The 55,983-nt window shown below is 72.4% G+C and carries 55 protein-coding genes and 1 pseudogene (1 of these 56 only partly in view); 19 read left to right on the top strand and 37 right to left on the bottom strand.

Features of this window, described 5'->3' with window-relative positions:
- Together hemG and hemE are read right to left on the bottom strand one after the other, a co-directional pair.
- Window positions 1-730, bottom strand: partial view of a protoporphyrinogen oxidase gene (gene hemG / locus ABZ671_RS20925; protein ID WP_357860451.1) — the 5' portion only. 677 nt of this gene lie to the left of the window's left edge; only the first 730 of its 1,407 coding nucleotides appear in the window; its start codon is at window positions 728-730; its stop codon lies beyond the left edge, outside the window.
- A gap of 10 nt (window positions 731-740) precedes the next feature.
- Window positions 741-1,832: a uroporphyrinogen decarboxylase gene (hemE, locus tag ABZ671_RS20920; RefSeq protein ID WP_357860448.1), complete on the bottom strand. Its 1,092-nt coding sequence runs from the start codon at window positions 1,830-1,832 to the stop codon at window positions 741-743.
- A 186-nt stretch (window positions 1,833-2,018) separates the two neighbouring features.
- On the opposite strand from hemE, the gene ABZ671_RS20915 reads away from it, so the two are divergent.
- The 5 genes from ABZ671_RS20915 (at window position 2,019) to ABZ671_RS20895 (ending at window position 8,473) form a co-directional block, all read left to right on the top strand.
- Window positions 2,019-2,591, top strand: coding sequence for a DUF3000 domain-containing protein (locus ABZ671_RS20915; protein ID WP_357860445.1), 573 nt, complete (start codon window positions 2,019-2,021; stop codon window positions 2,589-2,591).
- 118 nt (window positions 2,592-2,709) lie between these two features.
- Window positions 2,710-4,026, top strand: coding sequence for an HRDC domain-containing protein (locus ABZ671_RS20910; RefSeq protein ID WP_357860442.1), 1,317 nt, complete (start codon window positions 2,710-2,712; stop codon window positions 4,024-4,026).
- Window positions 4,027-4,235: 209 nt separating this feature from the next.
- Window positions 4,236-5,432 carry an acetyl-CoA C-acyltransferase gene (locus tag ABZ671_RS20905; protein WP_357860439.1) on the top strand — a complete coding sequence of 399 codons (1,197 nt, stop codon included), beginning with the start codon at window positions 4,236-4,238 and terminating at the stop codon, window positions 5,430-5,432.
- Entirely contained in the window at window positions 5,429-7,495 is a 2,067-nt protein-coding gene (locus ABZ671_RS20900) for a 3-hydroxyacyl-CoA dehydrogenase NAD-binding domain-containing protein (protein WP_357860436.1), read from the top strand. The genes ABZ671_RS20905 and ABZ671_RS20900 overlap by 4 nt, the downstream gene beginning before the upstream one ends.
- A gap of 204 nt (window positions 7,496-7,699) precedes the next feature.
- Complete coding sequence (locus tag ABZ671_RS20895) at window positions 7,700-8,473, top strand: hypothetical protein (RefSeq protein WP_357860433.1); 774 nt, start codon at window positions 7,700-7,702, stop codon at window positions 8,471-8,473.
- A gap of 64 nt (window positions 8,474-8,537) precedes the next feature.
- On the opposite strand, the gene ABZ671_RS20890 is transcribed toward ABZ671_RS20895, so the two are convergent.
- The 5 genes from ABZ671_RS20890 to ABZ671_RS20870 form a co-directional block, all read right to left on the bottom strand.
- Window positions 8,538-8,924 carry a VOC family protein gene (locus ABZ671_RS20890; RefSeq protein WP_357860428.1) on the bottom strand — a complete coding sequence of 129 codons (387 nt, stop codon included), beginning with the start codon at window positions 8,922-8,924 and terminating at the stop codon, window positions 8,538-8,540.
- Between the two features lie 264 nt (window positions 8,925-9,188).
- The gene (locus ABZ671_RS20885) at window positions 9,189-10,349 is read right to left on the bottom strand and encodes a HAMP domain-containing sensor histidine kinase (RefSeq protein WP_357860425.1); all 1,161 of its coding nucleotides are present in this window, start codon (window positions 10,347-10,349) and stop codon (window positions 9,189-9,191) included.
- Window positions 10,346-11,014, bottom strand: a complete 669-nt coding sequence (locus ABZ671_RS20880; protein WP_357860422.1) for a response regulator transcription factor — start codon at window positions 11,012-11,014, stop codon at window positions 10,346-10,348. Before ABZ671_RS20880 ends, ABZ671_RS20885 begins: the two co-directional genes overlap by 4 nt.
- A gap of 162 nt (window positions 11,015-11,176) precedes the next feature.
- Entirely contained in the window at window positions 11,177-12,454 is a 1,278-nt protein-coding gene (locus ABZ671_RS20875; protein WP_357860419.1) for a PQQ-binding-like beta-propeller repeat protein, read from the bottom strand.
- Window positions 12,451-13,728, bottom strand: coding sequence for a PQQ-binding-like beta-propeller repeat protein (locus ABZ671_RS20870; RefSeq protein ID WP_357860416.1), 1,278 nt, complete (start codon window positions 13,726-13,728; stop codon window positions 12,451-12,453). The genes ABZ671_RS20875 and ABZ671_RS20870 overlap by 4 nt, the downstream gene beginning before the upstream one ends.
- A gap of 120 nt (window positions 13,729-13,848) precedes the next feature.
- Here ABZ671_RS20870 and ABZ671_RS20865 point away from each other — a divergent pair, with 120 nt between their 5' ends.
- On the top strand, window positions 13,849-15,621 hold the full coding sequence (locus tag ABZ671_RS20865; RefSeq protein ID WP_357860510.1) for a hypothetical protein: 1,773 nt from the start codon (window positions 13,849-13,851) through the stop codon (window positions 15,619-15,621).
- A gap of 232 nt (window positions 15,622-15,853) precedes the next feature.
- Here ABZ671_RS20865 and dxs read toward each other — a convergent pair whose 3' ends face one another.
- The 3 genes from dxs to ABZ671_RS20850 form a co-directional block, all read right to left on the bottom strand.
- Complete coding sequence (dxs, locus tag ABZ671_RS20860; RefSeq protein WP_357860413.1) at window positions 15,854-17,797, bottom strand: 1-deoxy-D-xylulose-5-phosphate synthase; 1,944 nt, start codon at window positions 17,795-17,797, stop codon at window positions 15,854-15,856.
- Between the two features lie 92 nt (window positions 17,798-17,889).
- Window positions 17,890-19,131 carry a TRAM domain-containing protein gene (locus ABZ671_RS20855; protein WP_357860410.1) on the bottom strand — a complete coding sequence of 414 codons (1,242 nt, stop codon included), beginning with the start codon at window positions 19,129-19,131 and terminating at the stop codon, window positions 17,890-17,892.
- Complete coding sequence (locus tag ABZ671_RS20850) at window positions 19,128-21,197, bottom strand: APC family permease (RefSeq protein WP_357860407.1); 2,070 nt, start codon at window positions 21,195-21,197, stop codon at window positions 19,128-19,130. The genes ABZ671_RS20855 and ABZ671_RS20850 overlap by 4 nt, the downstream gene beginning before the upstream one ends.
- A 148-nt stretch (window positions 21,198-21,345) precedes the next feature.
- Here ABZ671_RS20850 and ABZ671_RS20845 point away from each other — a divergent pair, with 148 nt between their 5' ends.
- Both ABZ671_RS20845 and ABZ671_RS20840 read left to right on the top strand, forming a co-directional pair.
- Entirely contained in the window at window positions 21,346-22,011 is a 666-nt protein-coding gene (locus tag ABZ671_RS20845) for a TrkA family potassium uptake protein (protein ID WP_357860404.1), read from the top strand.
- A 3-nt stretch (window positions 22,012-22,014) separates the two neighbouring features.
- Entirely contained in the window at window positions 22,015-22,707 is a 693-nt protein-coding gene (locus ABZ671_RS20840; protein ID WP_357860401.1) for a TrkA family potassium uptake protein, read from the top strand.
- A gap of 33 nt (window positions 22,708-22,740) precedes the next feature.
- Here the strand turns inward: ABZ671_RS20840 and ABZ671_RS20835 are convergent, their stop codons facing one another.
- From ABZ671_RS20835 to dut, 4 genes are all read right to left on the bottom strand, one after another.
- Window positions 22,741-23,424 (bottom strand): DUF3159 domain-containing protein, encoded by a 684-nt coding sequence (locus ABZ671_RS20835; RefSeq protein ID WP_357860398.1) that lies wholly within the window; start codon window positions 23,422-23,424, stop codon window positions 22,741-22,743.
- A complete protein-coding gene (locus ABZ671_RS20830) occupies window positions 23,421-23,801 on the bottom strand; it encodes an OB-fold nucleic acid binding domain-containing protein (RefSeq protein ID WP_357860507.1) in 381 nt (126 codons plus the stop codon). Before ABZ671_RS20830 ends, ABZ671_RS20835 begins: the two co-directional genes overlap by 4 nt.
- Window positions 23,802-24,020: 219 nt before the next feature.
- Window positions 24,021-24,689 (bottom strand): DUF3710 domain-containing protein, encoded by a 669-nt coding sequence (locus ABZ671_RS20825; protein ID WP_357860395.1) that lies wholly within the window; start codon window positions 24,687-24,689, stop codon window positions 24,021-24,023.
- Between the two features lie 25 nt (window positions 24,690-24,714).
- Window positions 24,715-25,212, bottom strand: coding sequence for a dUTP diphosphatase (gene dut / locus ABZ671_RS20820; protein WP_357860392.1), 498 nt, complete (start codon window positions 25,210-25,212; stop codon window positions 24,715-24,717).
- A gap of 88 nt (window positions 25,213-25,300) precedes the next feature.
- Between dut and ABZ671_RS20815 the strand changes: the two genes are divergently transcribed.
- The gene (locus ABZ671_RS20815) at window positions 25,301-25,801 is read left to right on the top strand and encodes a DUF3093 domain-containing protein (protein ID WP_357860389.1); all 501 of its coding nucleotides are present in this window, start codon (window positions 25,301-25,303) and stop codon (window positions 25,799-25,801) included.
- A gap of 6 nt (window positions 25,802-25,807) precedes the next feature.
- Here the strand turns inward: ABZ671_RS20815 and ABZ671_RS20810 are convergent, their stop codons facing one another.
- Window positions 25,808-26,596: a hypothetical protein gene (locus ABZ671_RS20810; RefSeq protein WP_357860504.1), complete on the bottom strand. Its 789-nt coding sequence runs from the start codon at window positions 26,594-26,596 to the stop codon at window positions 25,808-25,810.
- A 177-nt stretch (window positions 26,597-26,773) separates the two neighbouring features.
- Window positions 26,774-27,070, bottom strand: coding sequence for a DUF4193 domain-containing protein (locus ABZ671_RS20805; protein ID WP_007075406.1), 297 nt, complete (start codon window positions 27,068-27,070; stop codon window positions 26,774-26,776).
- 436 nt (window positions 27,071-27,506) lie between these two features.
- Here ABZ671_RS20805 and ABZ671_RS20800 point away from each other — a divergent pair, with 436 nt between their 5' ends.
- Window positions 27,507-28,019 (top strand): LytR C-terminal domain-containing protein, encoded by a 513-nt coding sequence (locus ABZ671_RS20800; protein WP_357860500.1) that lies wholly within the window; start codon window positions 27,507-27,509, stop codon window positions 28,017-28,019.
- A 50-nt stretch (window positions 28,020-28,069) separates the two neighbouring features.
- Here the strand turns inward: ABZ671_RS20800 and ABZ671_RS20795 are convergent, their stop codons facing one another.
- Complete coding sequence (locus ABZ671_RS20795; protein WP_357860386.1) at window positions 28,070-28,891, bottom strand: inositol monophosphatase family protein; 822 nt, start codon at window positions 28,889-28,891, stop codon at window positions 28,070-28,072.
- Window positions 28,892-29,169: 278 nt separating this feature from the next.
- Here ABZ671_RS20795 and ABZ671_RS20790 point away from each other — a divergent pair, with 278 nt between their 5' ends.
- The gene (locus ABZ671_RS20790) at window positions 29,170-30,780 is read left to right on the top strand and encodes an RNA polymerase sigma factor (RefSeq protein ID WP_357860383.1); all 1,611 of its coding nucleotides are present in this window, start codon (window positions 29,170-29,172) and stop codon (window positions 30,778-30,780) included.
- 247 nt (window positions 30,781-31,027) lie between these two features.
- Window positions 31,028-31,261: a hypothetical protein gene (locus tag ABZ671_RS20785; protein ID WP_357860380.1), complete on the top strand. Its 234-nt coding sequence runs from the start codon at window positions 31,028-31,030 to the stop codon at window positions 31,259-31,261.
- A 171-nt stretch (window positions 31,262-31,432) separates the two neighbouring features.
- Here the strand turns inward: ABZ671_RS20785 and ABZ671_RS20780 are convergent, their stop codons facing one another.
- The 3 genes from ABZ671_RS20780 to ABZ671_RS20770 form a co-directional block, all read right to left on the bottom strand.
- A complete protein-coding gene (locus ABZ671_RS20780) occupies window positions 31,433-33,166 on the bottom strand; it encodes a DEAD/DEAH box helicase (protein WP_357860377.1) in 1,734 nt (577 codons plus the stop codon).
- A gap of 446 nt (window positions 33,167-33,612) precedes the next feature.
- Window positions 33,613-34,263 carry a TRIC cation channel family protein gene (locus tag ABZ671_RS20775; RefSeq protein WP_357860374.1) on the bottom strand — a complete coding sequence of 217 codons (651 nt, stop codon included), beginning with the start codon at window positions 34,261-34,263 and terminating at the stop codon, window positions 33,613-33,615.
- A gap of 40 nt (window positions 34,264-34,303) precedes the next feature.
- A complete protein-coding gene (locus tag ABZ671_RS20770; protein WP_357543644.1) occupies window positions 34,304-34,522 on the bottom strand; it encodes a DUF3039 domain-containing protein in 219 nt (72 codons plus the stop codon).
- A gap of 87 nt (window positions 34,523-34,609) precedes the next feature.
- On the opposite strand from ABZ671_RS20770, the pseudogene ABZ671_RS20765 reads away from it, so the two are divergent.
- Window positions 34,610-34,740 (top strand): annotated as a pseudogene (locus tag ABZ671_RS20765) (pseudouridine-5'-phosphate glycosidase); the annotation flags it as partial.
- Window positions 34,741-34,810: 70 nt separating this feature from the next.
- On the opposite strand, the gene ABZ671_RS20760 reads toward ABZ671_RS20765, so the two are convergent.
- The 3 genes from ABZ671_RS20760 to ABZ671_RS20750 all read right to left on the bottom strand — a co-directional run bounded on the left by ABZ671_RS20760 (window position 34,811) and on the right by ABZ671_RS20750 (window position 37,277).
- Complete coding sequence (locus ABZ671_RS20760; RefSeq protein ID WP_357860371.1) at window positions 34,811-35,167, bottom strand: DUF3099 domain-containing protein; 357 nt, start codon at window positions 35,165-35,167, stop codon at window positions 34,811-34,813.
- A gap of 212 nt (window positions 35,168-35,379) precedes the next feature.
- Complete coding sequence (locus ABZ671_RS20755) at window positions 35,380-35,955, bottom strand: HhH-GPD-type base excision DNA repair protein (RefSeq protein WP_357860368.1); 576 nt, start codon at window positions 35,953-35,955, stop codon at window positions 35,380-35,382.
- A 104-nt stretch (window positions 35,956-36,059) separates the two neighbouring features.
- Complete coding sequence (locus ABZ671_RS20750) at window positions 36,060-37,277, bottom strand: S8 family serine peptidase (protein ID WP_357860365.1); 1,218 nt, start codon at window positions 37,275-37,277, stop codon at window positions 36,060-36,062.
- Between the two features lie 185 nt (window positions 37,278-37,462).
- Here ABZ671_RS20750 and ABZ671_RS20745 point away from each other — a divergent pair, with 185 nt between their 5' ends.
- Both ABZ671_RS20745 and dtd read left to right on the top strand, forming a co-directional pair.
- Entirely contained in the window at window positions 37,463-38,947 is a 1,485-nt protein-coding gene (locus tag ABZ671_RS20745; RefSeq protein ID WP_357860362.1) for a methyltransferase, read from the top strand.
- Window positions 38,947-39,369: a D-aminoacyl-tRNA deacylase gene (gene dtd / locus ABZ671_RS20740; RefSeq protein WP_357860359.1), complete on the top strand. Its 423-nt coding sequence runs from the start codon at window positions 38,947-38,949 to the stop codon at window positions 39,367-39,369. The genes ABZ671_RS20745 and dtd overlap by 1 nt, the downstream gene beginning before the upstream one ends.
- 76 nt (window positions 39,370-39,445) lie before the next feature.
- On the opposite strand, the gene ABZ671_RS20735 is transcribed toward dtd, so the two are convergent.
- On the bottom strand, window positions 39,446-40,237 hold the full coding sequence (locus ABZ671_RS20735) for a sporulation protein (protein WP_357860356.1): 792 nt from the start codon (window positions 40,235-40,237) through the stop codon (window positions 39,446-39,448).
- Between the two features lie 221 nt (window positions 40,238-40,458).
- Here ABZ671_RS20735 and sigB point away from each other — a divergent pair, with 221 nt between their 5' ends.
- Window positions 40,459-41,496, top strand: coding sequence for an RNA polymerase sigma factor SigB (sigB, locus tag ABZ671_RS20730; RefSeq protein WP_357860353.1), 1,038 nt, complete (start codon window positions 40,459-40,461; stop codon window positions 41,494-41,496).
- A 62-nt stretch (window positions 41,497-41,558) separates the two neighbouring features.
- On the opposite strand, the gene ABZ671_RS20725 is transcribed toward sigB, so the two are convergent.
- From ABZ671_RS20725 to ABZ671_RS20715, 3 genes are read right to left on the bottom strand one after another with little or no spacing between them, the layout of a single operon-like run.
- Entirely contained in the window at window positions 41,559-44,114 is a 2,556-nt protein-coding gene (locus ABZ671_RS20725) for a GNAT family N-acetyltransferase (protein WP_357860351.1), read from the bottom strand.
- Between the two features lie 25 nt (window positions 44,115-44,139).
- Window positions 44,140-45,321, bottom strand: a complete 1,182-nt coding sequence (locus ABZ671_RS20720; protein WP_357860348.1) for an acetoin utilization protein AcuC — start codon at window positions 45,319-45,321, stop codon at window positions 44,140-44,142.
- 48 nt (window positions 45,322-45,369) lie between these two features.
- Window positions 45,370-46,227, bottom strand: a complete 858-nt coding sequence (locus ABZ671_RS20715; RefSeq protein ID WP_357860345.1) for a sulfurtransferase — start codon at window positions 46,225-46,227, stop codon at window positions 45,370-45,372.
- Window positions 46,228-46,324: 97 nt separating this feature from the next.
- On the opposite strand from ABZ671_RS20715, the gene ABZ671_RS20710 reads away from it, so the two are divergent.
- Entirely contained in the window at window positions 46,325-47,011 is a 687-nt protein-coding gene (locus ABZ671_RS20710; protein ID WP_357860343.1) for a metal-dependent transcriptional regulator, read from the top strand.
- Between the two features lie 33 nt (window positions 47,012-47,044).
- Here the strand turns inward: ABZ671_RS20710 and ABZ671_RS20705 are convergent, their stop codons facing one another.
- The 8 genes from ABZ671_RS20705 to ABZ671_RS20670 form a co-directional block, all read right to left on the bottom strand.
- A complete protein-coding gene (locus ABZ671_RS20705) occupies window positions 47,045-47,599 on the bottom strand; it encodes a hypothetical protein (protein ID WP_357860340.1) in 555 nt (184 codons plus the stop codon).
- 79 nt (window positions 47,600-47,678) lie between these two features.
- Complete coding sequence (locus ABZ671_RS20700) at window positions 47,679-47,921, bottom strand: DUF5522 domain-containing protein (protein ID WP_357860336.1); 243 nt, start codon at window positions 47,919-47,921, stop codon at window positions 47,679-47,681.
- A gap of 80 nt (window positions 47,922-48,001) precedes the next feature.
- On the bottom strand, window positions 48,002-48,979 hold the full coding sequence (locus ABZ671_RS20695) for an asparaginase (protein WP_357860333.1): 978 nt from the start codon (window positions 48,977-48,979) through the stop codon (window positions 48,002-48,004).
- Window positions 48,976-49,335, bottom strand: coding sequence for a class I SAM-dependent methyltransferase (locus ABZ671_RS20690; RefSeq protein ID WP_357860330.1), 360 nt, complete (start codon window positions 49,333-49,335; stop codon window positions 48,976-48,978). The genes ABZ671_RS20695 and ABZ671_RS20690 overlap by 4 nt, the downstream gene beginning before the upstream one ends.
- Before the next feature lie 183 nt (window positions 49,336-49,518).
- A complete protein-coding gene (locus ABZ671_RS20685; RefSeq protein WP_357860327.1) occupies window positions 49,519-50,316 on the bottom strand; it encodes a hypothetical protein in 798 nt (265 codons plus the stop codon).
- A 102-nt stretch (window positions 50,317-50,418) separates the two neighbouring features.
- The gene (locus ABZ671_RS20680) at window positions 50,419-51,354 is read right to left on the bottom strand and encodes a DUF2332 domain-containing protein (protein WP_357860324.1); all 936 of its coding nucleotides are present in this window, start codon (window positions 51,352-51,354) and stop codon (window positions 50,419-50,421) included.
- A complete protein-coding gene (locus tag ABZ671_RS20675) occupies window positions 51,351-52,082 on the bottom strand; it encodes a nucleotidyltransferase domain-containing protein (protein WP_357860322.1) in 732 nt (243 codons plus the stop codon). The genes ABZ671_RS20680 and ABZ671_RS20675 overlap by 4 nt, the downstream gene beginning before the upstream one ends.
- A gap of 243 nt (window positions 52,083-52,325) precedes the next feature.
- Window positions 52,326-52,544, bottom strand: a complete 219-nt coding sequence (locus ABZ671_RS20670; protein ID WP_357860319.1) for a hypothetical protein — start codon at window positions 52,542-52,544, stop codon at window positions 52,326-52,328.
- Between the two features lie 32 nt (window positions 52,545-52,576).
- Between ABZ671_RS20670 and ABZ671_RS20665 the strand changes: the two genes are divergently transcribed.
- Complete coding sequence (locus tag ABZ671_RS20665) at window positions 52,577-53,245, top strand: DUF5753 domain-containing protein (RefSeq protein WP_357860316.1); 669 nt, start codon at window positions 52,577-52,579, stop codon at window positions 53,243-53,245.
- Window positions 53,246-53,309: 64 nt separating this feature from the next.
- Window positions 53,310-53,495, top strand: a complete 186-nt coding sequence (locus ABZ671_RS20660; RefSeq protein WP_357860313.1) for a DUF397 domain-containing protein — start codon at window positions 53,310-53,312, stop codon at window positions 53,493-53,495.
- A 217-nt stretch (window positions 53,496-53,712) separates the two neighbouring features.
- Here ABZ671_RS20660 and ABZ671_RS20655 read toward each other — a convergent pair whose 3' ends face one another.
- Both ABZ671_RS20655 and ABZ671_RS20650 read right to left on the bottom strand, forming a co-directional pair.
- Window positions 53,713-54,180, bottom strand: a complete 468-nt coding sequence (locus ABZ671_RS20655; protein WP_357860310.1) for a GNAT family protein — start codon at window positions 54,178-54,180, stop codon at window positions 53,713-53,715.
- A gap of 100 nt (window positions 54,181-54,280) precedes the next feature.
- Window positions 54,281-55,983: vitamin B12-dependent ribonucleotide reductase (locus ABZ671_RS20650; protein ID WP_357860307.1), on the bottom strand; the 1,703-nt coding region annotated here is incomplete at its 5' end.

Raw genomic sequence — 55,983 nt, 5'->3', positions numbered from 1 at the left:
GGCGGATCGTCGCGCCGCTGGCGGTCGCCGCCGCCTCGACCAGGGTGCTCAGCCCACCGGCCAGGGTGCCGAAGACCGGCGCGCCGGGGGTGCGGGGCGCGGCGGCCTGCGCGGCCCGGACCGCCCCGACCAGGGTGTGCTCGACCCGGGCCGCCCGGGCCAGGGCCGGCATGGTGGTGACCAGGGAGAGGTCGTCGGCACGGCCCGCGTAGACGCCACCGAGCATCGGGTCGACCAACCGATCGACCACCTCGTCGCCGAAGCGCTCGCGGACCAGCGCGCCGACCGGCACGTCGGCGTCCGGGGCGAGCAGCGGACGGCCGTCGTCGGTGTCGGCGTCCGCGGCTGGCCGGGCCACCGTCGCCACCTTCGCCAGGTCTCCCGGTACGCCCACCAGCGTGCCGCCCGGGATCGGGCGCAGCCCCCCGTCCACGACGAGCGCGGCCTGCCCGACGCTCGGGTGCACGATCCGGTCGGCCAGGCCCAGCCGGCGGACCAGGGCCACGGCACGTGACTCCCCGCCGGCCGGGTCGCGCATCAGGAACGACTCGGCGCCGAACTCGACCGGCCCGCCGGCCAGCTCACCGGTGCGCAGTTTGCCGCCGAGGCGGCCGGACTGCTCGTAGACGGTGACCTCGGTGCCGGCGGGAGCGCGGTCGCGCAACCGGACGGCGGCGGCCAGCCCGGCGATCCCACCGCCGACGATCGCCACCCGGCACGGTCGCGCCACGGCCCCTCCCCTACTCGACGGGCCGCGCGGACAGCTCGTGCACCAGCGCGACCACCCGGGTCAGCACGTCGGGATCGGTCTCCGGCAGGACACCGTGACCGAGGTTGAACACGTGACCGGGGGCGGTGCGGCCCTGCTCGAGGATCCGGCGCACCTCGGCCTCCACCACCGGCCACGGGGCGAACAGCACGCACGGGTCGAGGTTGCCCTGCACGGCCTTGTCCGGACCGATCCGGCGGGTCGCGGTGTCCAGCGGCGTACGCCAGTCCACGCCGACGACGTCGGCGCCGGCCTCGCCCATCGCGCCGAGCAGCTCGGCGGTGCCCACCCCGAAGTGAATCCGGGGCACCCCGGTGTCAGCCAGACCGCCGAGCACGCGGGTCGAGTGCGGCAGCACGTAGCGTCGGTAGTCGGCCTCGGAGAGCGCGCCGGCCCAGGAGTCGAAGAGCTGCACGGCGGAGACCCCGGCGTCGATCTGCACCCGCAGGAAGGAGAGCGCCACGTCGGCCAGCCGGTCGCAGAGCGCGTGCCACAGGTCCGGGTCGCCGTACATCAGCGCCTTGGTCTTCACGTGGTTACGCGACGGCCCGCCCTCGACCAGGTAGCTGGCCAGGGTGAACGGGGCACCGGCGAAGCCGATCAGCGGGGTGTCGCCCAGCTCGGCGACGAGCAGGCGGACCGCCTCGTCCACGTAGGACACATCGTCGCGGCTGATCGGACGGATCCGGTCGACGTCGGCGGCGGTGCGGACCGGCTCGGCCACCACCGGCCCGGTGCCGGGCACGATGTCCAGGTCGACGCCGGCGGCGGCCACCGGTACCACGATGTCGCTGAACAGGATCGCCGCGTCGACCCCGTGCCGGCGGACCGGCTGGAGGGTGATCTCGGTGACCAGCTCGGGGCGGCGGCAGGACTCCAGCATCGGCACGTTGGCCCGGATCTCCCGGTATTCCGGCAGCGAGCGGCCGGCCTGGCGCATGAACCAGACCGGGGTGTGCGGCCCCGGCTCGCGGCGGCAGGCGCGGACGAAGGCCGAGTGGGCCAGCCCGCCGTGGCGGGATTCTCCGTCTCGGGCGCTGGCGCCCGTGGTTTCGGTGGTCATCGCGGCAATCGTGCCACGCCGCTCCGCCCGCCCCGCCGCCACCGTCACCTTTTGTGACGTGAAAGGAGGGGCCCTTGTAACGCCTCCGGTAGAACAGGGGCCCCTTCTTAACACGCACGCTCAACACGCACGCCCGCCCGGCGCGCCATGGCGGCGTGCGGGACGACGGCGGCATAGGCTGCCGGCATGGTCCCCCCGATCGTGCTTCCGGAAACGTTCGCCCGCGCGGTCGCGAGGCTACGATCGGTGACGCCCCGCGCCGAGATCGTGCTGGAAGAGGTCGGCGCTCCCCAGCGTCTGGCCCCGTACGCGTTCGCGCTCTCCGCGGCGGTGCTGCGCAGCGGCGACGAGGTGGCCACCGGGCGGCTGATCCTGCTCCATGACCCGGCCGGCCACGAGGCCTGGCAGGGCACCCTGCGGCTGGTCACCTACGTGACCGCCGAGCTGGAGGTGGACCTGGCCAGCGACCCGCTGCTGCCCACGGTGGGCTGGGCGTGGCTGATCGACGCGCTGGACGCGCAGGAGGCCCGACATCGGGCGATCGGCGGCACGGTCACCCAGACGCTTTCCACCCGCTTCGGCGAGTTGGCCGGCCCGCCCGCCGCCGGGGACATCGAGATCCGCGCCTCGTGGACACCGCTCGGGGTCGACCTCGCCCCGCATCTGCTCGGCTGGTGCGCCCTGCTCGCCTCGACGGCCGGGCTGCCGCCGCCCGGCGTGACGGCCCTGCCCTGCCGTCGTGCGGCCGGTGCCGCCTGAGCGGGTGCCCGGCCACGATGACGCCATCCGGCCCGGTCAGGACACCCGCCGGCCACCCCGCCACCATACGGCGGACCGGCTGCGCACACCGGTTCCCCCGGCGAACTAGGGTTGTCAGGTGACCGACGAACCACCCCTGCGCCGTCGGGCCGCCGAAAGCCGTACGGGAGAGGCAGCGCCGCCTCCGTCGCCGACCGCGCCGCCGCCGGCGGACGCGGGGACCGAACCCGACGACGGCGGGCCCGTGCCGCTGACCGCGCCCCGCGAGGGCACCCCCGCGCCGGTGGCCACGCCGAGCGAGCTCGACGAGATCGTGGCGCGTTTTGCCGCGGGCACCGGCCCGGTGGCCCTGGACGCCGAACGTGCCTCCGGATACCGCTACAGCCAGCGGGCCTACCTGGTGCAGCTGCGACGGGCCGGCTCCGGCACCGCGCTGATCGATCCGCTGCCGCTGCCCGACCTCTCCGCCCTGGACGCGGTGATCGCCGAGACCGAGTGGGTGCTGCACGCGGCCAGCCAGGATCTCGCCTGCCTCGCCGAGGTGGGGCTGCGCCCGCGCCGGCTCTTCGACACCGAACTGGCCGCCCGGCTGGCCGGGTTCGAGCGGGTCGGCCTCGCCGCGCTCACCGAACAGCTACTCGGCTACACCCTCGAAAAGCACCACTCGGCGGCGGACTGGTCCAGCCGGCCGCTGCCGGAGTCCTGGCTGACGTACGCGGCGCTGGACGTGGAGATGCTGGTCGACCTGCGCGACGCCCTCGACGAGGAGCTGCGCCGGCAGGGCAAGGCGGAGTGGGCGGCGGAGGAGTTCGCCGCACTGGTCCGCAACGGCGCCCGTCCGCCCCGGGTGCGGGCCGAGCCGTGGCGGCGTACCTCCGGCATCCACCGGGTGCGCGGAGCCCGGGCGCAGGCCCGGGTGCGTTCCCTCTGGTACGCCCGCGACCAGATCGCCGCCCGACGGGACGCGGCCCCGGGGCGGGTGCTGCCGGACTCGGCGATCGTGGCCGCCGCCGAGCTGGACCCGAAGGACGAGAAGACCCTGCTCACCCTTCCCGGCTTCGGTGGTCGCTCGGTGCGCCGGCTGGCCCGTACCTGGCTGGCGGCCCTGGACGACGCGCGCCAACTGCCCGACGACGCGCTGCCGGTGACCCCGGTCGTGGAGGGTCCACCCCCGCCGCACCGGTGGGCGGAGCGTGACCCGGTGGCGGCTGGCCGGCTGGCCCGCTGCCGGGAGGTGGTGGTCGGCACGGCCGGCGCGCACAACCTGCCGGCGGAGAATCTGATCGCGCCGGACTACGTCCGCCGGCTGGCCTGGCAACCCCCCGAGGAGCCCACCGAAGCGACCGTCGCGGAAACCCTCCGCGGCTTCGGCGCCCGAGAATGGCAGATCACCCTCCTCCTCCCCGCCCTCACCCAGGCCCTCACCACCCCCTGACCCCTGTGTCGATCATGAGGTGGGCGGCGATTTCGTAGCTCCACATCGCCGCCAACCTCATGATCGACGAGCCACGACGCCGGCAAGGCGGGTGTGGGGTGGGTCACAGGAGGGGTGGGGGCGGGGGCGGTTACTGGCGAGTAGCATCCGGGGGGATGCCAGTGCCGGCTGCGCGCTTGGCCGAATTGTGGCCGATAAGGAGGCTCCACGTGCCCCGTGAAGTTCGGGATGTCGTCTTCGTCGACGGCGTCCGCACCCCGTTCGGCAAGGCGGGCGGCATGTACGCCAACACCCGCGCCGACGACCTGGTGATCCGCTGCATCCGCGAGCTGATGCGGCGCAACCCGCAGCTGCCGCCGGAGCGGGTCGAAGAGGTCGCCATCGCGGCCACCACCCAGATCGGCGACCAGGGCCTGACCATCGGCCGCACCGCCGCCCTGCTGGCCGGCCTGCCCAAGACGGTGCCGGGCTTCGCCATCGACCGAATGTGCGCCGGGGCGATGACCGCCGTCACCACGGTCGCCGGCGGCATCGCCATGGGCGCGTACGACGTGGCCATCGCCGGCGGCGTCGAGCACATGGGCCGCCACCCGATGGGCGAGGGCGTCGACCCGAATCCGCGGATCATCGCGGAGAAGCTGGTCGACCCGTCCGCCCTCGTCATGGGCGCCACCGCGGAAAACCTGCACGACCGGGTCCCGCACATCACCAAGGAGCGCACCGACGCGTTCGCGCTCGCCTCCCAGCAGCGGACCGCCAAGGCGTACGCCAACGGCAAGCTCCAGGACGACCTGGTGCCGGTCGCGGTGCGCGACCCCGAGACCGGCTGGGGCCTGGCCACGGTCGACGAGGCGCCCCGGGACACCTCGCTGGAGAAGCTCGCCGGCCTGAAGACGCCGTTCCGCCCGCACGGAAAGGTCACCGCGGGCAACGCGGCCGGCCTGAACGACGGCGCCACGGCCGCGCTGATCGTCGCCGAGGAGACCGCCCGCGAGCTGGGCCTGCCCGTCGCCATGCGGCTGGTGTCGTACGGCTTCGTCGGCGTCGAGCCCGAGGTGATGGGCGTCGGCCCGATCCCGTCGACCGAGAAGGCGCTGCGCATCGCCGGCCTGAGCATCGACGACATCGGCCTGTTCGAGCTAAACGAGGCGTTCGCCGTGCAGGTGCTCGCCTTCCTCGACCACTTCGGCATCGCCGACGACGACCCGCGGGTCAACCCGTGGGGCGGCGCGATCGCCATCGGTCACCCGCTCGCCTCCTCCGGCGTACGGCTGATGACCCAGCTCGCCCGGCAGTTCGCCGAGCACCCCGAGGTCCGCTACGGCATCACCGCCATGTGCATCGGCATCGGCATGGGCGGCACGGTCATCTGGGAGAACCCCAACTGGGAGGGTGGAGACAAGTGAGCGCGCTCGCCGCACCGAACGAGGTCGTCACCAGGGCGCTGCTGCGCCAGGTGGACGTGCCGGGGCTGGACCGCCCCGCCGCCCTGATCACCCTGGACAACGGCTTCGACCACACCAGGCCGAACACCTTCGGCCCGGCGGGCCTGACCAGCCTGGACGAGGCGATCACCGCGGCCCTGGCCGCCGACCCGGCGTTCATCGCGGTCACCGGCAAGCCGTACGTCTTCTGCGTGGGCGCGGACATCACCGCCTTGCCGCTGCTGGCAGACCGCGAGCAGGCGCTGGAGATCGGCCGGCTCGGCCACCGGGTGTTCGCCCGGCTCAAGGACAGCGCGATCCCGACCTTCGCCTTCGTCAACGGCGCGGCGATGGGCGGCGGCCTGGAGCTGGCCCTGCACTGCCACTACCGGACGCTTTCCGGCGGGGCCACCGCCCTCGCGCTGCCCGAGGTCTCCCTCGGCCTGGTGCCCGGCTGGGGCGGCACCCAGCTGCTGCCGAACCTGATCGGCATCCCGGCCGCCACCCAGGTGATCCTGCAGAACCCGCTGATGCAGAACCGGATGCTCAAGCCGAAGCAGGCGGCGGAGATGGGCATCGCGGACGTGCTGCTGGAGCCGGCCGACTTCCTGGAGCGGTCCCTGGAGTGGGCCGCCGGTGTGGTCTCCGGCGAGGTCACCGTGACCCGGCCCGAGGTCGACAAGGACATGTGGGCGGGGGTGCTCTACTTCGCCCGGCAGACCCTAGATGCGCGGCTGCACGGCGCGGTCCCGGCCGCGTACCAGGCGCTCGATCTGCTGGAGACGGCGAAGGACGCCGACTTCGCGGCCGGCACCGCCGCCGAGGACGAGGCCCTCGCCGATCTGATCTTCTCCGAGGAGCTGCGCAGCGGCCTCTACGCCTTCGACCTGGTGCAGCGGCGGGCCAAGCGGCCGGCCGGCGCACCGGACAGGGGCCTGGCCCGCCCGGTGAGCAAGGTGGGCATCGTCGGCGCCGGCCTGATGGCCAGCCAGCTCGCCCTGCTGTTCGCCCGCCGCCTCCAGGTGCCGGTCGTCATGACCGACCTGGACCAGGCCCGGGTGGACAAGGGCGTCGGCTACGTACACACCCAGATCGAGAAGGCCGTCAGCAAGGGCCGGATGGACAAGGGCACGGCCGCCAAGCTGTACGGCCTGGTCAGCGGCTCGGTCGACAAGTCCGCTTTTGCCGATGCCGACTTCGTCATCGAGGCGGTCTTCGAGGACCTGACCGTCAAGAAGCAGGTCTGGGCCGAGTTGGAGAAGGTCGTCAAGCCGGAGGCGGTGCTGGCGACGAACACCAGCTCGCTGTCGGTGACCGCGATGGCCGCGGAGCTGGAGCACCCGGAGCGGGTGGTCGGCTTCCACTTCTTCAACCCGGTCGCCGTGCTGCCGCTGCTGGAAATCGTGCGCGGCGAGCGGACCGACGACGCCACCCTGGCCACCGCGTTCGCTGTCGGCAAGCAGTTGAAGAAGTCGAGTGTGCTGGTCAAGGACGCCCCGGCGTTCGTGGTCAACCGGCTGCTGACCCGCTTCCTCGGCACAGTGTTCGCCGCCGTCGACGCCGGCACCCCGCTGGACGTGGCCGACAGCGCGCTGGACCCGCTGGGTCTGCCGATGCGTCCGCTCGCGCTGCTCCAGCTGGTCGGCCCGGCCGTGGCGTACCACGTGGGCGGCACCCTGCACGCGGCCTTCCCGGATCGTTTCGAGGTCAGCGAGAACCTCAAGCGGATCGCCGACTCGGGTCAGCCGATCGTCGTCGACGACCGGATCAACGCAGACGTCGCCAAGCTGCTCGTGGTCGGCGACCAGCCGCTGACCGCCGAGCAGGTCCGGCGGAACGCCCTCGACGCGCTGGCGCAGGAGATCCGGCTGATGCTCGACGAAGGCGTCGTCGCCGAGCCGCAGGACATCGACCTGTGTTTGATACTCGGCGCCGGCTGGCCGTTCCACCTGGGCGGCGTCACGCCATACCTGGATCGGACCGGCACCGCCGAGCGGGTCACCGGCCGGCGGTTTCTGCCGCGCGCGGTGGCCAGCCTGCCGTGACAAATCCAGTCTGATCCACGCACCGCTGTGCGCGATCGCGGTGGCCGACCGTCCCGCCTGGATGGTCGGCCACCGCGATCGTCGTTCGACGCCGGGTTACGAGCCGGTTCCGGTTTCGTCACGCAGGCGCCGGCGGACGCCGCCCGCTTGGCAGGGCTCGATACGATCACGGTCCTTGCTTTCTTACAGGAGCTGACCAAGATCATGTCGCAGCCGCCGTCCAGTCCCTACCCCGACTCCGGTTCCTACCCCCCGCCGCAGGAGCAGCCCGGCGGCTACCAGCCGCCGCAGCAGCCCCAGTACGGCGGCGACTACCCGCAGACCCCGCAGCAGCCGGGCGGCTACCCGCAGGCCGGTCAGCCGGGCTTCGGCGCTCCCGCCGGCCCGCCGCCGAAGAAGAAGTCCAACGTCGGCAAGATCCTGCTGATCATCCTGGCCGTCGTGGTCGTGCTCTGCGTGGGCGGCGGCACGGCCATCTACTTCGCCACCAAGGACACGGTGAAGGAGGTCGTCGACGCCACCAAGACCCGCCTGGTCGAGCCCGAGACGCTCGGCGGCCGGCCAAAGGCGACCGACCCGAACCTCCAGGCCGCCGCAAGCGAGCTGAAGACTGAGATCAACGGCGTCGTGCCGGGGGCGACCAGCGTCATCGGTGGCATCTACGGCGACCCGGCGAAGGAGGATCTGGTCCTGATCGCCGGCGCGTCCGGCCTGCTGGCCGACCCGAAGAAGGAGCTGGACGACGCCGTCGACGGCATGAGCTCCGGGCTCGGCATCAAGGAGCTCAAGCCGGTCGACGCCGGCCCGCTGGGCGGCGAGGCCAAGTGCGGCGACGGCGACGCCGGTGGTGTCCAGCTGGGGGTCTGTGTCTGGGCCGACCGGGGCAGCCTCGGAATGATCGTCATCTACTTCAAGTCGGGCGCCGACCTCAAGCCGCAGTTCGTCGCGCTGCGGGGCGAGATCGAGAAGAAGGACTGACCCTTCCGACTGACCGGTGACCGGGCCCCCGCCACGCTGGCGCGGGCCCGGTTCGCTGTGCGGATCAGTGCGACGCGGCCCGTTCCGCCGCGCCACGGCAGACGCAGAACTCGTTGCCCTCCGGGTCGGCCAGCACCACCCAGCCGGTGCCGTCCGGTCGACGACGATCGGCGACCGGGGTGGCCCCGAGGCCGAGCAGCCGCTCGACCTCGGCGTCCCGGGTGCCCTCGGCCGGGTGCAGGTCGAGGTGGAACGCGCCCTTGCCGTGCCGCTCCCCCACGCTCACGAAGAGCAGATCGGGGCCGTGCCCGTCGGGCGCGACGAGCATCGCCTCGGGGTCGCCCGGGTGGTCGTCGTCGGGCAGCTTCCGGTCGAGCACCTCGGCCCACCAGCTCGCCAGGGCGTACGGGTCGTCGGTCTCGACGGTGACGCAGTGAATCTGTGCACTCACGGTGCTTTCCCCCTGATCGAGGTGCGCCCCGCAGGAGTGGATCGAGTCAGCGGGAACCGGGGCGGGGCGCGGAACTGTTGACGTTGAACATCGACCGCACCCCCTTTCCACACGTCGGCTGACGCGGCAGATCATGTCACCGCCCCGGCCCGGCGCGCAAGGCATTCTGCTGCTCCAGCAAGCGTCGGCCTGCTGCCCGACCACTGCACGGCTCCCGTCCGATCAAGCGACGCGGCCCGCCCGGAGCCCCGGTTGCCGCGCCGGTCAGGTGGCGACCGGTGCGTCGGCGGACGGCAGGGTGACGGTCACCTCCAGGCCACCGCCCGACTGGGCGACCGCCCGGACGGTGCCGCCGTGCGCGTCGCAGACCGCCCGGACGATGGACAGCCCCAGACCGGAGCCGCGGGCACCGGTACGCTCCTGGCCGCCGCGCCGGAACGGCTCGAACAGGCCCGGCACCTCGGCCTGGGCCACCTCGAAGCCGGTGTTGCCCACCACCAGCCAGGAGCGCTGCCCGTCGCTGCCGGTACAGATCCACAGTCGACCGTGCAGGTGGTTGTAGCGGACGGCGTTCTCCACGAGGTTGCCGGCCAACCGGTCGAGCAGCCCCGGGTCGCCGACCACCGGCGCCGGTCGCAGCGCGGTGTGCACCCTGAGGCCGATCCGATCCACCTCGCGGCCCATCGCGGAGAGCGCGTTGCCCGCGCCCACCGCGAGGTCACACTCGGCGCGGCGGGCCAGCCGCCGCCCCGCCTGGGCCTCGCTGCGGGCCAGCACCAGCAGCGCGTCGACCAGGCCATTGGCCCGCTCCGAGGCGTCCCGGACCACGGTGGCCATCCGCCGGTACTCGGAGATCTCCGCCTCGTCGTCGCTGAGCGTCACGTCGATCTCGGTCCGCATCACCGCGAGGGGGGTCCGTAGCTCGTGCGAGGCGTTGGCGACGAAACGCTTCTGCGCCTCGAACGCGGCAGCGATCCGGTCCAGCATCGCGTCGAAGGTCTTGGCCAGCTCGGCCACCTCGTCGTCCACGCCGGACCAGCCGATCCGCTGATCCAGCGTGGTCTCGCCGAGCCGGCGGGCGGTGGCGGTGACCTGGTGCAGCGGGCGCAGCGCCCGACCGGCCACCAGGTACGCCCCGGCGACCCCGACCACGCTGATCGCCAGTAACGCCCCCAGCCCCTTGAGCAGCAGTTCCCGGGAAGCCGCGTCGACCAGTTGCCGCTGCCACAGCCCGGCCTCGATGGTGCGGCCGTCCTCCAACACCACGGTGGTGCCGGGCAACAGCTCGGCGGCCGGGCGTAGCGCGTCGCGGACCAGCAGCCAGGCCAGCAGCACCAGGATCGCCGCGGCCCCCACCAGCAGCACCCCGTTGAGCAGGGTGAGCCGCAGCCGCAGGGTGGGTCGCACCCGCAGGCGGCCGGTCATGCGACAACCTTGGCGGTGCGGTAGCCGGCCCCGACCACCGTCTCGATCAGCGGCGGTTCGCCGAGCTTCTTCCTCAGCGTCATGACGGTGACCCGGACGATCGTGGTGAACGGGTCGGTGTTCGCGTCCCAGACCCGTTCCAGCAGCTCCTCGCTGGAGACCACCGCGCCGCGCGCCTTGAGCAGCTCGGCCAGTACGCCGAACTCCTTGTTGGTCAGGTCGACCGGCACACCACCGCGGGTGACCACCCGGCGGGCCGGGTCGAGCACCAGGTCGGCCAGCGCCAGCACCGGCGGAGCGGCCGGGGTGGCCCGCCGGCCGAGCGCCAACACCCGCGCGACCAACTCGTCGAAGGCGAACGGCTTGGGCAGGTAGTCGTCGGCGCCGAGCTGCAACCCCTCCACCCGGTCGGCGACCGTGCCGCTGGCCGTCAGCATCAGCACCCGGGTCAGCGTGCCGGAGGCGGCCAGGTCGGCGCAGATCCGGTCGCCGTGCACACCGGGCAGGTCGCGGTCCAGGACCACCACGTCGTACCGGGTGACGAAGGCGGCCTCGTGCCCGGTCGTACCGTCGTAGGCGACGTCCACCGCCATGCCGCGCTTACGCAGCCCGCGTGCGATCGCGTCGGCGAGGTTCCGCTCGTCCTCGACCACCAGTACCCGCATCCCGGCCTCCCGCCTCGTGACCTCCCGACAACCTAGTGCCGGCCGCCAAATCAGCCTCCCGCGCCATCGCTGCGAAAAACCTTCGGGTACGCCATGCTTCCCGGCACCTGGCGACCGCGGAGCTGCCGATGACCGGAGTGTCCGCCCAGGCCAACTGGTGAGTCACCGGTCCAGCGGCCAGACCATCAGCCCGCCGGCCGGCCGCCGGCAGACCAGTACGGCAGCGGACGCGACGCAGTCGCCCCAGGAGCCCGGGAGCACCGCGCGGTAGCGGAACTGGCCGGCCGACGCGTCCAGCTCCGCCACCAGGGTGCGGTCCCCGGCGACGGCACGGAAGCCGAGCGGCCGTGACCCGTTCCGGTCGACGTCGGCCAGCCGCCAGCGCCCCAGCCGAGCCAGCGTACGGCCGGTGCCGGGATCGAGCACCGCCAGCTCCGCCGCCAGCCCCTCGGACGCGGCGACGGCGAGCAGCCGATCCCCGACCCGGCTGGCGTCGAGCCAGCGGTCGTCGCTCCACCGGGGACGCCCGGTGGCCGGATCGTAGGTCCGTATACCGGACGCCTGACCCCGCCGGCAGATCACCTCGGCGCAGTCGACGAACCAGGTCCCGCCGTCCCGCCGGACCGGGAGCGTCCACCGGCGGTCCAGCCGATCCAGGCCGTACGCCGTGACCGTGCCCGAGAGGTCATCGACCAGCAGCAGGTCGCCCATTACCTGGGTCAGCCGGTACGGCACCCGGTCGGCGGCCGCAGGCAGCCGACCGGCCTGCCGCAGCACGCCGGTGTCGACGTCGTACACCTCGACCCGCCCGTCGTCGGTGAGCAGCGCCGCTGCCGTCACACCCCGGTCCCCGAACCCGTACACCACCCCGTTGGCGGGCACCGGGAGCGACCAGCGCACCGCACCGGACGCCGGATCGACCGCCCGGATCGTCCCCGTCCGGCCCGGCTGCTCCAGGAGCATCCCGCCCGCGTCGGTCAGCACCGGGTAGCCGGGCTGCCGCCAGCGCACCACGCCGGTACGCGGATCCAGCGCGGTGGAGAGGGTGTCCTCGAATCCGGCCGAGCTGCTCGTCACCAGCAACAGACCGGCCGCCGAGCTCAGCCCGGTCACCTCGTCGTCGGCGGTGAACCGCCACGCTGGCGCAGCGCCGGGCAGCCGGTATCCGGCGATCTTCCGGCCGCCCCGCCCGGTCGGGTCCTGCCACTCGGCCACCACCAGCCGGTCGCCGATGATCACAAAGTAAGCGCCGTGCGGGGCGGGCAGCGCGACGCCGCTCGGCGGGCCAGGCACCGGTGCCGCGCCGGCCGGGGCGAGCAGCGCGGCGCAGCCAAGCGCCACCACCCGGGCCGACGCGGTCGGGGGCCGGGGCGCCCGCGGTGACGAGGGCTCCGGCTCGTCGCCGTGCGGCAGCTCCCCCAGCTCGATCAGCCGACTCACCGGTACCACCGCAGCATGAAGCGGCCGTCGATCCGGTGGCAGACCAGGACCGTCTCGCCGGAGCGGCAGCCCCCGACGGCGTCCGGCAGGGCGTCGAGGATCCGGGCGGGTCCGCCCGCCAGATCCAGCTCGGCGATCATCATCCGGCCGTCCCTACTCAGCCGTACGCCGATGATCGAGCCGTCCCGATCGTCCCACGAGACCGGCTCCCAGTCGCCGAGGTCGGCGACGAGCCGGCCGGTCTCCTCCTCTACCACCGCCAGCGGCAGGGCGTTGCCTCCTGTCGGCTTGGCGACCAGGAGTCGCCCGTCGGCCGCCAACAGCTGCGACGACCACCGGGGGTCGGTCCACCGGAGCGCGCCGGTCGCCGGGTCGAGCACCGACACCCCGCCGATCTGGCGGAATGTGCAGAGCGACCGACCGCACGAGTGGGCGAAGTCGACCATGGGCAGCGAGGCGGTCCAACGCGGCTCCAGCCGGTCGAGATCGTAGCCGGTCACTGTGTCGTCAGTGTCGCTGGCCATCAGCAGCAGGCCTGCGGCCGCCGCGATCGGCCGTCGCCCGGACGCCTCACCGGTGCGGAGGTCGCGGGCGGCCAGCCGGGCGCCGGAGCCGGTGTCGAAGACCTCTACCATGCCGGAGTGGTGCCTCAGCACCAGCCGTTCGACCCCGACCGACCCGGGGCTCAGCCATATCTCGGCCGAGGGCGCCGACACCGACCACAGTGTCCGCCCCGTGCGGGGGTCCACCCGGCTGATCTCGTCCGCGCCCGCCCCGTCGCCGGCGTTCAGCAGCACGGTGTCGCCCACCTGCAAGGGCATGCCGGGACGCCGCCAGCCGAGCCGACCGGTGGCGGTGTCGAAGCCCAACGTCTCCCACCCGGCGTCGTCGCCGGCCCGGCCGACCAGCACCAGCCTGCCATCCACCGCCCAGCCACTGAGGACGGCGCGGTCGCCGGGCAGCGGGACGCGCCACAGCGCCGACGACCGACCCGCCGTCGCCCGGTATGCGACCAACTGCGAGCCTGTGCCGAGCCCCGGGTCGGGAGGCTCCAGCACGTACAGCCGATCGTCGATGACGAACGCCGTGGCAGTCGGAACGCCCGGCACGGTGGCGACGACCCGGCGGGGTGCGGGCGCCGCGCCGGCGAGGGTGACCAGCGCCGCCAGGAGCACCACCAGGCATTGGTACGGGCGTCCGACGGCCCACGGTGGCCGTGTCGGCGGGTCGGGCTCGACGTCGTCGCGGAGCTCACCCAGATCGATGACTGTCACGACAACCCATCCCTCCGCCGCTGCCGCACACCGACGGCCGGGCCACCACGCAGCACACGGACGACGTCCGGCCGGCCGTTACGATGGCCCGTCGTGGCTGTGCCGGTGATAGACCCCTCACTGAGATCCTCGTCCGTCGCGACCGAGCCCGCCGTGGCGGACGCGCCGCCCCGGCCCCGGCGCCGACCGACTCGCGCCGACGTGCTGGCCATCGGAGCCTATGCGTTGCTCGGCGTTCTCGTCTGCCTCAACTACTGGGGGGACGTGCAGCACCGGATCTCGTCGCACCTGCCAACCGACCACAGCTGGTTCGAGTGGCTCTTCGCGCACGGCGCACACTCGGTCCGGCACCTGGAGAACCCGCTGTTCAGCGTCCGGCAGAACGCCCCGGACGGGGTGAACATGATGGCGAACACCGCGCTGCTCGGGGTCACCCTGCCGCTGGCACCGCTCACCCTGCTGCTCGGCCCCCAGGTGGTGTACACGCTCTACCTGGGCGCGGCCCTGTCCGCGACGGCGGCGACCTCGTACTGGATGCTCTCCCGGCACCTGGTGCGCTCCCGCGCGGCCGCGTTCCTCGGTGGCGCGTTCCTCGGCTTCGCCCCCGGCATCGTGCACCACGCCAACGGTCAGCCGAATTTCGCCTCCAACTTCCTGCTCCCGCTGATCGTTGCCCGGGTGCTGCGGCTCGGCGCACCGGGACGCTGGCGGCGCAACGGAATCGTGCTTGGTCTGCTGGTGACGTACCAGATCTTCGTCAACGAGGAGATGCTGCTGCTGACCGCGCTGGCCTGCCTGGTCGTGGTGGTCGCGTACGCGGTGCAACGGTCGCGCGCCGCCCGCGAGCAGGCCGGCACGTTCCTCGCCGCGCTGGGGGTGGGTGGCGGGCTGGCCCTGCTGCTGGCCGCGTACCCGATCTGGTTCCAGTTCAACGGGCCGCAGTCCTCGCGGGGTCTGCAGGGCGGGGTCTTCCACAGCTGGGGCGAGGACCTGGTGGCCTTCGTCACCTTCGCCCGGGACACTGTGGCCGGTGACGAGGCGGTCGAGCGGACCATCGGGCTGACCGAGCAGAACTCCTGGTTCGGCTGGCCGTTGGTGCTCGTCGCGCTGGTCGCCCTGGCGCTGCTGGCACGCCGGTCGCTGCCGGCCCGGATCGTCGCCGTGCTGGTGGTGGTCTTCACGGTCGCCGCGATCGGGCCGAAGGTGCGCTTCGGTGGGGTGCGGACCGGCGTCGACGGCCCCTGGGCGTACGTGCCGGACGACCTGCCAATGGTCGAGATGATGATGCCAACCCGGCTGGCCCTGGTGGTGGCGGGCGCGGTCGGGGTGCTGATCGCGCTGGCCTGGGACGCCCTGGCCGAGGCCCCGCGCCGCTGGCTACGCGGCCTCGGGTACGCGGCGATCATGGCCGCCCTGCTACCGCTCCTCCCGCGCCCGCTGCCGGCCCAGCGGGTCGACCCGCCGCCGCACTTCATCACCGCGGGCGGCTGGCAACCGTACGTGCCGGCCGGCCGGACCCTGGTGCCGGTGCCGATCCCGAGCAACGTGCACGGCCTGACCACCCTGCGCTGGAGCGCGCTGACCGGGCAGGAGTTCCCCATCCCCGGCGGCTACTTCATCGGCCCGAACGAGCGGGGCGAGGGCGTCTTCGGCGCGCCGCTGCGGCCGACCAGCCGGCTCATCTACGCCACCATGGACGCCAACCAGGTCCCCGCGATCACCGACGAGCACCGCCGCCAGGCGGTGGAGGATCTGCGCTTCTGGCGGGCGTCGGTGGTGGTCCTCGGCGCGAACCGGCGCGAGGCGGTGCTGCGCGACCTGATGACCGCACTACTCGGCCCACCCCGACGGATCGACGACGTCTGGCTCTGGGACGTCCGCGACCGGCTCTGAGCCGCGCCGCCACCGCGTCCGGCATCGTCGGCGACCTTGCGGTGACCGAGCCCTCGATGACTCCGCCACGCCTACAAACTTGATGACGCAGACGGTTCACCGCGGGGCTGCGGTGGCCGCATCGGACGGTCGACGGTGAATCGTGTCCACCCATCCGGACTGAGTCGTTTACGTCATCAAGTTCGTAGCGTCCGGCAACCCATATCGGGCAGGGCCGCCCGTACGTGGGTCGTCAGTTCTTGGCGGCGGCCTTGTGGGCGGGCGGCTCGACGGGCTCGGCGTCCAGGCCGGAGATCCAGCCGGTGACGTCCCGGGCCACGTCCTGCGCGGTCAGGCCGAGGTCGGCCAGGATCTGCGCCCGGGTGCCGTGCGGATGCCAGTCGGCCGGCACGCCCAGGTCCTTCAGCGGCACCCGGACGTCGGCGTCCCGCATGGCCTGGCCGAGCGCGTCGCCGACGCCGCCGACCCGGACGCCGTCCTCGACGGTGACCACGAGTCGGTGCGCGGCGGCCAGCTGAACCAGCTCGGCCGGGACGGGGCGGACCCAGCGCGGGTCGACCACGGTGACGCCGTAGCCCTGCTCGGCGACCCGGGCGGCCACCTCCATGCCGAGGCCGGCGAAGGAGCCGACCGCGACCAGCAGCACGTCGGTACGCGCCGACTCGGCCAGCACGTCGACCGTGCCGACCCGGCGGACGGCCGGCAGGTCGCCGGCGACGGAGCCGGTCGGGAAGCGCAGAATGGTCGGGCCGTCCTCCACGGAGACGGCCTCGCGCAGCTCCTCACGGAGGCTGGCCGAGTCGCGGGGCGCGGCGATCCGCAGGCCCGGCACCACACCGAAGACCGACATGTCCCAGATGCCGTAGTGGCTCGGCCCGTCCGGGCCGGTGATGCCGGCCCGGTCCAGCACGAAGGTGACCGGCAGCTTGTGCATCGCCACGTCCAGCAGCACCTGGTCGAAGGCGCGGTTGAGGAAGGTGGCGTAGACGGCTACCACCGGGTGCAGCCCGCCCATGGCGAGACCGGCGGCCGAGGTCGCGGCGTGCTGCTCGGCGATGCCCACGTCGTAGACCCGCTTGGGGTACTTGCGGGCCAGGGCGGCGATGCCGGTGGGCTCGGCCATGGCGGCGGTGATGCCGACCACGTCGGGCCGCTCGTCGGCGATCTTGACCAGCTCGTCGGCGAAGACGTTCGTCCACTTCACCGACGGGGCGGCGAGCAGCTTGCCGGTCTCGGTGTCGAACGCTCCGGGGCCGTGGAAGCAGTCCGCCTCGTCCTCCTCGGCCGGGCGGTAGCCGTAGCCCTTGCGGGTGACCGCGTGCACAATCACCGGGCCGCCGAAGTTCTTCGCGGCGCGCAGCGCCGACTCGACCGCGGTCACGTCGTGGCCGTCGACCGGGCCGACGTACTTGATGCCGAGGTCCTCGAACATGGCCTGCGGGGCGAGCGCGTCCTTGACGCCCTTCTTGACCGCGTGCAGCACCTCGTACATCGGCTTGCCCACCAGCGGGGTCGAGCCGAGAGCCTCCTTGACGGTGTCGAGCACCTTCTCGTAGCCCGGGTTGAGCCGCAGCGAGGAGAGGTGGTCGGCGAGGCCACCGATGGTCGGCGAGTAGGACCGGCCGTTGTCGTTGACCACGATGACCAGCGGGTTGCCGGCGGTGGCGATGTTGTTCAACGCCTCCCAGCACATGCCGCCGGTCAGCGCGCCGTCGCCGACCACGGCGACCACGCAGCGCTTCTCGGCGCGCAGCGCGTACGCCTTGGCCAGCCCGTCGGCGTAGGACAGGGCGGTGGAGGCGTGCGAGTTCTCAATCAGGTCGTGCTCGCTCTCGGCCTGGCTGGGGTAGCCCGAGAGGCCACCGCGCTGGCGGAGCTTGTCGAAGCCGTCCTGCCGCCCGGTCACGATCTTGTGTACGTACGCCTGGTGGCCGGTGTCGAACAGGAGCCGATCCCGCGGCGAGTCGAAGACCCGGTGCATGGCCAGGGTCAGCTCGACGACGCCCAGGTTGGGGCCGATGTGCCCGCCGGTGCGGGAGACCTTGGCGATCAGGAAGTCACGGATCTCGGCGGCGAGGATGTCCAGTTGCTCGGCGGTCATCCGCTTCACGTCCTGCGGGCCACGGACGGTGCGCAGCAACCGGCCGTGGTTGGCCGTGTCCTCTTCAACGCTCATGACCGAAGAGTCTATCGGCCGCCCACCGACCCGCAGCCCGACCGTAAGGAAGGGCCCCCTGTTAACGGCTCCGGTAGAGGAAGGGCCCCCTCTTAACACCCGACGGGCGGGAGGAACAGGCCGACCAGCTCGACGTGCTGGGTCATCGGGAACAGGTCGAAGCCACGCAGCGCCGCCAGCCGCCAACCCAGCCCGGTGAACACGCGAACGTCCCGGGCGAAGGCGGCCGGGTCGCAGGCCACGTACGCCACCGCGCGCGGGCCGGCGTCGACGATGTGCCGCACCACCGGCGCGCCGGCGCCGGAGCGGGGTGGATCGAGCACCACCAGGTCGACCGGGCCGGTGACCCGGCGGCGGCTCAGCGCGGTCTCCACCCGGGCCGCGACCACCTCCACCCCGGGCAGGTCGGCCAGGCTCTCCCGGGCGGCGGCGACGCCCTGCCCGGCGGACTCGACCAGGGTGATCCGGGCGTCGCCGACCCGGCCGGCCAGGGCGGCGGCGAAGAGGCCGGCGCCGCCGTAGAGGTCCCAGGCCGTCTCGCCAGGCCGCGGGTCGAGCAGGTCGAGGACCGCGCCGACCAGAGCATCCGCCGCTGCGGGGTGGACCTGCCAGAAGCTGGACGCGGGCAGCCGCCACTCCCGGCCGGCGGCCGTTTCGCGAACCTCGGCCGGACCGCTGATCGGGGTGGGCGCCCCCTCGGCGAAGGCGGTGACGCTGACGTCCCCGCCGGTGGAGGCGACCGTCTCCACCGCGTCGGCGTCCGGCCAGCGGGCCCCGCTCGGAAGCAGCACCGGCAGCTCCTGAATGGCCGGGTGGGCGATCAGGCAACGGTCGACCGGCACCACCTGGTGCGAACGGTGCTTGAGCAGGCCGGCCCGGCCGGCGCCGTCGACCGTGTAGCGGACCCGGGAGCGCCAGCCCAGCGGACCACCGGGCAGTGCCGCCACCCGTGGGTCGAGCGCGTCGACCTGCCCCTCGCTGAGACCGCCGAGCCGAGTGAGCTGCTCGCGTACCACGCTGATCTTCCAGTCGAGCTGAGCCGCGGGGGCGACGTGCTGGAGGTCGCAGCCACCGCAGCGGCCCGGCCTCGCGTACGGGCAGGGCGGCTCGACCCGGTCCGGGGAGGCGACGAGGATCTCCACCGCGTCGGCGCGGGCGAAGCCCCGGTGCAGCTCGGTCACCTCGGCCACCACCCGTTCCCCGGGCAGCGCGTGCCGCACGAAGACCACCTGGCCGTCCACCCGGGCCACGCAGTGCCCGCCCGGCGCGACCGCGTCCACGGTCAGCTCGACCCGCTCGGCCTCCTCCAGCCCGCGTCGGGCCGGCGCCGTCACGGGCGCTCCCCGGCGGTCGAGCCGCTCTGCGCCGGCGGAGCGGAGACCACCGGCGGGGCGGCGGGCGGCAGGGTGCTGCGCGGGGCCACCCGGGGCCCGCGCTTCGGGCCGCGGCTGAGCGTGGCGTCCAGCCGGTCCAGGTTCTTGCTGGCGGTGGAGGCGAGCTGCCAGGGCACACTGGTCACCATCACGCCCGGTTCGAAGAGCAGCCGCCCCTTCAGCCGCAGCGCGCTCTGGTTGTGCAGCAGGTGCTCCCACCAGCGGCCCACCACGTACTCGGGAATGAAGACGGTGACCACGTCGCGGGGCGACTCCCGGCGGACGGAGGCGACGAAGTTCAGGATCGGCCGGGTGATCTCCCGGTACGGGGAGTCGATCACGGTCAGTGGCACGGGCAGCTCACGTTGTTCCCAGTCCTCCTGCAGATCCCGGGTGTCCTTCTCGTCGACGTTCACGGTCACCGCGGTCAGCGTGTCCGGTCGGGTGGCCCGGGCGTACGCGATGGCCCGCAGCGTCGGCTGGTGCAGCTTGCTGACCAGCACGATGGCGTGGTTGCGGGCGGGCAGCACGCCCCGGACCTCGGTCGGCTCCAGCTCGGCGGCGACCCGGTCGTAGTGCCGGCGGATGGCCAGCATCAGCAGGTAGATCACCGCCATCGCGGCGATCGCGATCCAGGCGCCGAGCAGGAACTTGGTGATCAGCACGATGATCAGGACCGTACCGGTCAGCACCATGCCGAAGCCGTTGATCGCCCGCGCGCGCACCATTCGGCGGCGCGCCTCCCGGTCCCGCTCGTGGCGCAGGTGCCGGTTCCAGTGCCGGATCATGCCCGCCTGGGAAAGGGTGAACGAGACGAACACCCCGACGATGTAGAGCTGGATGAGCCGGGTCACCTCGGCCTGGAAGCCGATGATCAGCACGGCCGCGAAGACGGCGAGGAACAGGATGCCGTTGGAGAACGCCAGCCGATCGCCTCGGGTGTGCAGCTGGCGGGGCAGGTAGCGGTCCTGGGCCAGGATCGAGCCGAGCACCGGGAAGCCGTTGAACGCGGTGTTGGCGGCCAGGAACAGGATCAGCGCGGTCACCCCGGCGACCACGAAGAGCAGCACCGACCCGTGCCCGAAGACCGTCTCACCGAGCTGGGTGGTGACGGTCTTCTGCACATACCCGTCCGGCCCGGAGATGATCTGGCTGGGGGACTCGACGAACTGCAGGCCGGTCAGCCGGGCCAGCCAGATGATCCCGAACAGCATGCTCACCGCGATCAGGCCGAGCATGAGCAGCGTGGTGGCCGCGTTGCGGCTCTTCGGCGCCCGGAACGCCGGCACCCCGTTGGAGATCGCCTCCACACCCGTGAGCGCGGCGCTGCCCGAGGAGAAGGTCCGCAGCAGCAGGAAAACCAGCGCGAACCCGGTCACGCTGTGCTCCGCCTGGATCTGCAGACCGGCGCTGGGCGCGCGCAGGTCGTGGCCGAGGATGAAGATCCGAACCAGGCCGGTGAGCAACATGGCGCCGACCACGATCACGAAGCCGTAGGTCGGGATGGCGAACGCCGTGCCGGACTCGCGCAGGCCGCGCAGGTTCATCGCGGTGAGCAGGGTCACCGCGATGACCGCGATCAGCACCTTGTGGGCGGCCACGAACGGCAGCACGGAGCCGAGGTTGGCCACCCCGGAGGAGACCGAGACCGCGACGGTGAGCACGTAGTCGACCAGCAGCGCGCTGGCCACCGCCAGGCCGGCGCGCGGCCCCAGGTTGACCGTCGCCACCTCGTAGTCGCCGCCGCCGGAGGGGTAGGCGTGCACGTTCTGCCGGTAGCTCGCCACCACGGTGAGCATCACCACGACGACCGCGAGTGCGATCCACGGCGAGAAGACGTACGCCGACGCGCCCGCGATGGAGAGCGTCAGGAGGATCTCGTCCGGCGCGTACGCGACGCTGGAGAGCGCGTCGGAGGCGAAGACCGGCAGCGCGATCCGCTTCGGCAGGAGGGTGTGCTGAAGGCGGTCGGACCGGAACGGTCGACCGACGAGGAGTCGCTTCAGCAGCGAGGTGGGTCTGGCCACAATCGCCAAGGGTACGACCACCCGGCGGTCGCGATGAGGGTGGCTGATCACCGGTGCGCCCGCCCACGCGGTACGGTCGATCGTCGTCGGCGGCGGGAACGTGGCAGGCGCGCAGTCGCCGGGCACACCGTGGGAGGAGCGGACTTCCGTGCATGTCGTGATCATGGGTTGCGGCCGGGTCGGGTCGACCCTCGCCCACAGCCTGGAGGCCCGGGGGCACTCGGTCGCGGTGATCGACCAGGACGCCGACGCGTTCCGCCGCCTCGGGCCCGACTTCGGCGGCATCACCGTCACCGGCGCGGGGTTCGACGGTGACGTACTGCGCCAGGCCGGCATCGAGCGGGCGGACGCCTTCGCGGCGGTCTCCAGCGGCGACAACTCCAACATCATCTCGGCTCGGCTGGCCCGGGAGACGTTCGGCGTTTCCCGGGTGGCCGCCCGCATCTACGACCAGCGCCGCGCCCAGGTCTACGAGCGGCTCGGCATTCCCACCGTGGCCACCGTCCGGTGGACGGCCGACCGGATGCTGCGGCATCTGGTGCCCGAGGGCAACGTCGAGATCTTCCGGGACGAGACCAGCACCGTGTCGGTCATCGAGGTGCCGGTGCACAAGGGCTGGATCGGCCAGCCGCTGCGGCAGCTGGAGGAGTCCTCCGGCGCCCGGGTGGCCTACCTGATCCGGTTCGGGATCGGCACCCTGCCCACCGCCTCCACGGTGGTGCAGGAGGGCGACCAGGTCTTCATGCTGGTGACCGACGACATCATCGGATCGGTCACCTCGGTGGCGGCGGCGCCGCCGGAAGGGGGGCACTGAGCCATGCGCATCGCCATCGCCGGCGCGGGCAACGTGGGCCGGTCCATCGCCCAGGAGCTGATCGACAACGGGCACCAGGTGATGCTGATCGAGCGGCAGCCCAAGATGCTCCGCCCCGACCGGGTGCCCGCGGCCGAGTGGGTGCTCGCCGACGCGTGCGAGCTGGCCAGCCTGGAGGAGGCCAACATCGCCGGCTGCGACGTGGTGGTGGCCGCCACCGGCGATGACAAGGTCAACCTGGTGGTGTCGCTGCTGGCCAAGACCGAGTTCGCGGTGGCCCGCGTGGTGGCCCGGGTCAACCGGGCGGAGAACGAGTGGCTGTTCACCGAGCAGTGGGGCGTCGACGTCGCGGTGAGCAAGCCGCGGGTGATGGCCGCCCTGGTCGAGGAGGCGGTCACGGTCGGCGACCTGGTCCGGCTGATGACCTTCCGGCAGGGCGAGGCGAACCTGGTCGAGATCACCCTGCCGCCGACCGCGCCCTACGTGGGTCAGCCGATCCACGCGGTGCCGATCCCCCGGGACGCGGCGCTGGTCGCGATCCTGCGCGGCAAGCGGGTGCTGGTGCCCAGCCCGGACGACCCGATCGAGACCGGCGACGAGCTGATCTTCGTGTGCACCGCCGCCGTGGAGGAGGAGGTCCGGGCGGTGATCCTCGGCCCGGCCAGCACCGAGCGCGGCAACCAGGACCAAGGCTGAGCCGGGCACCCCGCCCGGCTCAGCAGCCGGGGGTCAGGCCCCCGGCAGCGGCTGCGGCGCGGTCTCCCGGGTCACCCGGCGCACCGCCCAGACGGTGATCAGCAGCAGCAGCGCGTACGGCGGGTAGCCCAGGGCGAGCCGGGCCACGCCCAGCGCGGTGTCCTTGTGGTTCAGGTAGAGCGCGGCCTGCACGCCCACCTTGGCCAGCCAGACCACGCCCCAGAGCACGGTGAGCTGGGTGAACGTACGCACCAGCCGCGGATTGTCCCGCCAATCCGACCGGCCCTTGGCGACCAGCACCGACCAGATCCAGCCGACCAGCGGCTGCCTCACCGCGGCCGACAGGAGCAGGGCCAGGCCGTAGCCGATCCCGTAGAGGATGCCGGGGACGTAGAAGTCCCGCTCGTCGCCGGTACGCCAGGCGATGGCGGCGCCGATGGCGATGCCGAACAAACCGTTGACCGCGTGCCGGACCGGCCGGCGCTGGGCCAGCCGCAGCACGGCGATCAGCACCGCCACCCCCACCGAGGCGATCACCGCGGGGCGCAGCTCGCCCACCACGTTGGCGATCACGAAGACCACCACGGGGATGCTCGACTCGACCAGACCCCGCCAGCCGCCGAGCTGGTCGGCCATCTGCTCGGCGAGGCTGGGCAGCGGCTGCTCGCCCTCCGGCCCGAGCTCCGGCTCCCTGGTCGGATGCGCTCCGGTCGTCACTTCGGCGGCTCCAGCTCGTAGTACGGGTTGTAGATCACCTTGCGGTGGTCCCGGACGGCCACTCGGCCACGGGCGGTGAGGTGCCGGCCCGGCTCGATGCCGGCGATGTGCCGCCGGCCCAGCCAGATGAGGGTGACCACGTCGCTGCCGTCGTAGAGGTCCGCCTCCAGGGTGGGCAGGTTGGTCCGGGGCGTGTAGACCACCGTACGCAGCCGCCCGGCGACCGACACCACCTGGCCCCTCGTGCACTGCCCGGCCGGCACGCCACCGGACTCGGCGCTCTCCCGGCGCAGCTCCTGCGCCTCGATCTCGGCCTCACTCGCGGTGAGCCGATGCAGAAGGCGCCGCAGCGACAGCCGGCTCTCGTCGGTCGTCATGGCCTCCGCGTCACCCTCTCCACGCTCGCCGGTCGGTGCCGGCACTGGCTCGTGCCCGGGGATGCCGGAACCGTCCCGCCAGCGTACGCCGAACCGAGCCGTCTGCGGAGCGGCCGGGAGGGCGGGGTAGATCACCCGCGTACCGCGACGGCCATCGGACGCACCACGGGCCCGGCGCCGTCGACGGGTACCGACGGGACCGGGCCCGGCAGGTAAGACTCAGGCCTCGCGCTGTCCCGGTGCCGGCTGCTGCTCGGCGGCCTGCTGCTCGGCGGCCTGCTGCTCGGCCACCTCGCGGGGCAGCCGCAGCGGTAGCGGCTCGCGGACCGGCTTGGCCTCCTGCCCCCGGTCGACCACCAGGCCACTGAGGCACCGCGCCAGCGGGCCGGCCGCGGCCGGGTCGGTGGCGGCCACGCCCTGGTAGACCCCGCGCACCATCCAGCGCGGCCCGTCGATGCCGACGAAGCGCAGGTCGGTCAGGCCGTCCGGGGTGCGGACCCGGGCGCGCAGCTCAATGCCGTACTCCCCGTCGACCTCCTGGGCGGCGGCGCCGTCGTTGAACAGCGACTGCCGGATCTCCTCACGCACCTCGTCCCAGATGCCCTCGGAGCGGGGCGCCGCGAAGACGCCGAGCTGCAGGGCGCTGTCGCCGCATACCAGCACGACCTGCTGGATCACGCCCTGCGGGTCGGCCTGCACCCGTACCTCGACCTCGGGCACCGCCGGGATCTGAAGGCTGCCCAGGTCGAGCCGGGGTTCATCGGGCGCCTCGGAGACGTCGTAGGGGCCGCGCACCAGCGAGGTCGACTCCCCGCTGTCCTCGATGTCGAGGACCTCGGTGGTCCGCTCGTCACGCGCCTCACCGGCCCGCTTTCGGGAGAAGATCACTGCGCCCACCCTCCGCTGTTCGCACTCACCCTGCCACCTCTTCTGTCTGGTCACCCGCCGGGGCCGGGACCAGCCCGGCGTGTCCCCCGGTCGACCCGTGCCCGCCGGTCCCGCGCCGGGACACGGGCAGCTCGGCCACCTGCTGGAACTCGGCCCGCGCGACCCGCTGAACGACGAGCTGCGCGATCCGGTCGCCCCGGCTGATCTTCGCCGGCGTCTCCCGATCATGATTGATCAGGTTGACCAGGATCTCACCTCGGTAGCCGGCGTCGACCGTACCGGGCGCGTTGAGCACCGTCACGCCGAGCCTGGCCGCCAGCCCCGATCGGGGGTGCACCAGCCCGACGTACCCCTCCGGCAGCGCGACGGCCACGCCGGTCGGCACCAGGGCCCGCCCGCCGGGCGGCAGCTCCACGTCCGCGGCGGCCACCAGGTCCGCGCCGGCGTCGCCGGGATGGGCGTACGCCGGCAGCGGCAGCTCCGGGTCGAGCTGCCGTACGGGCACGGGTACGACGTCTGTCACGGGTCTTCCTCTTCCGTCCGGTCCTTGCGGGGGTGACCCCTGCCATCCTGCCGGTTGGCCGACCCGTCGTGCGCCGTACCCTCGGACTGTGAGCCTGTCGTCGTCCCCGTCCTCCCCGGCCTCGTCGGCGACCAACCCGCCGGCGTACGTGGAGCGGCTACGGCTGCCCTGGTGGGCCTGGCCGATCGGGCTCGCCTGCGCCGGGCTGCTCGCCGCCGAGCTCTGGATGGGCGCGCCGGGGCTGCGTTCCTGGCTGCCGTTCGCGGTGCTGATCCCAGCGGCGGTGGCCGTGCTGGCGTGGCTGAGCCGACTCCGGGTCGAGGTCCGCGACAGGGAGCTGTGGGTGGACGACGCCCATCTCCCGGCGCGTCACGTCGCCGACGTCGTCCCGCTGGACACCGCCGGCCGGCGCGAGGTGCTCGGCGTCGGGGCCGACCCGCTCGCCTTCGTGGTGCAGCGTCCGTGGATCGGCGGCGCGGTACAGGTGGTCCTCGACGACCCGGCCGACCCGACCCCGTTCTGGGTGGTGAGCACGCGGCGCCCGGTGGAGCTGGCCGCGGCGATCCTCGCCGCCCGCGACGCGGGCTGAACCCGGTCAGGGCAGGGCGGGCGGCAGCGCCCGGGCCCGGCGACGCAGATCCTTGCGGACCTGGCCGGCGAGAGCCCGGGTGGCCCGGCGGTTGAGGTAGCCGGCGACGGCGGCCCCGGTCAGGAACGGCCCGAAGCTGGTCAGGTTCCGGCCGAATCGACGCAGCAGGCGGTCCCGCAGCTCCCGGCGGGCGGCGGCACCGAGCGTCGCGCCCACCCCGACCCCCGGCATCATCGGGTTGACCCCGCGCTGGCCGGCCCAGGACTGCACCAGCGCGACGGCGCGCTCGGTGCCGCTGGTCGGCAACGGAACCCGGTGGATCTCGTAGAGCTCGCCGATCAGTTTGAGCTCGATCGCGACCACGGCGATCGTCTCGGCGGCCAGCAGCACGGGCGCGGAGAGCAGCGTCGGGGCGACCGTCCACTCGATCGCGGCGACCCCGCCGCCGGCCGCGCCGACCCCGGCGGTGGCCCGGGCGGCGTTGCGGATCAGCCGCTCGGCCAGCTCGTCGTCGCTCAGGCCGGGAAAATGCCGACGGAGCGCGGCCAGGTCGCGGACCGGCACGTGCGGAGCGACCTCGGCGATCGCCTCGGTCATCCAGCGAAGCGCGGCCTTGGGCTTGAACAGGTCGGTGAGGCCACGCGCCCGGGCCTGGCCGGCCGCCCGGGCGAGCAACTGCCGACGCCGGGTGGGCGCGATGTCGTCGGCGGTCAGCGCCGCGACGGTCGCGCCGAGCTGTTCCGCGTCGCCGTCCGAAGTGACCGGAGCGGACCGCCCGACGTCGCCGCCGTCGATCGGCGACTCAGCGCCCGGCCCACCCGCCTGCTCGCTCCGCTCGCTCACGTCCGCCCTCCCGTGCTTCACGCGGCGCGGCAGCCGCCCGTACGAGTCAAGCAGCTCCTCGCCGTGCGCGCAGGGCAAGGCGAGGAGCGGCGGCCCCGTCGGGGAGGCCGCCGCCGGTTCGCGAGGGCGTCAGACGCACTCGCGGCAGATCAGCTCGCCGTTGCGCTCGACCGCCAGCTGGCTGCGGTGGTGGACCAGGAAGCAGCGGGCGCACCGGAACTCGTCCTGCTGCATCGGTAGCACCTTGACCGTGAGCTCCTCGTCGGCCAGGTCGGCGCCGGGCAGCTCGAAGCTCTCGGCCACCTCGGCCTCGTCGACATCCACGGCGCCAGACTGTGAGTCGACCCGTCGGGCCTTGAGCTCTTCCAGGCTGTCCTCGCCGAGGTCGACCTCGTCGCGACGCGGGGCGTCGTAGTCGGTGGCCATCGGTTTCACTCTCCCATATCGATATGGTCGCTTCCGGTTGTAACGCCGGAGGACGTGCTTCGGTTCCACTGGCCGGCCACCATTTGTGTCGGTCACCCGACCCGACGACCGGTGGGCCGAGTCCCGCCGGAGCCAAACTTCCCAGCGAGCGCGGAACCTTACCCCCCCGTCGGGCGAGGCATGTATACCGCCCTCGTGGCAGAGATGTACGCCCCTGCGCCCCAAGTTGTTCCCAATGTGACTCAGGCGACACGAAGATAGGGGTAGTAGTACCCGTTCCTTCGGTGGCGCGCCGGCATGTCGGGCTGTTTCCACGCGACGGCCGGACAACCGTTAACCTCAGCGGCGTACTCGACGGCCGACGGGGCGGCCCGACCGCCAGCGGCCGCCGCCACCCAACCACTTGTGCGGGAGCGCCCAGATGAGTTTTGCGCGAGTGCGGGCACTCGTTGTCTTCGGTCTGTTGGCGGTTCTCGCCGTGGTCTTCGTCGTCGTCGCGATCCTTCGTGACACCCAGAGCAAGGCGGGCACGGCAAGGGGCTGCCCCAAGGGCTGGCCGCTGGCGGACGTCGTGCTGCACGAGCAGAAGGACGTCAAGATCAACGTCCTCAACGGCAGCGGCCAGCCCGGCCTGGCCGGCAGCATCGCGGACGACTTCCGCAACCGCAAGTTCCAGGTCAAGAAGGTGGACAACGCCAAGGCTGTCAATGGGGTCGCGGAGCTGCGGTACGGCCCCAAGGGCGTCGGCTCCGCGCACCTGCTCCGTGCCTACTTCCTCAACGAGGCCAAGCCGGTCTTCGACATCAACCGCAAGGACGACATGGTCGACGTGGTCCTGGGCGGCGGTTTCCAGCAGCTGGCCACCACTACCGAGGTCAATCAGTCCCTCGGCGACCTCGGCTCGCCCGTAGCGCCGCCCGGCACCTGCCCTGCGCCGGCCGACAAATAAGCGCCGTCCCAGACCTGGTCACGCGCCTCCGGCGACCCGGGCCCCACCGGTCACGGGCCGCCGGAGGCGTCCAGTGCGGCGAGCCGGGTGTGCAGCGGCTCAAAGAGCCCCGGCGGCACGGCGATCACCAGGTCCGGCCCGGCCGGCCGACCGGCCAGCCCGGTCACCACCAGCCCGGCCTCGCGCGCGACCAGCCCGCCGGCGGCCAGATCCCAGGCGGCCAACCCCTTCTCGTAGTAGGCGTCCACCCGCCCCTCCGCGGCCAGGCACAGGTCCAGCGCCGCAGCGCCCATCCGGCGGATGTCCCGGACGTGCGGGATCAGCTCCGCGACCACCCGAGCCTGGTGGGCTCGACGGCCGGCGTCGTAGCCGAACCCGGTGGCGACCAACGCCTGCCCGAGGTCGGTCTCGGCCGAGCACTGCAGCCGCTGCCCGTCGCGCCAGGCGCCACCGCCCGCGGTGGCCGTCCACTCCTCGCCGGTGGTGATGTTGCGCACCACCCCGACCACCACCTCGCCGGCCACCTCCGCGGCGAGGGAAACCGCGCAGTACGGCAGCCCGTAGAGGTAGTTGACGGTGCCGTCGATCGGGTCGACGATCCACCGCACCCCACCGTCGGCGGCCGGGCCGGTCTCTCCCGCGCCGTACTCCTCGCCCAACACCGCGTCCTCGGGCCGAATCGCCCGCAGAGCGTCCAGCACCTGCCGTTCCACGGCCCGGTCCGCGGCGGTGACCACGTCGGTGACGGTGCTCTTGGTCGCGGCCACGGAGACTCCCTCGGCCCGCATCCGGTGCGCGGTGGCCGCCGCGTTCCGAGCCACCGTGACGGCGATCTCCAGCAGCTCTCGCGGCGTGGGCACCGAGCGGATCATGTTCGTCCCCTTCCCGCACGATCGGGCTGGTCGGATCGCCCGCGGGTATCATCCTTACAAAGTCCACATCTGCGCCCAATCGGTGGTCCACAGCGCGGGTCCACCGAGCGGTGCCGAATGATCGCCGCAGACGGCGTTACAATTCAGCCTGCCCACGCGCCACGGACCACCACCGACCAGCCGGTCCGGGACACGGGGGCCCTCAACGACATCGCCCGGCACGGCGTGCTGCGCCGGACGAACCGGCCGTGCTCGCTCTTCGCCTCCGGAAGGTCTTCGTGACAGAACCCCGCCAGACCGGCGCCGACGTTCGCTCGCTCACCGACACCCTGATCGCCCACGCGCAGAGCGCCGGCGGCCAGCTCACGTCGGCCCAGCTCGCGCGCACCGTCGAGTCCGCTGAGGTGACCCCGGCCCAGGCCAAGAAGATCCTGCGTGCGCTCTCCGAGGCGGGGGTGACGGTGATCGTGGACGGCTCCGCCTCCACCCGCCGCCGGGTGGCCGCCGCCCGGTCCGCCACACCCGCCTCCCGGGCCACCACCGCCAAGACCACCAAGAAGGCCGCCCCGCCCGCGCCGAAGCAGGCGCCGGCCGCCGAGGAGGCCACGGCTCCCGCCCCGCGGAAGGCGACCGCGCGCAAGGCCGCCGGCACCACCGCCGAGGTGGCCGCCAAGGCCGCCGCCCCGGCGAAGGCCACCAAGACGACCCGGGCCACCAAGGCGACGGTGGCCGCGAAGGCCGCCGGGGCGAAGCCGACGAAGGCCGCTGGCAAGGGCGAGGGTCCCGAGGGCGACATCGACCCGGAGGAGCTGGCCGCCGAGATCGAGGACGTGGTCGTCGACGAGCCGGCCGAGCTGACCCAGGCCGCCGAGACCGACGCGGCCAACTCTGCCAACGACAACGACTTCGAGTGGGACGACGAGGAGTCCGAGGCGCTCAAGCAGGCGCGTCGTGACGCTGAGCTGACCGCGTCCGCCGACTCCGTCCGGGCCTACCTCAAGCAGATCGGCAAGGTGCCGCTGCTCAACGCGGAGCAGGAGGTCGAGCTCGCCAAGCGGATCGAGGCCGGCCTCTACGCCGCCGAGCGGCTGCGTGCCGCCGAGGAGGGCGAGGAAAAGCTCACCCGGGACATGCAGCGAGACCTGCTCTGGATCTCCCGAGACGGCGAGCGGGCCAAGAACCACCTGCTGGAGGCGAACCTTCGGCTGGTCGTCTCGCTGGCCAAGCGCTACACCGGTCGCGGCATGGCCTTCCTCGACCTGATCCAGGAGGGCAACCTCGGCCTGATCCGCGCGGTCGAGAAGTTCGACTACACCAAGGGCTACAAGTTCTCCACCTACGCCACCTGGTGGATCCGCCAGGCCATCACCCGCGCCATGGCCGACCAGGCCCGCACCATCCGCATCCCGGTGCACATGGTCGAGGTGATCAACAAGCTCGGCCGGATCCAGCGCGAGCTGCTCCAGGACCTGGGCCGCGAGCCCACCCCGGAGGAGCTGGCCAAGGAGATGGACATCACGCCCGAAAAGGTGCTGGAGATCCAGCAGTACGCCCGGGAGCCCATCTCGCTCGACCAGACCATCGGTGACGAGGGAGACAGCCAGCTCGGTGACTTCATCGAAGACTCGGAGGCCGTGGTCGCGGTCGACGCGGTCTCGTTCTCGCTGCTCCAGGACCAGCTCCAGCAGGTTCTCCAGACGCTCTCCGAGCGCGAGGCGGGCGTCGTACGCCTCCGCTTCGGCCTCACCGACGGTCAGCCCCGCACCCTGGACGAGATCGGCCAGGTGTACGGCGTGACCCGAGAGCGCATCCGGCAGATCGAATCCAAGACCATGTCCAAGTTGCGACACCCGTCGCGTTCGCAGGTGCTCCGCGACTACCTTGACTGACCGCACACGTCAACCAGACGTGTCGCTTTGATCACCAGCCGTAGAACATTCTCCGGCGATCGATCGACTGCCTGTCTGTGATCGTTGACGTGGCACCCTTGGTGCACGGCACACTGTCCTCCACGCCAGGTGTGACCTCGGTCCCTCGCGGGCACACAGGGAAGGCAGGGCCCGAGATGGGTGTTGCACGATAGGTGAGCAACGACCCAAGAGATTGTTCATCGGTGACGACCAGAGGAGGAAGGCGATGACCCCGACCCTCACGCCGCCGCCCGAGACGGTGAGCCCCCCGGCCGCCGATGAACGGTGCGACCGCTGCAATGCTGCCGGCAAGCTCCGGATTACTCTGGCGGGTGGGAGTGAGCTGGTGTTCTGTGGACACCACGCGAACAAGTACGCGGAGGATCTCGTCAAGATCACCGTGCGCTACGCGGCGGACCCCGAGTTCACCTGGCGTGGCGCGGACCTGATGGCGAACTGAGTCCGCAACTACCCAACCGTGACATAGCCGGCCGGAGGCCCCTGAAGGGTGCCTCCGGCCGGCTTCTCACATCCATTCCTGGCGCGCGCCGACTCACGCGTTCTCCGACCCGCGTGTTAATAGGGGCCCCTTCTCTACGCCAGGCGTCAAGAAGGGGCCCTTCCTTCCGTCTCAGAGGGTCTGGACGGTGGCGATGCGCTCCTCGAGCTGCTCGATGGTGGCCTGGGCGCTCGGCGGGCCCCCACAGATCCGACGCAGCTCGGCATGAATCTTGCCGTGCGGCTGTCCGGTGCGGTGGTGCCGGGCAGCCACCAACGCGTTCAGCTGCCGCCGGAGCGCCACCCGCCGCTGGGCGGCGCTCATCGGTGGCGGCACCGACGCCGGAGCCTCAGCGGCCGGCTCAGCGGCCCGCTGGGCGGCCCTGCGCCGCTGTGCGGCCAACTGATCGGCCTGCCGCTTGCTCAGCAGCATCGCGACCTGGTCGGCGGTGAGCAGCCCGGGTAGGCCGAGGTATTCCTCCTCCTCCGGGGTGCCGGCCTGGGCGGCGGTGCCGAACGACGCCCCATCGAAGATCACCTGGTCCAGCTCGGCGGTCGCGGACAGCGCCGCGAACCGCTGCTCCAGCTCGCCGCTGGCCTGGTCGTCCCGCTGGGCGCGCTCCAGCAGATCGTCGTCGAAGCCGTCGGAGTCCTTCGGTTTGCCGAGCACATGGTCCCGCTCGGCCTCCATCTCACTGGCCAGCCCGAGCAGGTGCGGCACGCTGGGCAGGAAGACCGAGGCGGTTTCCCCGGGCCGCCGCGCCCGGACGAACCGGCCGATCGCCTGCGCGAAGTACAGCGGTGTGCTGGCGCTGGTCGCATAGACGCCGACCGCGAGCCGGGGGATGTCGACCCCCTCGGAGACCATCCGCACCGCGACCAGCCAGCGCTGCTCCGACGCCCCGAACGTTGCGATCCGCCCGGACGCGCCCTGATCGTCGGAAAGCACCACCGCCGCCTTCTCGCCAGTCACCTGCTCGAGCAGCTTCGCGTACGAGCGGGCGGCCTGCTGGTCGCTGGCGATCACCAGGCCGCCCGCGTCGGGCATGCCGGCGTTGCGTAGCACGGTCAGTCGGGCGTCGGCGGCCCGCAGCACCTGCGGCATCCAGTCGCCAGCCGGGTCCAGGGCGGTCCGCCACGCCTGCGCGACGAGATCCTGGGTCATGGGTTCGCCCAGCCGCGCCGCCAACTCCTCGCCGGCGTTGGTGCGCCACCGGGTCTCCCCGGAGTACGCCAGGAAGAGCACTGGCCGGACCACGTTGTCGCGCAACGCGTCCGAGTAGCCGTAGACCGAGTCGGCGCGGGAACGCAGCAGCCCGTCACCGCCCCGCTCGTAGGTGACGAACGGGATCGGGTTGTCGTCGGAGCGGAACGGCGTGCCGGTGAGCATCAGTCGGCGTACCGCGGGTTCGAACGCCGCCTTGACACCGTCGCCCCAGGTACGGGAGTCGCCGGCGTGGTGGATCTCGTCGAGGATGACCAGCGTGCGCCGGGTCATGGTACGCCGCCGGTGCACCTGCGGCGCCATGCCGACCTGGGCGTACGTGACCACGGCGCCGTGGAAGTCGGCGGAGGAGTGCAGGTCGGCGTTGCGGAAGGCGGCGTCGAGCTGGATGCCGACCCGGGCGGCGGACTGCGCCCACTGGGTCTTGAGGTGCTCGGTCGGGGCGACCACGGTGACCGCCTCGACCGTGCCGTCGTTCAGCAACTCGGCGGCGATCCGCAGGGCGAAGGTGGTCTTGCCGGCGCCGGGCGTGGCGACCGCGGTGAAGTCGTCGCTACGGCGACGCAGGTAGTCCACCATCGCCTTGCGTTGCCAGGCCCGCAGGGGCGGGAACGTGTCGAGCGCCGGCAACCGCGGTGCCACCCGTAGCTCCTCTCCGCTTTCGAACGGCGGCGGGCGCAGCGGGTGCCGCCGCCCATGAAAAGGCCCTCGCGTATCCGTACCGCGAAGGCCGACTCAGCTTGACCTCCTCCACCCGCCTGAAGGCGGGGGATTCCTCCCCTCGCGGGGCGGATCTTCCTGCTTCATCGGCGAGTGCCCCCCGGGACGAACCCAGGCCGAGGTCTTACCTGGCCTCCACAGGCTTCACATCCCGCCAGCCCGGCGGTAGACCGGTCGAGTTTCCTCAACCGGCACCGCCGAGGCTATCACCGGTTTGCGTGCCCCTGCGTCAAGGTGGGTGGTACACGAGTATCCGCCTTAGCAGCGAATTCTCGGTCCCTTGCCCGGCTCCGCGGATAGCCAGTGGGAGCCCTTCTCGCCACTCGACGCCACGCTGGTCACATGCGCCGATTCCGCCGCCGCACGGCTCAGCTCTGCGGACCGCGGGTGCCGGTGCGGGGCGGACGCAGCGCGGCGACCGGCGCGGACCAGCGCCGCCGCAGCGCGACCAGCCGCACCGCGACGACAAGGACGACCGCGAGGGTCAACCCGCCCGTGTGCGCCTGTCCGTACGCCGACAGCAGCGCCACCAGGATCGATCCGGCGAGCGCCGCGAGCGCGTAGATCTCCCGGCGCAGCACCACCGGGATCTCCCCGGTGAGCAGGTCCCGGCCCAGGCCGCCGCCGATCGCGGTGAGCATGCCGATCATGCAGGCGCCGACCGGCGGGACGTGGGCGTCGAGGGCCTTGAGCGTGCCGGTGACGGTGAACAGGCCGAGACCGGCCGCGTCGAGCACCAGCACGGTGGTGCGCAGGCGGGCGAGCTGCGGATGCAGCCAGAAGACAGCGACGGCGGTCGCCGCCGCGGTGACCGCGTACCGCCAGTCGGCGAAGGCCAGCGGCGGGACCTCGCCGATGGCCAGGTCACGGAAGATCCCACCGCCGAGCGCGGCGACGACGCCGACGAAGACCACCCCGAAGAGGTCGAGCCGCTTGGCCACCGCCGCGGAGGCGCCGGAGGCGGCGAAGACCGCGACACCGGTGAGGTCGGCGACGAGCAGGGCGGTGGAGGTGGTCACCGGCGAAGGGTACGCGGGTGGGCGGCGGGGCCGCCCGGGGTCACTCGCGCCAGGAGTCGTAGATCTCCTTGCACTTCGGGCAGACCGGCGAACCCGGCTTGGCGGCCTTGGTCACCGGGAACGTCTCCCCGCACAGCGCGACGACGTACGTACCCATGACCGCACTCTCAGCGATCTTGTCCTTGCGGACGTAGTGGAACATCTCGGGACCGGTATCGGCGTCCTTCACCTCGGGACGCTCAAGAACCTGTGTGCTCACGTTTGCACCTCCGACCTTTTAGTTTTGCAGGTCCGCCGGAGCCGGTCCACCGGAGGCCGGCCGGCGACGGCCCGCAACGTGACGGACGTGACCAACTTTCACATCAGTCTCGGCATCGAGGTGGCCGATGCCCTGCGTGACGGGCGTCCAGTCGTCGCACTGGAGAGCACGTCGTCTCGCACGGCCTCCCCCGGTCGGACAAACTGCTGGTCGCCCGGCCCGGCCCGGCCGGGATCCGGTTCAGCGGTGGTGGTAATCCGGACACAGAGTGCAAGACCGCGGCGGGGGTCAGGGTTCGGCGTCGATGACCTTGTGGGGTTGCTCCTCGGCGGGGAGCGCCGCGGGTGAGGGCTCGTCACGGTGGCGGGGGTGGAGTTTGTTGGCTAGCCGGTGCTGCTCCTTCGGCGGACGATCATTGGCCAGCAGCACCGCCAACCACGGGATGAGCACCATCCCGACGCCACACAGCGGCAGCCAGAGCCAGAGCAGGGGTGCCTTCGCGCCGACCAGGATCGCACCGACCACCAGGCACGCGACCCGGATGCCCATCATCAGCACGTAGCGCTTCTGCCGGCTGTTGAGCTGGTCGTCCTGGCTGCGCGAGGCGTCGGTGATCAGGATCGGCTGGTACTCCTGACGCTTCACCACGGGCCTCCTCGAGGGGTTACGCCTCATCCTGACACCCGCGCCCGTTGATCGGCGAAATTCGCCGCAACCAGGGCGCCCGCTTCAGCTGCGCGTGGAAACCCGATTGCCCCTTGCTTCCCTACCAGGTTGATGACGTGGATGAATCACCGGGGCCGCCATGGCGCTCAGCTCGGCGGCGGGTGCTGCTCGGGGGCGGCGCGCGGGTTGCGTCAGGCCTTCGCGGCCTTCGCCTCCGCCTTCATCCGCTGCTTGTACTCCCGCACCCGGCGCAGCGACTCCGGATCGGTCACGTCGGCCACCGAGCGGTACGCCTCGGCGTCGCCGTAGCCGCCCGCAGCCTCCCGCCAGCCGTCCGGGGTGATGCCGAACCGCTTGCCGAGCAGGGCGACGAAGATCTGCGCCTTCTGCCGGCCGAAGCCGGGCAGCTCACCGACCCGGCGCAGCAGCTCGCGGCCATCGGTGACGTCGGACCAGAGCCCGGCCGCGTCGCCGTCGTACCGCTCGACCAGGACCCGGCACACCTCCTGGACGCGGGCCGCCATGGCCTTGGGGAACCGGTGCAGGGCCGGCGGCTGGGCGAAGAGCTCGACCAGGGCCTCCGGGGCGTACCCGGCCAGTTCCCGGGCGTCCGGCTCGTGGCCGAGCCGCTGGGTGAGGACGTACGGCGAGGAGAATGCCTTCTCCATCGGCACCTGCTGGTCGAGCACCATGCCGAGCAGCAGCGCCAGCGGGCTGCGCGCCAGCAACTCGTTGGCCTCGGCGGCGATGGGCAGGGAGAGCGTCATGCCTTCATCCTGCCGGTCCGGTCGCCGCCCGCCGCGCCGACTCCCCGTGCCGCGCGACGCGGCCCGGTGGAGGGGGTCCACCGGGCCGCGTGCGGTGCGGGTCGTCAGTTGACGACGAAGAGCAGCCGATTCGGCGAGCCGGTGCCGGCGCCGCTCACCACGCCGCTGGTGGCGTTGCTGGTGAGGTAGCTCTTCACCTGTGCCGGCGTGTACGACGGGTAGGTGCCGAGCACGAGCGCCGCCGCGCCGGCCACGTGCGGCGTGGCCATCGAGGTGCCGCTGATCGAGTTGGTGGCGCTGTCGCTGGTGTTCCAGTCCGACGTGATCGACGAGCCCGGCGCGAAGATGTCCAGGCAGGTGCCGTAGTTGGAGTACGAGGCACGGGCGTCGGTGCTGGTGGTGGCGCCGACGGTGATCGCGGTAGAGACCCGGGCCGGGGAGTTGTTGCAGGCGTTGGCGTTGTCGTTGCCGCCCGCGATGGCGTACGTCACGCCGGAGGCGATCGAGTTGGCCACCGCGTTGTCGAGGGTGGTGCTGACGCCGCCGCCGAGGCTCATGTTGGCCACGGCCGGCTTGACCGCGTTCGAGGTGACCCAGTTGACGCCGTTCACCACGCCGGTGGTGCTACCGCTGCCGGAGCAGTTGAGCACCTTGACCGCGATCAGGCGTACGCCCTTGGCCACGCCGTACTTCGTGCCGCCGACCGTGCCGGCGACGTGCGTACCGTGGCCGTTGCAGTCGGTGTTGTTGCTGTCCACGGTGTTGGTGCCCCAGCTCGCCCGGCCACCGAAGTCGCTGTGCGTGATCCGGATGCCGGTGTCGATGATGTACGCCCGCACGTTGCTGGCCGTGTTCGGGTAGGTGTAGGTGCTGTTCAACGGCAGGTTGCGCTGATCGATCCGGTCAATCCCCCACGTCGCGCCGGTCTGGGTGGCCTGGGTGGTGATCACCCGGTCCTGCTCGACGTACGCCACCGAGGGGTCGGCGGCGAGCCGACGGGCCTGGTTGGTGCTCATCTTCGCGCTGTAACCGGTCAGCGCGGAGCTCCAGACCGTGCCGACCGTGCCGCCGTAGCGCTTGGCGAGGCCGTTGGCGCGGCCCGGGACCGCCGTGCGGGCGCTGAGGCTGTTGGCGGAACCCACGACGTCGGTCTTGAGCACCACCAGGTAGCTGCCGCTGATGGCGTCGGGCGAGGAGGCGTAGCGGATGTCGCCGGTGGGGGCGGCGAGGGCGGGGGTCGAGACGGCGGCGGAAAGGGCAGCGGCGGTTGCCGCAACGGCGAGCGCGCGCAACGCACGCCGGGGCACGGACACGTGGGACATCGTCTGGCTCCCTACTGGGCACGCCCGGGCTCGTGGCCACCGGGCACCCCATCGGCGGATGTTGTGGGAGATGGTAGCCAGAGATCGAAGTTGATGAAAAGAGATCACAGCAAATGGATGAAGGTTGCGCTATGGAAGTCACGGGTGCCGGCCGATCGCCGGCCCTGGGAGGGCAGGATGGCGATGTGGATCGTCAAGACATGCTGCTCTCCCCCGCCGGCGTCGACGCGCTGCGGACCGCGCTGACCCGGGCGCGCTTCACCGCCAACGGCATCGCCGACCGGCTCGGTCCGCAGGCCACCGGTGGGGTGGCCCGCAACGACTTCCGCGCCGCACTGCGCGCCACCGAGGACCGCGACCCGCTCGCCACGCTGATCCGGGTCTTCATCTGCGACCAGACCGAGCCGGAGGCGACAGTTGCCGCCGCGCTCGCCCCGCTGACGGTCGAGGAGGCCGTCGACGGTGGAATCGTCGAACGGTACGCCGACGGGCTACGCGCCGGCGTCGACCTCGAGCCGTACGGCGACGAGTGGTGGGTGCTCGCCGACGTGCCGGCCAGCGCCCGGCCCGGAAAGCCGCTGCACAGCGAGCACGTGCTCGGCATCGGCGGGGCAACCCAGACCCTGATCGGCGCCGCCGTCCGCCGCCCGGTGCAGACCGCGCTGGACCTGGGCACCGGCTCCGGTGTCCAGGCCCTGCACCTGTCCACCCACGCCCGACGGGTGACCGCGACCGACGTCTCCGAACGGGCGCTGCGTTTCGCCGCCACCACCGCCGCGCTCAACGGACAGGACTGGGAGCTGCTCCGCGGCGACCTGGTCGCCCCGGTCGCCGGGCGCCGCTTCGACCTGGTGGTCAGCAACCCGCCGTTCGTGGTCGGCCCCGGCACCACCACGCACGTCTACCGGGACTCGGGCCGGGTCGGCGACGCGATCGGCGCCGAGCTGGCCGCCGCCGCCCCGCACCTGCTCACCGCAGGCGGCACGATGCAGTACCTGGCCAACTGGGTGCACGTCGCCGGCGAGGAGTGGGACGAGCGGGTGGCCGGCTGGTTCGCCGGCACCGGGCTGGACGCCTGGGTGATCCAGCGCGAGGTGGCCGACCCGATGGCGTACGTCAACCTGTGGCTGACCGATGTCGGGGAGACGGCCGACCCGCAGCGGATGGCGGCCTGGCTGGACTGGTTCGACGCGCACCGGGTGGAGGCGATCGGCTTCGGCATCGTCTCGCTGCGCCGCGCGGGCCACGACCAGCCCGTCGTCCGGGTGGAGGACCTGCGGCAGCGGGTGGAACCGCCGATGGGTGACCGGATCGCCGAGTGGTTCGACCGGCAGGACTGGCTGCGGGCCCGCGACACCGACGGGCTGCTGGCCGCGCGCTACCGGGCCGCCGAGGGGCTTCAGCTGCGGCAGGAGGCGACGATGGGCGACGAGGGCTGGGCGGTGGACCGGCAGGTCCTCGCCATGCCGCACGGGCTGCGCTGGACGGAGGAGATCGACCCGCTGGTGCTCACCCTGGTCGGCGGCGCGGACGGCCGACTGCCGCTGCGCGACCAGCTCGCCCTGCTCGCCGCCGCCCACGACGTCGCCCCGGACGAGCTGGCCGAGGCGGCCGGCCCGATCGTTGCCCACCTGGTCGAGCGGGGCATCGTCGAGCCGGTGGTGGACTGATGCGGGCGGTGGTGCAGACGGTCAGCCGGGCCAGCGTGACGGTCGACGACGAGGTGGTCGGCGAGATCGGGAACGGTCTGCTGGTGCTGCTCGGGGTGACCCACGCCGACACCCCGCAGGTGGCGGCCACCATGGCCCGCAAGATCCACGAGCTGCGCATCCTCGACGACGAGAAGAGCGCCGCCGACACCGGGGCGCCGATCCTGCTGGTCAGCCAGTTCACCCTCTACGGCGACGCCCGCAAGGGCCGCCGGCCGAGCTGGACCGCCGCCGCCCCCGCGGAGAAGGCCGAACCCCTGGTAACCGCCGTGGTGGAAGCCCTACGGCAACGCGGCGCGACGGTCGAGACCGGCCGCTTCCGCGCCCACATGCTGGTCGAAAGCATCAACGCAGGCCCCCGCACCCTCCTCCTGAACCTCTAACCCCCACCCCGCCCCCACCGGTTGATCATGAGGTTGGCGGTCGGTTTGATCTCCGTGGCCGCCGCCAACCTCATGATCAACCGGCCTGGGGGCGGAATGGGGTGGGGGTGGGGTGGGGGAGCCAGGTGGTTAGCTGGGCGGGCCAGTCGGTTTGGTCCACCGTGGCGTGGTCGACGGTGAAGCGGGCGAACACGTCGCGGCCCGTGAACCGGGCGGCCCGCCTGTCCAGCTCCAGCACCACGCGCATCCGGTCGGGGTCGGTCACGAAGATGACCTCCAACTGTTTGATCACGCGGGCGTACCGGGGCGACGGAAGGAACTCGATCTGCTGGTAGAACGGCAGCGTCTGGTGCACGCCGTAGAGGTGCCCGCGTTCGACGCCGGCCCGGGCACACCGGAAACCCAGCCGCAACAGCGCCGCCAGCAGCCGTTCCTGAGCGGGCAGCGGATGCACCGCCACCGGTACCAGGTCGGCCTGGTCGACCGCCCGGGCCACCTTCAGCTCGGCCCGCAGCCCCACCGTCACGCCACTCAGGCGTTGGCCGAACAGTTCGGTCAGCGGCATCTCCCAGGGCACCTCGACCCGGAATGGCACGTCGTACCGCTGCCCCGGGTCCAACCGGAACGTGCCCGCCACCTGCTGGTGACCGAATTCCTGCGTGGTGTCGTACGCCGAGTCGCCGCTCTCCACCTCGACCCAGGTGACCAGGCCGAGCGCGACGGAGGTCAGGTCTACCGACTGGTCCCCGGCGACGACCTGGATGTGGCCCTCCAGGTGGCCACCGGGGCGGCAATCGGGGCTGACGAGCACCGTCTCCACCGCCGGGCCGCCCACCCCCAACGCCTGCCTGAGCCGCTTGAAGACCATCTTGTCCCCCACTCCCCTGAGCTGGGCAAACCCGGCTGGCCACCGCTGGCACGGTAACCGGGTCCGACCGGCGACATCGGCTGTTCCGCACGTATTCCTGTCGGTTCCCCGATCGCCTCACTCCCGTTTCACGTCCCGACCGCCAAGCTTGTTCTTACCGGCACCGCTGGGGCACGCCACGGAGCCGGTACGCGGCACGAAGGACACGGGGAGAGAATGAAATGGCCCTTCAGATGATCGAACACCAGAACCGCCCGGCTACCACCATCGGCGCCGAGCTCGGCACCGCAGTTCCGACCGACCAGGACGCCATCCTGGCCGACCTGGACGCCACCGACGAGCGTGGTGTCTCCACCGATCTGGTCCGGGCGTATCTGAACGGCATCGGCCGCACCAAGCTGCTCACTGCCTCTCAGGAGGTCGAGCTGAGCAAGCGGATCGAGGCCGGCCTCTTCGCCGAGGAGAAGCTCTCCACCTGCACTCCGGTCTCCGCCGCGCTGCGTACCGACCTGGAGCTGATCGTGGCCGAGGGCCGCGCCGCCAAGGACCACCTGCTGGAGGCGAACCTGCGCCTGGTGGTGAGCATCGCGAAGCGCTACACCGGTCGCGGCATGGCCTTCCTCGACCTGATCCAGGAGGGCAACCTCGGCCTGATCCGCGCGGTCGAGAAGTTCGACTACACCAAGGGCTACAAGTTCTCCACCTACGCCACCTGGTGGATCCGCCAGGCCATCACCCGCGCCATGGCCGACCAGGCCCGCACCATCCGCATCCCCGTACACATGGTCGAGCAGGTCAACCGGATGGTCCGGGTCCGCCGCGAGCTGTCCGTCGCGCTGGGCCGCGAGCCCACCGTCGCCGAGGTGGCGCAGGCGCTGGCGGTCCCCGAGTTCCAGGTCATCGAGCTGATCTCGTACGACCGGGAGCCGGTGAGCCTGGACCAGGCGGTCGGCGACGACGGCGAGAGCGCGCTCGGTGACTTCGTCGCCGCGGTGGACCCACGGGAGGACCCGAGCGACGCCGCCGCCAACGGCGAGCTGCGCAACGAGGTACGCATCGTGCTGGCCACCCTCTCCCAGCGGGAGCAGGCGGTGATCCGGCTGCGGTTCGGCCTGGACGACGGCCGGCAGCGCACCCTCGACGAGGTGGGCCGGGAGTTCGGCCTGTCCCGGGAGCGGATCCGGCAGATCGAGAAGGTGACCCTGCTGAAGCTGCGCGCCCCGGAGCGGGCGAACCGCCTGGAGGCGTACGCCTGCTGAATCCACCCGGGTGTTAATAGGGGCCCCCTGCTATGCCGTAGGCGTTAACAAGGGGCCCCTGCTTACAGCCGGCGGGGGCCGGTGTCGGGGCGGGGCGTTTCGACGCCGGTGCGGACTCCTGCGTGCAGGACCGAGATACCGTCCGGGCGTGCCAGCACCGGGTTGAGGGTGAGCGAGCGGACCCGGGGCTGCTCGTCGGCGAGCCGCCCGACCCGCAGCAGCAGATCGATCAGGGCCGCCCGATCCACCGGCGCGGCACCCCGATGGCCGCGCAGCAGCGGCGCGGCCCGCGGCTCGTCGACCAGCTCGGCGGCGTCCCGGTCGGTCAACGGCACCGCCCGCCAGGCCCGGTCGCCGAGCAGCTCGGTCGCCACGCCGCCCAGGCCGAACCCGACCACCGGCCCGAACGCCGGATCCTCCACCAGCTCCACCACGCAGGCCACACCCGGCGGAACCATCGGCTGGATCAGCACGTCCGTGCCGAAGACCGGGGCCAGCTCGGCGTACGCCCGGCGCAGCGCGGCCGGGTCGGCCAGGTTGAGCCGGACCGCGCCGAGGTCGAGCCGGTGCCGCAGCCCGGGGGCGGCGGCCTTGAGGGCGACCGGCCAGCCAAGCCGCTCGGCCGCCACCACCGCCGCTTCGGCCGAACACGCCGGCGCCGACTCCACCATGTCGATCCCGTAAGCCCGCAGCAGCCCCGCCGGATCCGGGCGGTCGGCCCGCAACGCGGCCTGGCCGGCCGCCCGGTCCACCCGGCCCAGCTCGGGCAGCACGCCCGGCGGGCGGCGCAGCCAGTCGGCGTACGTGGTGACCCGGGCGAGCGCCCGCACCGCCTCCTCCACGCTCGGGTACGCCGGCACCCCGACGGGCACCCGGCCGGCGAGGAAGGTCGCCACCACCGGCTTGCCGACGGCCGCCGCGTCGGGCAGGGCAGCGGTGAAGTCGGCCTCCGAATCGGTGAGCTGGCCGGGCAGCGGCGGCGCGAAGACGGCCACCACGGCGTCCACCCGCTCGTCGGCGGCGGAAGCGGCGAGCGCGGCGGCGTACTCGACGGCGCCGGCCCGGGGGCCGACGTCGTGGGGAGAGCCGTCGGCGACGGTGAGGCCCTGGGCGGCGCAGGCGGTGGCCGCCAACCCGGTCAGCGCCGAGGAGTTGCCGACCACGGCGACCCGACGGCCGGCCGGCAGCGGCTGGTGGGCCAGGAGGACGCCCACGTCGAGCAGTTCGGCCACGGTGTCCACCCGGATCACCCCGGACTGGGCGAAGAGCGCGCTGACCGCCGCGGCGTCCAGCGCCGGCCCGGCGCCGAGCCCGGGCGGGCGGGCCAACGAGGCGAGCGCGACGATCGGCTTGCTCCGGCCGATCCGCCGGGCCAGCCGGGCGAACTTGCGCGGGTTGCCGAAGGTCTCCAGGTAGAGCGCGATGACGTCGGTGCCCGGGTCGTCCTGCCAATACTGCAGCAGGTCGTTGCCGGAGACGTCGGCCCGGTTGCCGGCGGAGACGAAGCTGGACAGGCCGAGCCCACGGCGGGACGCCTCGGCGAGCAGGGCCACCCCGAACGCGCCGGACTGGCTGAAGATGCCGACCCGGCCCGGGGCCGGCAGCACCGGGGCGAGGGTGGCGTTGAGGCGTACCGCCGGGTCGGTGTTGGCGATGCCCAGGCAGTTCGGGCCGATCACCCGCATGCCCGCCAGGTGGGCCGCCCGGACCAGGGCCCGCTGGACAGCCGCCCCCGCCGCCCCCGACTCGGCGAAGCCGGCCGAGATCACCGCCAGGCCGTGCGCGCCGGCCCGCGCGGCGTCGGCGACCACCTCGGGCACCGCCTCGGGTGCGACCGCCACCACCGCCAGGTCGACGTCGATCCCGGCGCCGGCCGCCGACGGGTACGCGGGCAGCCCGGCCACGATCGCCGCGCTCGGGTGCACCGGGACGATCGCGCCGGTGAACCCGCCGTCGCGCAGGTGCCCCAGCAGGGCCGCGCCGACGCCCTGCCCGGTGGTGCTGGCCCCGTACACGGCGATGCCGCGCGGGGCGAGCAGCCGGGCGATCGAGCGGGCCTCGGTGCGGTGCTCCCGACCGCGCTGCACCGCCAGGGTCGCCTCGGTGGGGGCGATCGGGAAGTTCAGGTGCACCACGCCGTCGGCGTACTGGCGTTGGACCTGGTAGCCGAAGTCGGAGAAGACCCGCAGCATCGCCCCGTTGGCCGGGAGCACCTCGGCGACGAAGTGCACGATGCCGAACCGGCGGGCCGCGTCGGCCAGGTGTTCCAGCAGCACCGAGCCGATCCCCCGGCCCTGGTAGGCGTCCTCCACCACGAAGGCCACCTCGGCCTCCGGGGAGCCGGGGCCGAGCCGCTCGTAGCGGCCGACGGCGACGATCCGGTCGCCGGCCAGCACCACGAACGCCTCCCGGTCCCGATGGTCGACGTTGACGAACCGCTGCAGGTCCCGCTCCGGGATGCGCGGGTACGGCGAGAAGTAGCGCAGGTACCGGGTGCGCTCGGAGAAGCGCGCGTGCATGGCCACGATCGCCGGGGCGTCGGCGGGACGGATCTGCCGCAGCTGGACGGTCGTGCCGTCGCTGAGCAGAACGTCCACCGGTTGCTCGACGGTGGTCACCGGTCGGTCCTCCCCTGCCGCCCGATCAGTCCCGGGGATCGTGCGGATCGAGCCCGAGCAGCGGGAACACCGCCCGGCGGGTGGCCGCGATCGCCCGGCCCACCGGATCCGGCTCGCCGCCCGGCTGCCACGGCTGGTACGACGGGTCGACGTCGTCGGTCATCCGCAGCGGCACCTCGTGGCCGGGCCGCCGACTGGCGGCCAACTCCCGCCAGGCGGGCGGGGTGAGCGTCACCGGCTCGATCGGCTCGCCGGTGGCCACGGCGAGCAGGTGCGTCCAGGCCCGGGGCACCACCTCGACCAGCGCGTATCCACCGCCACCGAGGGCCACCCAGCGGCCGTCACAGAGCTCGTCGGCGAGCGCCCGCAGCGCCAGATAAGTGGCCCGCTGCCCATCCACGGACAGGTGCAGGTCCGCGAGCGGGTCGAGCCGGTGGCCGTCCGCCCCGCACTGGGTGACCAGCAGTTGGGGCCGGAACGCCCGCAGCACCGACGGCACGACGGCGTGGAACGCGCGCTGCCAGCCGGCGTCGTCCACGCCCGGCGGCAGCGGAACGTTGACCGCGCTGCCCTCCGCGCCCGGCCCGCCGGTCTCGTCGGGGAACCCGGTGCCGGGGAAGAGCGCGAGCGGGGTCTCGTGCAGGCTGACCGTGAGCACCCGCGGGTCGTGGTAGAAGATCTCCTGCACGCCGTCGCCGTGGTGCACGTCCACGTCCACGTACGCGATCCGCTCCGCACCCAGATCGAGCAGGCGGGCGATGGCCACCGCGGGGTCGTTGTAGACGCAGAACCCGGCGGCCCGGGCCGGCATGGCGTGGTGCAGCCCGCCGGCCACGTTGACCGCGCGGCGAGCCTCCCCCCGCCACACCGCCTCGGCGGCGGCCGCGCTCGCCCCGGCGATGAGCGCGCTGGACTCGTGCATGCCGTCGAAGACGGGATTGTCCGAGGTGCCCAGCCCGAAGCCGGCGAAGAGCGGGTCCTGGGGCGCGGCCCGCACCGCGTCCAGGTAGCGCGGGTCGTGCACCCGGGCCAGCAGGCCGTCGTCGGCCGGCTCCGGCTTGACCAGCCGGACCCCGGGCCGGTCCAGCACGCCCAGCTCGCGGGCGAGCGCCATGGTCAGCTCGACCCGGACCGGGTCGAGTGGATGGTCACCCAGGTCGTAGGCGAGCAGGGCCTCGTCCCACACCACCACCGTGTCGTCGGCCATGGCGCCATGGTCGCACGCTCGCCGGCGCTCGCTCAGGCCATGCGCCGGTCAGTGGCCGGGCGTTCCGTCGGTGGCGACCGGACGGTCCGGGTCGGCCACCCAGTCGCTCCACGAGCCCACGTACAGGGCGGCGTCCGGGCGGCCGGCGAGGTGCAGCGCCAGGATCGCCTGCGCGGCGGTCACCCCCGAGCCGCAGTACGCCCCGACCGGCTCGTCCTCGGCGACCCCCGCGTCGGCGAACCGCCGGCGCAGCGCCTCGGCGGCGGGGAACCGTCCGTCGGTGACGTACTCCGGCGCGGGCAGGTTGACCGCGCCCGGCACGTGCCCGGCGACCGGGTCGATCGGCTCGGTCTCGCCCCGGAAGCGCGGGGCGGCCCGCACGTCGAGCAGCACCCCGGCGTCGGCGGCGGCCAGTCGGGCGGCCTCCCCCGCGTCGAGCACCGGCAGCTCACCCGGTGTGACGGTCACGTCCCCGGGCACCGGGGTGGGTGCCGAGGTGGAGACCGGCAGCCCGGCGGCGACCCAGGCGGGGAAGCCGCCGTGCAGCACCCGGACCGCCCGGTGGCCGGCCCAGCGCAGCGTCCACCAGGCCCGAGCGGCGGACATGCCGTCGCCGCCGTCGTACACCACCACGGGGTGACCGGTGCGGACCCCGGCGGCGCGCAGCGCGGCCTGCAGCGCGGCGGGGTCGGGCAGCGGATGCCGGCCGGCGGCGCCCGGCCGGCCGCACAGCTCGGTGTCCAGGTCGACGAAGACGGCGCCCGGCAGGTGACCGGCGACATAGTCGTCCCGGCCGGGCGACCCGGCGAGCCGCCAGCGGACGTCGAGCAGGGTGGGCGGGTCGGCGCGGTCGAGCTCGGCGGCGAGCTGGTCGGGCTCGATCAGCAGGTCAACGGTTCCGGACATGCGGTCTAGTCAACACCATCCGGGCAGCGACACCGCGATTCGGCGGCGGCCGGGTGTCGGGGGTCCGGGGTAGCATCGACCACCGGGAGGCCGTGACGTGAAGCATGACCTGGTCGATACGACCGAAATGTACCTGCGCACCATCCTCGAGCTGGAAGAGGAGGGGGTGCCGCCGCTGCGTGCCCGCATCGCGGAGCGGCTGCGGCAGAGCGGTCCCACCGTCAGCCAGACCGTCGCCCGGATGGAGCGCGACGGCCTGCTCACCGTCGAGGGTGATCGACACCTGTCGCTCACCCCGCGCGGGCGCGGCAACGCAGTCTCGGTCATGCGCAAGCATCGACTGGCCGAGCTGCTGCTGGTCAACGTGATCGGGATGCCCTACGAGGAGGCCCACGAGGAGGCCTGCCGGTGGGAGCACGTGATGAGCCACGCGGTAGAGAAGCGGGTCTACGAGCTGCTCAACCGCCCGACCCGCTCGCCGTACGGCAACCCGATCCCCGGCCTGGAAGAGCTGGGCGAGCCCGGGCAGCCCGAGACCGAGTCGGTGGAGGGCGAGCGCAACCTGGCATTCCCCGGCCTGTCCGGCCCGGTCGTGGTGCGGCGGATCTGTGAGAGCGTGCAGACCAACGCGGACGTGCTGCGGCAGCTGCACGCGGCGGGCGTCGACCCGGGCGCCACGGTGACCGTGGCGCAGGAGCGGGACGCCGTCTCCATCGACCGCTCCGGCGACCGCATCCGGCTGCCCCGCGAGGTGGCCTCCCGGGTGTTCGTCGCGGCCCACTGACCACCGGTCAGGGCCGCGCGCCGGCCCCGCCAGTCACAGCTGGCGGGTGTCCACCACCTTGGCCAGGTTGACCAGCTTGCCGGCAATCTTCTCGGCCTCCGCCGCGTCCGACCCGTGTGAACAGGTCCAGCGCAGGGTGGCCAGCCGGCCCTCGGTGGCGAGCCAGCCCACCTCGGCCACCGGGCCGGCCTTGCCGCTCTTGGGCAGGTGCTGCCGGTAGGCGATCTTCCCCAGCTTGTTGACCTTCGTGGCGCCCCTGGGCAGCACGTCCTGGGTGAAACCCGGCGCGTCGATGGACGTCTCGGTGACGCTGAGCGTCAACTCCGGCAGGAGAGCGGCCCCGGCGCGGAGCACGCAGGTGTGGGTGTCGCCCCGATCCACGGCGGCGGCCACGTCGAACCGCGTGCCGGTGTGCTCGGCGATCACCCCGAAGTCGAGCAGCCGGCAGGCGCCGCCCGACGACGCCGCGACCACCTCGACCGGCACCGGTGCCACCGTCGGCAACGCCACCGGCGGGGTCTCCGCTGAACAGCCGGCGGTCAGCAGTACGGCCGCAGCGGCGAGCCAGATCCGGGCGTCCACGCTCATCCCTCCACCCTCGACGGCGGGTCCCCCGCCGACCGTCCGTCGGACACCGTACGGGGTTGCCGGCGTGCGAGGGAAGTCATCACTCGTCCACGTACGGACAGTGCCGGCAACCTCGCCCGCAGCAGGTGCCCCGACGGGCCAGGAACCCGGCGGTGAGCACGAAGAGCCCGCTCTCCGGGTCGAGGTAGCCGGCCTCCCCCGCGGCCAGCGCCGCCGCATGGACGGCCAGGATCCGCTCCCGACCCGGATGCCCGAGCGACAACCGAGACGGATGCGGCTCGGTCAACGGCCGATCCGCCAGGGGTCGTCGCTCTCCACTCACCGTGCGAGTGTAAGGAGGGGCCCCTGCTAACGCCTCCGGCATAGCAGGGGCCCCTATTAACGCCCTCGCCCGAGGCGGGATCAGCCGTACCGGTGGAAGGCGGCATGGATGTCGGCGGTGGTGGCGCCGGCGGCCACCAGCAGCCGGAGCAGGACCTTCGCCTTGTACGGGTCGAGCAGGCCACCCCAGACCAGCCCCCGCCGGAGCAGGTCGGTCTCCGAGCCGACCGCCCCGTACGTGTGCCGCAGCACCGACCCGGCGCCGGTACGCGAGGCGAGCACCACCGGCATCCGCTCGGCCAGCGCGCCGAGCACCGGGGCGAAGGCCGGCGGCACGTGCCCCACCCCGAAGCCGGCCACCACCAGCCCGTCCAGGTTGCCGGCGAGCGCGTTTAGCAGCGCCACGTCGTCGTCGAGGGTGACGGTGTGCAGCGCCACCCGAGTGGCGGCGAGCCGGTCGGCGTCCACCGGCGGCAGCGGGGCGCGGCGGGGCGGCCGGGTGAGCAGGCGTACCTCTGCTTCGATCACGTGGCCGAGCGGGCCGGCGTTCGGCGAGGCGAAGGTGGCCGTACTGGTGCTGTGGGTCTTGCGGACGAAGCGGGCGGCGTGGATCTCGTCGTTGAACGCGACCAGCACGCCGAGGTCGCGCGCGGCCGGCGCGGCGGCGACCCGGGCGGCGGCGAGCAGGTTGGCCGGGCCGTCCGGGCCGGCGAGCGTGGGGTTGCGCATCGCGCCGGTGACCACCAGCGGCGCCGCGTGCGGCCAGACCAGGTCGGCCAGGAACGCCGTCTCCTCCAGGCTGTCGGTGCCCTGGGTGACCACCGCGCCGGTCGCCCCGGCGGCCACCGCCGCGCCGGCCGCGTCCACAAGATCGAGGACCTGCTGGTACGTCAGGGCGGCGCTCGGCACCGCCTGCACGTCATGGACGTCGAGCGGAATGTCGGCGAGCCCCGGTACGGCGGCGGTCAGCTCGGCCCCCGTGAGCCGGTTCACCACGCCCTGGCCCGTGGCCCCGGCCATGGCGATCGTCCCGCCGAGGGTGAACAGCGCGACGGTCACTGTTCCACGCTCCCGTCCGGTCGGGTGGCCAGCAGGAACGCCTGCGGTCCCTTCTCGGCGCCGATCGGCTCGCGGACCAGCGTGGCCTGCACGGTCAGCCCGGCCTCGACCAGCTGATCGGCGAGGCGGTCGGGCGGCAGCCAGTGCACGTCGTACGAGACGGTGTGGCCGTACGCCTGCTCAAGGCGGATCCGGCGGTCGCCGGCCTTGACCGCGAGCAGCAGGTGCCCACCGGGAGCGAGCACCCGGCGAAACTCGGCGAATACAACGGGCAGCGGCTCCGGTGGCAGGTGGATGATCGAGTACCAGGCGACGAGCCCGGCCAGCCCGGCATCGGGCAGCGCCAGCTCGGTCATCGAACCGACCTCGAAACGCAGCTCCGGGTACGCCCGGCGGGCCACACGTCGGGTATCAGCCGCGCGTAGTTTACAGCGACCGTGTCGTACGCGGCGCGGGTCTCGGTCAGCCAGGTCGGTTCGATCACGACGGTCGACCCTAGTCGCCGGTCACGCCCGTCGCGACCCGCACGCGAAGCGCGGCTAGGGCCAGCGGAGGCGGGCGATTTCCTGCTTGAACTGCTTCAGCGTGAACGTGCCACCCTCGGGTGGCTCCAGTCTCAGCGAGTAGGTCACCTCCCCGACCTCCCACCACACGGTCCATGATTTTCCCGCGGCACCGGTGATGGTGCCCTGACGCGAGCCGATCGGGGATGTCGTGACAGCGGCGGGTAGAACCACTCCGGCGGTAGGCTGGGCGCTCAGGAGCAGCACCGAGCCCCCAGGGCCGTTGTAGCCCTGATGCCAGCTCTGCTCGGTTGACATCCAATGTGACGAGAACGGGCTCCACCGCTTGTCCGAACCCAGGTCCGGCAGGTCACGCTCAAAGTAGATCGGCGGGGTCGAGCCGGTGGCGGCATCGCGGATCGGCCGGCCGTCGTGCGGCTGGGGCTGCGGCGGCGCGGCGACGGGAACCGCACGACCGCTGGCGGCGCAGTCCGTGGCGTCCACAATGCGAGCCTGCACCGCGATGACCACCCGGCCGGCGTCCTGCTCGGTGATCGTGGCCCGGGGTTGCCAAAGTTCCTTGCACCGAGCGTCGCCCGGGCCGCTGTACACCGTGATGTCGGTGCCGTTGCGGGCCACCATCGCTGATACCCAGGGCAGCGTGGCGGGCGCGTCCGGCGGTGCCGCCGCGGCTGCCGTGGATCGAGGTGCCGCCCGGTCGGCCTTTGGTTGGTAAAAAGTACAGCCGCTGGTGAGCGTCAGGACAACGGTGGCGGCCACCGCGACGCGAGCGCTGGCCCTGGCCTCGCGGATCCCGTAGTCATTGATCGCCATAGCCACCCTCACCGCTGGTCGTACGCGCCGGGTCGGATCGTACGTGATCTTTAGCTGCCCGGTGGCCCCCTCGGAGGCCCGGACGGAGACCGTGGTGAAGGGCTACGCGAACCAGGTGATGGCCTGACCGTGCCCACGGGTCCAGGCGAGCGGCTTTCCGTCGAGCGCGAGCACGTTGTGGTGCGCCTCGGCCGGCGGCTCCGGCAGCGCGTCGTAGCGCAGCACCTCCTGGTCCTCGTTCGCGATCCAGTGGCCGGGCAGCCCGCGTACCACCTCGGCGAACGCGGCGCGGCGCGGCGATGGCACCAGATAGAGCACCGAGGTGTGGAACACCACCAGGGTTGCGCCGGCCGGTGCCCGCGCGGCCAGCGCCGGCAGGTCGTCGACCACGTCGCCCCGGACCAGCAGCGGCGGGTCAGCCGCCGCGACCGCCGCCGCCGCCCGCAACCGGGTACGACGGTGCGCGTGCTCGGGCCAGATGAGCGCGTCCAGCCAGGCGAGGTCCGCCGGGTCGGTCACGTCGAGCGGGTTCAAATTCAGGCCGGCCTGCCACACCACCTCGGGCCGGCGATTCGGCAGCGGTGCCCCGGCGGCCACGCAGTCGAGGACCGGCTCGCCGGTGCCGAGCAGGTGCTCGCCGTACCGGTAGGCGTACCGGTCGGGGTAGAGGCACAGGCCCGCGGACGCGCCGACCTCCAGCAGCGCGAGCGGCTGCGGCAGCGCGGCCAGCACCGGCAGGAGCACGGCGCACCGGCCGGGCTCGTTGGTCTGGGTCGACCGGGTACGCATCTCCGCCGCGATCGCCGGCCAGTTCGCCAGGGTGTAGGCACGGAAGGCGGCCGGGTCCTCGACCGGGCCGCCGAGGAGGCGGACCACGCCGAACAGCAGGTTCGGCTGCCGCTTGGCCGGAGGGAGCGCCTCGATCAGGGCGAGCAGTTCGTCGTCGGCGGACACCGCCAGGGCCAGCCGCTCGTACGCGGGTGACACCCCGTGCGCCTCACGGGCGCCGAACCTCGCATAGCTGGCCGCAGTCGTCATCGATCAAAATCCTTTCGTGCCCGGGCGACGGTCCGACGGGCGTCGCGCCAGGCGATCAGGGCGGCGCGGAGCCGGGGCGAGGAGACGCTCTCCCCTCGGCGTCTGGCGGCGAGTTGATCGATCAGCCAGGCCGGCGCGTCGGCCTGCCGGATGGCTTCGGTCTTGGTGAGCAGAGCACCGTTGCGCAACGCGTGGCGGCCCCGGGCCATCGAGGTGAGACCGAGATCCGCGATCGTGGGATTCAGCCACAGCCATGGCCTCCGGGCGGCCCAGGCCCAGTAGCCGGTGAGCTCAGCGTGGGCCGCGGCGCGTACGTCGTCGGCGCTCATCGGCGGGAAGACGTCGCGGGGCTCGGGGCCGAAGATCGCGTACCCGTGGCGCACCAGCTCGGCCCGGGTGATCCCGGAGAGGATGCGCTGGACGAGCTGCCCGTGGGTCCAGGTCGGATGCCGCACCTGAACGGCGTCAATCGCCGTGGTGTCGACGTAGACGCAGCCGAGGTTCAGACCCGCGCCGGTGCCGGCGTCGAGGCGACGGTGCAGAGCTGCGAGCGTGGCCTGCCGGGCCGCGTCGACCGGGCCGTCGACCAGCGCGACCAGGTCGAGATCGCTGACGCCGGGAAGGTAGTCGCCGGTCGCCAACGATCCCGCGACGAGAAGCCCGTCGACCCAGCCGAGCGCCACGAGTTCCCTACCGAACTCCTCGACGACTGGCGGCGAGATCACCATGACCGCAGTCTATGAACCTTGCGCGCTTTCGCCTGCCTCGTGTTGATGTGAGCATCGACATCATTCGCTGCCCTTGCTCGGTGGGCGAGACCTGCGTCGCCGCGAGATCTCCTCGAGGTGCTGGCTCTGATGCTGGCGGACCATCGCGTCCCCAGACTCCCTGGTCGAAGTCTGGGTCGGGAGGGATCCACTTGTGCGAGCCGTCGCTGTAGTGGAACCTTTCGTCGCCCCGCCGGATCACGCTCACCGGATCCACCCCAGGAACCGCCGGTGCAGCAGGCCGGCCGGCAGCCAGGTCAGGTCCTCGGCGGCCGACACGAAATAGGACCCCATGTAGATGGCCAGCGACACCCGCGCGCCTTCGAACTCGGCCCGCAGCTCCTTGCGTCGGGTCTCACAGGGCCACGGCGCTCCGCAGCCGCCGCAGCTCCACACGGGCAGAACGGGACCGTGCGTCGTCACGGCAGGCCGTCCACCGACAGGATCTGGTTGACATGGGGCTCGGTCATCAGCCGATGGTCAACCCGACGATCCAGCGGCGGCGGCTCGGGCTCGCGCTCAAGCGTGCCCGCGAGAGTGCCGGCAAGACTCAGGACGAGGCTGCCGCCGTCATCGATGCCGCAGCGAGCAAGATCAGTCGCCTCGAACTCGGGCAGTCAGGCATCAAGCTGACAGACCTGGACCTACTGCTCGACCTGTACGGCATCAGGCGCGAGGACGCTGAACCGTTGCGGGAACTCGCCCGGGCCGGACGCCAACGCGGCCGATGGAGCACATACCGTAATGCGGTGCCCGACTGGTTCCGCCAGTACCTCGACTTGGAGGGCGACGCCTCCGAGATCCGCTGGTACCAGCCCGAGGTAATCCCCGGCATCCTCCAGATCGAGCCCTACATCCGCGCCATGAATGCCACCACACATCCGCGGCTGTCCCCTGAGGACGCAGACCGGCAGGTCGCCGTGCGCCTGGAGCGACAGGCAATCCTTCAGCAGGACGGCGGGCCCGACGTCAACTTCATCCTCAGCGAATCGGCGTTGCGCCGAAGCATCGGAGACGCAGCGACGATGCGCAGTCAGCTGCTTCACCTCGCGACCGGCCGGACTCCGTGCGGGCCTACACTCGGCTGTGGGACCGACTCCGAGCTGCCGCTCTCGGGCCGGTAGAGTCGCGCAAGCTCATCCTGCGGATGGCGGACGACATGAAGCGGTAACAGACCTGGGGGTGGTCATGGAGGCCTCGGATCGCCTGGTCTGGCGCAAGTCCAGCCGCAGCGACAACAACGGCGGCGCCTGCGTCGAGGTGACCGTCCTAGACGAGAGCATCCTGATCCGCGACAGCAAGGACCGCTCGGGGCCGACCCTTCGCTTCGACGGCCGGGCCTGGTCGATCTTCCTCGCTGAGATGAAGGATTAGCTGGCGAGGCTGCGCAACTGGCCTCCCGCGACGCTTCGCTTCGAGGGCCAGGTGTCCTTTGTCTCGGGCGCTACAGAACTGATGTCGTAAACGATTCATCGACCTCGTCGACGGGGGTTGAGTCGTCTGCGACATCAGGTCGGTAGCGTGCGAACCACTGTCGGTCAGACCCACCGCCCCGGGCGGGATGACTAAACAAGGACGCGAAGGCCGGAGATCACCGGGGTGACGGGTCGCTCCTCAGCCGGCTGTACAGGTAGCCGTCACACCATCGGCCGTCCCGGAATTCACAGGCTCGCACCACGCCCTCCAACTGGAATCCGGCCTTCACGAGGGATCTCTGTTCGGCGATGTTCTCGGGGTGGGTGCCCGCCTGGATGCGTTGCAGCGGCGTGTGGGTGAACAGGTAGTCGCACAGCATCGCCTGTGCCCGCCACCCGATCCCGTGCCCGCGCCACTCCGGCAGCAGCGCGGTCCCAATCTCCCAGTGCTTCGTAAAGCCGCCGAAGTCCCGAAGTGCCCAACTGACAAACCCGGCCGCGCCGGCATAGCGCCGCGCCGGCTCCTGCGGGTCTTTGAAGCCAGTCCAGTCCAGACCGATGAGCCCCGGCTCCGTCGCGAATCGGCGGAACATGGCCAGATCCTCTTCAACGACCGGCCGGAGCCGGATCGAGTGTTCAGCCATGTCATCGCTCCGTTCGCCAGCACCCCGCAAACGCCATCTCCCGCGGTAACGCCGCGAGCGCGGCAGGAAGCCCTGCCGCGCTCGCGAGACGGGTGAAGCGTCAGCTACAGCCGCTGGTGGAGCCGCAGCCCTCGCAGACGTAGCAGCTACCGGCGGGCCGCATCTTCGTACCGCAGGTGAAGCAGAGCGGCGCGTCGGCGGCCTTGCCGATCACGGCCTCCAGCAGCTCGGTGCTGGAGCCCACCGACGGCGCCGGCTTGACTGCGGCGACGTCCGCGACCTCCTGCTTCGGCTGGACGACCGCCTTCGGCTCGGGCGTGGCGACCGGGGCGGAGGCGGCCATCGCGGTGAGGTCCGCACCGCTCGCCTCTGCCTCCGCCTCGGCCGCGAGCTGGGCGGCCCGCTCCTTGGCGGTGAAGATGCCCAGCTCCGCCCGGCGCTCGTACGGCAGGAAGTCCAGGGCCAGGCGACGGAAGATGTAGTCCATCACCGAGGCCGCCATCCGCACGTCCGGGTCGTCGGTCATGCCGGCCGGCTCGAAGCGCATGTTGGTGAACTTGCTGACGTACGTCTCCAGCGGGACGCCGTACTGGAGACCGATGGAGATGGCCACCGAGAAGGCGTCCATCACGCCGGCCAGGGTCGAGCCCTGCTTCGACATCTTGAGGAAGACCTCGCCGAGGCCGTCGTCCGGGTACGACGAGGCGGTGAGGTAGCCCTCGGCGCCGCCGACCGAGAAGGAGATCGTCTCCGAGGGGCGCTTCTTCGGCAGGCGCTTACGCACCGGCCGGTACTCGACGACCTTCTCGACGACCTTCTCCACCTCGGCGGCCGGGGCCGGCTCCACCGCCTTGTTCGGCTTGGCCACGGACAGCGGCTGGCCGACCTTGCAGTTGTCCCGGTAGATCGCCAGGGCCTTGAGGCCGAGCTTCCAGCCCTCGAAGTAGATCTTCTCGACGTCCTCGACGGTCGCCTGCTCCGGCATGTTGACCGTCTTGGAGATCGCGCCGGAGATGAACGGCTGGACGGCCGCCATCATCCGCACGTGACCCATCGGCGCGATGGACCGCTCGCCCATGGCGCAGTCGAAGACCGAGTAGTGCTCCGGCTTGAGGCCGGGGGCATCGACCACGTGGCCGTGGTCGGCGATGTGCTCGACGATCGCCTCGACCTGCTCCTCGGGGTAGCCGAGGCTACGCAGGGCGCGCGGCACGGTCTGGTTGACGATCTGCATCGAGCCGCCGCCGACCAGCTTCTTGAACTTGACCAGGGCCAGGTCCGGCTCGACACCGGTGGTGTCGCAGTCCATCATCAGGCCGATGGTGCCGGTGGGCGCGAGCACGCTGGCCTGGGAGTTGCGCCAGCCGAACTTGTCGCCGACCTTGTTGCCGAGGGTCCACTGCTTGGTGGCTTCCCGCTGGATGGCGGTGGCCACGGTGCCGGTCGGCTTGATCGCGTCGTTGGCCGCGGCGTGCTTGCGCATAACCCGCTTGTGCGGCTCGGCGTTGCGGGCGTAGCCGTCGTACGCGCCGACGATGCCGGCCAGCTCGGCCGAGCGGCGGTACGCCGTGCCGGTCATCAGCGAGGTAATCGCTGCGGCGACCTCCCTGCCCTGCTCCGAGTCGTACGGCAGGCCGGAGGCCATCAGCAGCGCGCCCAGGTTGGCGTACCCGATGCCGAGCTGCCGGTAGGCGCGGGTGGTCTCGCCGATCTTGGGCGTCGGAAAGTCGGCGAAGCAGATCGAGATGTCCATCGCGGTGATGACGAACTCGACCGACTTGACGAACTTTTCCACCTCGAAGC

This window comes from Micromonospora sp. NPDC006766 (assembly GCF_040636055.1).
Classification (GTDB): Bacteria; Actinomycetota; Actinomycetes; order Mycobacteriales; family Micromonosporaceae; genus Micromonospora.
This window is presented reverse-complemented; position numbering and strand designations above follow the sequence as displayed.

Bases quoted from the DNA above. Each gene is read 5' to 3' on its own strand.
- ABZ671_RS20830 (WP_357860507.1), bottom strand. From the start codon at position 23,801: ATGACGACCGACGAGAGCCGGCTGTCGCTGCGGCGCCTTCTGCATCGG.
- ABZ671_RS20690 (WP_357860330.1), bottom strand. From the start codon at position 49,335: ATGACCGAGCTGGCGCTGCCCGATGCCGGGCTGGCCGGGCTCGTCGCC.
- ABZ671_RS20705 (WP_357860340.1), bottom strand. From the start codon at position 47,599: ATGAGCGTGGACGCCCGGATCTGGCTCGCCGCTGCGGCCGTACTGCTG.
- ABZ671_RS20675 (WP_357860322.1), bottom strand. From the start codon at position 52,082: ATGGTGATCTCGCCGCCAGTCGTCGAGGAGTTCGGTAGGGAACTCGTG.
- ABZ671_RS20915 (WP_357860445.1), top strand. From the start codon at position 2,019: ATGGTCCCCCCGATCGTGCTTCCGGAAACGTTCGCCCGCGCGGTCGCG.
- ABZ671_RS20805 (WP_007075406.1), bottom strand. From the start codon at position 27,070: ATGGCCACCGACTACGACGCCCCGCGTCGCGACGAGGTCGACCTCGGC.
- dtd (WP_357860359.1), top strand. From the start codon at position 38,947: ATGCGGGCGGTGGTGCAGACGGTCAGCCGGGCCAGCGTGACGGTCGAC.
- ABZ671_RS20660 (WP_357860313.1), top strand. From the start codon at position 53,310: ATGGAGGCCTCGGATCGCCTGGTCTGGCGCAAGTCCAGCCGCAGCGAC.
- ABZ671_RS20840 (WP_357860401.1), top strand. From the start codon at position 22,015: ATGCGCATCGCCATCGCCGGCGCGGGCAACGTGGGCCGGTCCATCGCC.
- ABZ671_RS20795 (WP_357860386.1), bottom strand. From the start codon at position 28,891: ATGATCCGCTCGGTGCCCACGCCGCGAGAGCTGCTGGAGATCGCCGTC.
- ABZ671_RS20735 (WP_357860356.1), bottom strand. From the start codon at position 40,237: ATGGTCTTCAAGCGGCTCAGGCAGGCGTTGGGGGTGGGCGGCCCGGCG.
- ABZ671_RS20665 (WP_357860316.1), top strand. From the start codon at position 52,577: ATGGGGCTCGGTCATCAGCCGATGGTCAACCCGACGATCCAGCGGCGG.
- sigB (WP_357860353.1), top strand. From the start codon at position 40,459: ATGGCCCTTCAGATGATCGAACACCAGAACCGCCCGGCTACCACCATC.
- dxs (WP_357860413.1), bottom strand. From the start codon at position 17,797: ATGAGCGTTGAAGAGGACACGGCCAACCACGGCCGGTTGCTGCGCACC.
- hemE (WP_357860448.1), bottom strand. From the start codon at position 1,832: ATGACCACCGAAACCACGGGCGCCAGCGCCCGAGACGGAGAATCCCGC.
- ABZ671_RS20715 (WP_357860345.1), bottom strand. From the start codon at position 46,227: ATGTCCGGAACCGTTGACCTGCTGATCGAGCCCGACCAGCTCGCCGCC.
- ABZ671_RS20785 (WP_357860380.1), top strand. From the start codon at position 31,028: ATGACCCCGACCCTCACGCCGCCGCCCGAGACGGTGAGCCCCCCGGCC.
- ABZ671_RS20880 (WP_357860422.1), bottom strand. From the start codon at position 11,014: ATGCGGGTACTGGTGGTCGAGGACGAGCGGAACCTCGCCGACGCGATC.
- ABZ671_RS20685 (WP_357860327.1), bottom strand. From the start codon at position 50,316: ATGGCGATCAATGACTACGGGATCCGCGAGGCCAGGGCCAGCGCTCGC.
- ABZ671_RS20750 (WP_357860365.1), bottom strand. From the start codon at position 37,277: ATGTCCCACGTGTCCGTGCCCCGGCGTGCGTTGCGCGCGCTCGCCGTT.
- ABZ671_RS20895 (WP_357860433.1), top strand. From the start codon at position 7,700: ATGTCGCAGCCGCCGTCCAGTCCCTACCCCGACTCCGGTTCCTACCCC.
- ABZ671_RS20755 (WP_357860368.1), bottom strand. From the start codon at position 35,955: ATGACGCTCTCCCTGCCCATCGCCGCCGAGGCCAACGAGTTGCTGGCG.
- ABZ671_RS20680 (WP_357860324.1), bottom strand. From the start codon at position 51,354: ATGACGACTGCGGCCAGCTATGCGAGGTTCGGCGCCCGTGAGGCGCAC.
- ABZ671_RS20655 (WP_357860310.1), bottom strand. From the start codon at position 54,180: ATGGCTGAACACTCGATCCGGCTCCGGCCGGTCGTTGAAGAGGATCTG.
- ABZ671_RS20720 (WP_357860348.1), bottom strand. From the start codon at position 45,321: ATGGCCGACGACACGGTGGTGGTGTGGGACGAGGCCCTGCTCGCCTAC.
- ABZ671_RS20885 (WP_357860425.1), bottom strand. From the start codon at position 10,349: ATGACCGGCCGCCTGCGGGTGCGACCCACCCTGCGGCTGCGGCTCACC.